Source organism: Streptomyces sp. NPDC006208 (assembly GCF_040613775.1).
Taxonomy (GTDB): Bacteria; Actinomycetota; Actinomycetes; order Streptomycetales; family Streptomycetaceae; genus Streptomyces.
In genome coordinates, this window is sequence record NZ_JBEXSW010000015.1 from 1 (window position 1) to 56057 (window position 56057).

Here is a 56057-nt window from a genome sequence, read left to right on the forward strand (position 1 = left end):
TTCCTATATCAGCATTGGGGGCTGCGGGGGGCGGTTTAATCCCCCGGCGACCCGGTCAGGGCCGCGCCTACGGCGCCGCCCTGACCGACGCTGACGCTTGGGGTCGTGGACTGCGGCGGCCGGCCGGAAGGGTTTGGCACGCGGACGAGGGTCCGGCCAACGGCTGGTCACCCGTTCACGCGCCGCCCCGTGCGCCTCATGCAGGCGTTTCGCAGACGGAGTACCAGGTTACGTCGATGGGGACAGGGAAATTGTTTGTCACGCTGGTGGTCCAGCCGTTGGCTACGGCATTGGGATATGACTGGCCGATGACCGTCGCTGTAGTGCCTGACTGCGCGCCGCCCGAGACGGGCTCCAGCCCCAACGGGCATGCCGGAGTACGAGTGAGGCCCCCACCCGTTGCAACGCCTTCGGTCAAGGTGACCACCTCGCGCGTACCCGCCGAACCGGCCGGGCCCGTGGGGCCGGTAGCACCTGTGGCTCCCGCAGGGCCTGTCGCGCCTGGTGTACCCAACTCTCCCTGCGGGCCTGTCGGTCCGGTCGGTCCGGTCGGACCCGTGGGCCCAGTGGCTCCTGCCGGTCCGGTCGGCCCCGCAGGACCGGTCGGGCCGACAGCGTCGTCCCTGTCCCTGCACTTGCCGTGCCGGGGCTTCTTGCAGTCGTCGGGTTCCGGGCCTGCCTGGCTCACCGAGTCCGCCGGCCGGTGCGCAGCGGTCGCCGGCGCAGGGCTGCTGAAGCCCAGCATCACGAGGAGCAGCGACGCCATCGCGCCGCCGGCAGTCCATTTCCCCCATCTGGGGAGCGGACCGAGCGTCGACCTGTGCCCGCGATCAGGGATCATGTTTGCTCCTTGAGGAACCGAAAGGTGTGCTTCCGGGACGATCTCCATTCCCCTTGCGGCATCGACCCGCAGAACATCGGACTTGAGAGCCGCGAGGCAAGATCAACCTGCTGGCGTATCAGAGGTCCGTAGCGTACGAACCCGCCCGCCCTGCCAGCCGGATGATGCGTGTACTGACGCCACGGTGACGGTCCCCAACTCGGAGCCGCATCCGCCGGACGGGCTGCCGTGAAGCAGCTCCGGGTTCCCGGACCGACACTGACAGCCCTCCACCATGTCGCGGCTGCGGCTGCGGAGGCGGCGCGCGGTGTGGCGGGGCTCGTCCTGCCCGCGCGCTCGGGGCCGCGGAAGCCCTCGAGGCATGCCACCGCAGCGACCGCCGCCGCCCGCAGTTCGGGCTCGACGGCCGGGTCGGTGCAGGAGAACGTGTCCTGCCTGTTCGATGAACGGATTCCGCGCATGAGGCAGCTTGGCGGTGACGCCGCACACGGAGGTCGCTCGGTCCACGGTCAGCGCCGCCACGCTGGACTCCGGCCCGGACGCGTACTTCTCAGGGGCCGGGCAACCCGCCGCACACACTCAGCGCGCTTGGCGGCCGATGACGTTCGGGCCGAGGGTGCGCCCGGGACTCGGGGCCGCCGGCTCGTCGCGCGACTGCGCCCACAGCGAGCGGACATGTCCCAGATGGCGTGCCATGCAGGCCTCAGCAGCGGCCTGGTCGCCCGACAACATCAGGTCCAGCAGCTCCAGGTGCTCCTCTGCGGACGAGATCAGCTGGCCGCGTTCGTCGAGCCGGGTGAGTCCGTAGAGCCGGGACCGCTTGCGCAACTCCCCCACCGTCTCGACCAGTCGGTCGTTGCCGGCCAGTGCGAGCAGGCCGAGATGGAAGCGGCGGTCGGCGTCCAGATAACCGATGAGGTTGTGCTCGCGGGCCTGGGCGACGATCTCCTCGGCGATCGGGCGCAGTTCCCCGAGTTGCTCGGCGGTGGCGGTCCGGGTGACCCTGCCGACCGTCGGGACCTCGATCAGGGCGCGGAGTTCGGTGTACTGGTCGAGATCGCGTTCGCTGACTTCGGTGACCCTGAACCCCTTGTTGCGTACGGGCTCGACCAGGCCTTCGCGGGCGAGATCCAGCATCGCTTCGCGTACCGGCGTGGCGGAGATACCGAAGTCGGCGGCCAGGCCGGGGGCGGAGTACACACTGCCGGGGCGCAGTTCGCCGGCGACGAGCGCGGCCCGCAGCGCGTGGGCGACCTGGTCGCGCAGCCGTTCCTGCGCCGTGATCAGGTTGTGCTGCTTCAGGTCGCCCATGGCATGTCCTCCGGGATGACGCGGAGGGCCAGCGTACAATGTCACGTTTCAATTGCCGGGACAGGCTGCCGCTCTCGGCCGCGGTGCGGTCGGCACGGTGCCCTTCGGGACGCAGCGATCACAGCAGGAAACCTCCCGGGAACGGGTCGGACGGGTCCAGGAAGTACTGGGCGGTGCCGGTGATCCACGCGCGACCGGTGACGGTCGGGACGACCGCGGGCAGGTGGCCGACCGTGGTCTCACCGACGAGCCGGCCGGTGAAGTGGGTGCCGATGAACGACTCGTTGACGAAGGCGCGACCGAGCGGGAGTTCACCGCGTGCGTGCAGCTGCGCCATCCGGGCGCTCGTGCCCGTACCGCAGGGAGAACGGTCGAACCAGCCCGGATGGATCGCCATGGCGTGCCGCGAACGCACGGCGTCCGAGCCGGGGGCAGCGAGATAGACGTGCTTGACCCCGCCGATAGCGGGGTTCTCGGGGTGCACCGGGCGGTCCGTCGCGTTGATCGCGTCCATGATCGCGAGGCCGGCGGCCAGCAGGTCGTCCTTGCGGGCGCGGTCGAAGGGCAGGCCGAGGGCGTCGAGCGAGACGAAGGCGTAGAAGTTGCCGCCGTAGGCCAGGTCGTAGGTGACCGTGCCGTGTCCGGGCACATCGGCCTTGCGATCCAGTGCGACGCAGAACGAGGGCACGTTGGTGAGCGTCACGGACTGCGCCTCCCCGTCCTCGACCCGCACTTCCACGCTCACCAGTCCGGCGGGGGTGTCGAGCCGGACGGTGGTGACCGGTTCGGTGACGGGCACCATGCCGGTCTCGACCAGGACGGTGGCCACCCCGATGGTGCCGTGGCCGCACATCGGGAGCAGGCCGGACACTTCGATGAACAGGACTCCGTAGTCGGCGTCGGGACGGGTGGGCGGCTGGAGGACGGCGCCGCTCATGGCGGAGTGGCCGCGCGGTTCGTACATCAGCAAGGTGCGGATGTGGTCGAGGTGTTCGATGAAGTGCAGACGGCGTTCAGCCATGGTGGCGCCCGGGATCACACCGACACCGCCGGTGATGACCCGGGTGGGCATGCCTTCGGTGTGCGAGTCGACGGCGTGGTAGACGTGGCGGGTGCGCATGGGGGTGTTCTTCTCCCTTCTGCTGACGTGTGACTGTGGGACCCGGCGTGCGCTGCTACATGTGGCCCGAGGCGAGCGCCTTTTCCGTGGCGGCGCGTACGGCAGCTTCCTGTTCGGCTTCCAGCGGCAGACGCGGGGGGCGGCAGGGGCCGCCGCGGCGGCCGGCCAGGTCCATGGAGAGCTTGATCGCCTGGACGAACTCGGTCCGGGTGTCCCATCGCAGCAGAGAGTGGAGGGACGAGTACAGCGGCAGTGCGGTCTGCAGGTCCCTGGTGACGGCGGCGTGGTAAAGGGTGGCACAGGTGGCGGGCAGAGCGTTGGGGTAGCCCGCGATCCAGCCGACCGCACCGGCCGCTGCCAGCTCCAGCAGGACGTCGTCGGCGCCGGCCAGCAGGTCGAGGGAGGGGGCGAGTTCGGCAAGCTCGTAGGCGCGGCGGACATCGCCGCTGAACTCCTTGACGGCCACGATGCTGCCTTCGTGGTGGAGGCGGGCGAGCAGCGCGGGGGTGAGGTCGACCCTGGTGTCGTGGGGGTTGTTGTACGCGACGACGGGCAGACCGCACCGGGCGACCTCGGCGTAGTGGGCGAGGACCGCCCGTTCGTCCGCGCGGTAGGCGTTGGGCGGCAGCAGCAGTACGGAACCGGCGCCGGCCTCGGCGGCCTGGTCGGCGAAGCGGCGGGCCTGAGCACTCCCGTAGGCCGACACGCCGGGCATCACCCGGGCCCCGTCGCCGGCGGCCTCGACTGCGGTGCGCACGACCTCGGCCCGTTCCTCGTCCGTGAGGGTCTGGTACTCACCGAGGGAGCCGTTGGGGACGACGCCGTCGCAGCCGTTGGCGATGAGCCAGGCGACATGCTCGGCGTAGGCGTCGTGATCGACGGAGAGGTCGTCACGCAGGGGCAGCGCGGTGGCGACCATGATGCCGTGCCAGGGACGGGTTCGAGGTGCGAGTGCCATGGGACTCCTACCGTGAGGTGTGACATTTTACTGAGCGGCGCGATGCGGCGGCAAGGGTCGTATGCCCGCGCAGGCCGGTCTCCTGAGGGAACGTCAGTGACCGTGGCTTCGGTTCGGCGGTTCGGCGGGATCTGCGAGGTCGTCGGGATCAGCAAGGTCGGCGAGACGGCTCAGCGGCACCGGGCAGGACAGGGGTCGCCTGTCCTCGGTCGCTTCCTCGCCGGTGAGAGCGGCCACGGCGGGTCCGCACATTCTGCCCTGGCACCAGCCCATTCCGGCACGGGTCAGCAGCTTGACGGCACGCGTGTCGAGCGCCCCCAGCTCCTCGACGGCCTCTCTGATCCGCCCGGCCGCCACCTCCTCGCAGCGGCAGATGTCCGTGGTGTCGTCGAGCCACTGGGTCCAGCCCGGACCCGGGCGATGAGCGGCGCCCATCACGGCGGCGAACGCACGCAGCCGGTCACGGCGGCCCACGAGAGCGGCGGACGTGCTGGGAGGTGGGAGGCCGTTCAGAGCGGACGCGATCGAGTGTGCGGCCAACTCTCCCTCGACCAGGGCCAGTTCGGCGCCACCGATCCCGCTGGTCTCCCCCGCCGACCAGACACCGGCTACGGACGTTCGCTGCTCGTCATCGAGGTGCAGGGCGATGGTTCCGTCCGTACCGGAACGGGTGGCACAGCCGAGTCCGGTGGCGAGCTCCAGCTGGGGAACCAGCCCGTGGCCGACGGCAAGCGCGTCGCAGGGGATCGTACGGCCGGTTCCGTGCAGCGGCCGCCAGGCTCTGTCGAGCCGCGCGACGGTCACCGCCTCGACGTGTGCGGTGCCGTGGACGGCAGTGACCGCGTGCCGGGTGAGCAGTCGTACGCCGTGTCGCAGCAGCACGCCGCTGTGCATCGCGCCCTCGGCGAGCTTCCCGGCGTTGCGCAGGAGTACCCCCGGCCGACGCGCGTACGCCGGGTAGGCGGCGGCCTCCACGACGGCGGGAACCTTCGCCCCGGCAAACGAGAGCGAGGCGGCGACGGCGAGCAGCAGGGGGCCGCTGCCCGCGACCACGACCCGCCTGCCGGGCAGGACGAGAGAGGACTTGAGCATCGCCTGCGCGCCCCCGGCACCCACGACTCCGGGCAGCGTCCAGCCGGGGAAAGGAAGTTGACGCTCGTACGCCCCCGTCGCCAGCAGCAGCGCGCGGGCCCGGACGGTGGTCGCGAGCTCGTCCGGCCCGGCGACTGCGTGCAGCTGCCAGGAGTGCCCGCCGTCACCCGGTCCGGTCTGTGGAAGTACGGTCCAGACGTGGTGCGCCGGCAGGTAGCGGACGCGACCTGCCGCCTCGTGCGCATGCAGCCTGCGCTCACGGCCGGCGAACGCCCGCCAGGCGTGGTGCAGGGCTTCGGGCCGCCGGGCGCGCAACCTGGGAGCCGGATGCCGGTAGAACTGGCCGCCCGGCCGCTCCCCCGCATCGAGCAGCGTCACCCGCAGCCCGAGGTCCGCCGCCACGACGGTGGCTGCCAGCCCGGCCGGGCCGGCCCCGACGACGGCCACGTCGGCCGGTTCAGACGGCGAGGTCGTCATGGCCGGTCCCCTCCTGTGTGGTGACCGCGTCACCCGGGCGGGCCGGAAGGAGGCAAGCGCGCTGGTTGGGGCGGCTGTTGACGGTGGCCAGGCAGTCGAAGCACACGCCGATCCCGCAGAACGCGCCGCGCGGTGCGCCGCCGTCGCGGGTGGTGCGCCAGGCGAGAATGCCCGCGGACCACAGGGCACCGGCGATGGTCTGGCCGGGCAGTGCGGTAACGGGCCTGCCGTCGAAGGTGATCTCGTACGGTGGCCCGGGCTCGGACCGCACCAGGAAAGCCGGTGTTCTTCTGCTCACTGTGCCGCTCCTGCGGTATCGAAACGCTCGGGTCTGAACGGCCCAGGGTCCAGGGCCGGTTGCTCGCCGCGCAGCGCGGCGGCGATCAGGAGGCCGGTCGCCGGGGCGAGTCCGATGCCGGCACCCTCGTGGCCGCAGGCGTGGAACAGGCCGGGTACGCGGGGGTCGGGGCCGATGGCCGGCAGGTGGTCGGGGAGGTAGGGCCGGAAGCCGTGGTAGGCACGTATCACCCGCACGTCCGCCAGGGCGGGGAACAGTGCGCGGGCCTGGGCGGCGAGCCGGTGCAGCGCGGTGGACGACAGACTCCGGTCGAAGCCGACGCGCTCACGCGTGGCACCGATCAGAACGGGTCCGGCGGGGGTGCCTTCGACGACCGCCGAGGACTGAAGGGCGGCGGAACCGCTGACGACATCTGCGATGTAGTCGGCGGCGTACACCTTGTGGCGGACGACGCGGGGCAGCGGTTCGGTGACCAGGACGAAGCCGCGGCGCGGGAGGACGGGCAGGCGGGTTCCCGCGAGGCGGGCGAGGTCGCCGCCCCAGGTGCCCGTGGCATTGACGACGGCGGGTGTCATCAGCTCGCGGCCCGGGGTACGAACCCCCCGGATCCGGCCACCGGGTGCGGTGAGGAAACCGGTGACTTCCTCGCCGAGCACGACGGCCGCACCGGATTCCCTTGCCGCGCAGAGCAGGTGGGCGGCCGCGCGCGCAGGCTGGACCTGGGCGTCCTGCGGGTAGTGGAATCCGCCGGCAAGGCCGGGCGCGAGATGGGGTTCGAGGTCGTGCAGGCGGTCCGCGGTGATCTCGTGCGCCTCGACCCCTGCGGTGCGCTGCGCCGCGGCGAAGTCGCCCAGAGCGGTGCGGGCGGTCTCGTCGTACGCGACGACGAGACCGCCCTTGGGCTCGTACTCGGTCTCCGGTGGGAGCGTCTCGGCGAGTTCGCGCCACAATCGGGTGGACAGCAGCGCGAGTTCGAGCTCCGGGCCCGCCTCCTTGTCGGAGACGAGGAGATTGCCTTCCCCGGCGCCGGTGGTGCCGCCCGCGACTGAGCCACGGTCGATCACTGCGACATTCAGTCCGGCGCGGCTGGCGTAGTACGCACACGCCGCTCCGACGACGCCGGCGCCGATGATGACGGCGTCCAGGGTGTGTCTGGTGGGCACGTCAGTAATATGTCACATTCCATTGGCCGGGGGAAGGCGGCACGCTTGATGACGCTTCAGGTGCGCAGCGGCCCCTCGCAGCGGTAAGTCGCGCTGCCGGCTTGTCCGTTGCTCCAGATCTCGACGGGGCCGAAGGAGCAGTTCATGTCGGCGAGGTTGTTGGACGCCGCACCGGCGCGGTCGAGGAGGAAGTAGTCGACCGTCTCGGACATGTCCTTGAAGATCTGGTCGGCGCTGCCTGGGTCGGAGAGGTTCGCCGTGATCCGTCCGGTGCAGGTGAAGCGCCTCCTGCCGGGGTCGCCGCTGTCCGTGCAGACGGGATCGGCGTAGGTGGCGGCGGCGAAGGCCGTGCGCACGGATTCCGAAGTGGCGTCCCTGAGTTTCTCGTTGGGCGTGAACGTCGTGTGGGGCACGTACAGCTCGTCGACCTTGGCGATCTGGGCGTCGAGGAAGCCGTCGTATGCGCGCTGCAGCGCCGGGTCGCCCCCGAGGCGGCTGCGCCAGGCGTCGAAGCCCGCGGGGTCGTCCGCCCTCAGATACCCGTACATCTCGCGCAGCAGCGCAGGACGCTCGGTCCACAGGTACTCGAAGAAGGTGCCGGCATAGCTGTAGAAGCGGAAGCCGTCCCCGTCATAGGTGGCGTGCAGCAACTGGTTCACGCTCATCCGGGGCTTGCCGCCGGCTGTGTCGCCGATGATGCTGCGGACCAGGGACTTGCGCACCGCGATGCCGTCGTCACGGGTGGCGCCGTCGAAGAACTCGGCCGTCCCCTCGTCCATCGCGGTCGTCCGGTCACCGCTGTACCAGGGCCCTTCGCCGAAGTAACCGGGCACGGCCCAGCGGCCGTTGAGGTAGTGGACGTACTCGTGGCGGAAGAGTTCCTCGAGCGTGAGCGAGGAGTCCTGCGGGACCCTGCGCTGATAGGTGTAGAAGGTGGCGCCGCGCTCGATGTAGATGCCGCCGTTCTCGGTGTCCATCCCGGTCAGAATCGGGTGGTAGACCTCGTAGTCGGCGCGTGATCCGTACAGCACGATGTTCAGCGAGGAGTTGGTGTCACCGGCCAGTGGCTCCTCGGCGCCCAGAACCCGGTGGAACTGCGCCCTGACCTGCTTGCTCGCGTAGTAGAGCTGGTCGACGGTCGCGCGGTCGAGCCCGGTGCGGACCTTCATCGCCCCGTTGTCGTAGGTGTACGTGTACGGGAAGATCTCGCGCTCGATGTCCTCCTTGCACACCGCGTAGGGCTTGCATGCCTCGTAGTAGCCCAGCCATGACACGAGGGCGGCCCAGGGGCGGCTGCCGTTACCGAAGTTGGTGCGCGCGACGGGCAGCAGGGCCCCGAGGTCGGGCACGATCCGGTCCTTGAGCGCCTCGACCTGGCCGAAGCGGCCGTACTCGCCGAGCGCATCGCGCACGACCCACTCGTTGGGAGTGCCCTTCAGGTGGGTGTAGCCGGCGAAGGCCCTGAAGGAGGCTCGGTACGAGGCGTTCTGGGCGACCACGTTGTGGAAGGCCGTGTCCCGGTTCCCCGGGTAGATGCCGAGGTAGTTCACGGAGAGCGCGGCGAGCGCCGCACCGCCCCAGGAGGCGTCGTCGTACTGGCCCGCGTGATAGCGGTCCATCGTGGCCAGGACTTTTCTGATCAGCCCCAGCTGGCTGTGCCGCAGGCCGGGGGCGCTACCTGTGTAGAGGGCCTCGCGCAGGGTCTCGGCGTTGGTCCGCGTGACCTGGAAGGTGCGGGAGGCGGTGCCGAAGTCGTTGACGGCCCGCCGCAGCACTTCGGTGGTCGGGGCGTCGGTGATGTCGATCTCGGGGCGCGAGAAGTCGTGGTACGCGACGGCGTGGAGATAGGTGAACATCTCCAGCAGGTGGGTGCCGTTGCGGCCGTCGTGGTGGGCGGCGAGTGAGGATATCCGGCGGCCGACGGCCTGGACATGGGCATCGGACATGACGGGCGCGAGCCGCGCGTCCCAGGACCATATGAGGCCGCTGAGGCAGCCGTCGGCGGTGACGGCCGGGTCGGCGAGGAAATCGGCGAGCTGGGCAGGCGCGAGGCGGGTGATGCCGTCGAGGCTGCACGGGACTCCGGCGGCAGCGGACGGCGTGCCGGGGGACGTACTCCCCTTCACGAGTCCTTGACGGCCCGGGATACGGCCCTGGGCCAACTCCCCTGGTGCGGGGGCCGGCTGGGCGCTGGGCTTCGGGGCACGGGCGAGGCGCTCGACCTTGTCGAACGGGTTGTCGTCGCCGGGGGCGGCGAAGGTGACGGGGGCGGCGGGATCCGTCCCTTGCGGGCCGGACGCTCGAGCGGTCTGCCCGAGCGCGAGGAGAGCGACGGCGACGGCCCCGGCGAGCAGGGACGTGCGCACGGATCTGGGCTGGGACACCGAGGGCTCCTGAGAAGGGAGGTGGGAGGTGGGTGCAACAGCGGTGCGGTCATCGCAAGCGGTCGGGCCGGGCGCACGAAGGTTGCCGCGCCCGCCCCGGTCGGTGTGATGTGACCCGTAACATAGTAATGTGACATTGCACTGACAACCCCTCAGCATCACTGTCTCGCAGCGGAGTTGTCAGGACGGGCAGACGCGTAAACGGGGGCGTCGCACACGCCGAAGCCGTGCTACTGGCCCACGGTCATGGCCCAGCGCACGGAATTCGCAGACGGCCAACACACCGAGGACCCTCGTGTGCACTCCCCCTTGGAGAGGAATCTCCGTGCCTGCACGGGCCTTCGCCGCCTCGGCAACTGCTCTACCGTCCAGGAGGCTTGGGGCCGATGTCACCGACCGGCGCAGACGGGCTCGCTGATCGGGCAGACCGGTCCCGGCTGCCGTGAGGGAGGTGACGGTTCCCGGCCGTCATCGTTCGCTGCATGAGGAAGGCAATGAGGTTCTGAGGAAGATTGAGCAGGCCCTCAGGAACGGGCCACGGAGAAACCGCTGCAGTTGAGGCCGAGCACAGCACCGTCCAGGTGGCCGGGGGTGGCGGAGTCGTACCGCGCGGCCAGGTTGACCATCATCCAGTCCGGAGGCTGTTCGATCCAGTACGCGCCGTTGAGCAGGAGCTCGCCGTCGGAGTAGGTCCCGCTCATCGCGAACGAGCCGCGCGGCACGAGCGGATTGCGAGGGTCAGGGAAGAAGCTGAACACCGCCGACACATCCCCGTCGCCCTCGTCCTCGATGGTCAGCGACAGGCCCGTGATGCCCTGGTTGCAGACATAGCTGCCGATCCAGCTCCCGGTGATCTCCTCGACACCGCTGACGGGCGTGGGAGACGGTTCAGGCGTGAAACTGCTGGTCTCCACCACGGGTGACGCGGACGGTTCGGTGCTCGGCACAAATGAAGACGTCACGGTCCCGGTCGGGGAGGGCTCGTACGAGGAGGTCTCGGAAGGGCCGGCAGAGGAGGAGTAGGGGGACGCTCCGCCGCCGCTCCCCGAGGAGTTCCCCGACCCGAAGATGGCCTCCGCCTGCCACGCGAAGACGCCGATGAGCACCACGGCGGCGGCGGACGCGAGGGCCAGCCGCCGCCGCGCGGGGTGGGGGGAGGGAGTCGGCGCACCGTCGGGTCGCGTGGCCGCCGAATCGGGCGCCGACCGCGGTGCGGGCGCCGGTGCCGGTGTCGGCACTGGTGCAGGCGTCGGCGTCGGTACTGGTACGGGCGTCGGCGGCACTGCAGGGGGCGGGGTGGGCGGCGACGACGGCGGTACGGGTGGGGGCGACGGTGTCCGGCCGCCCGGCGCCGTGCGCGTCACCGCGTCGGACTGCTGCGAGCGGGTGTCGCCCCGGCCACCGGCACCGGCACCGGCACCGGCACCCGCTGCGTCCGCGACGGTCTGGGCGTACTCCCGTACCGTCCCGGCGATGGTGTCCGGCAGCCACGAGGCGCTGGTGAACAGCAGCGTGGTCTTCGCGGCGCCCGCCCCGTCCGTCATCTCCGACAGCACGTCGCCGATCGCGGGGCGGTCGGCCGGGTCCTTGGCGAGGCACCGCGCCACCAGCGGCCGCAGCCCCGGCGGAACAGCGGCCAGGTCGGGTTCGGAGTACACGATCCGGAACATCAGCCCCTGGGCCGAGCCCGTACCGAAGGGCCCCGTCCCCGACGCCGTGAACGCCAGCACCGCACCCAGCGCGAACACATCACTCGCCGGGCCTACTCGGCCACCCGTCAGCTGTTCGGGCGACATGAAGCCCGGGGTGCCGATCACGGCCCCGGTGCGCGTGATGGCACTGACCTCGCTCGCGACGGAGATCCCGAAGTCGATCACCCGCGGACCGTCCGAGGCCAGCAGTACGTTGGAGGGCTTCAGGTCACGGTGGACCAGGCCGGCTGCGTGGATCGCCTCCAGCGCCTCCGCCAGTCCCGCGGCCAGCGACGTCACCGGCCCTTCGGGCCAGGCGCCGGACCGTGCCACCGCCACATCGAGCGACATGCCCGGCACATAGGCCGTGGCCAGCCACGGGGGGTCGGCGTCCGGGTCGGCGTCGACGACCCCGGCGGTGAACACTCCGTTCACCCTCCGGGCTGCCGTCACCTCGCGCGCGAAACGCTGCCGGAACTCGTGGTCCTCGGCGAGTTCGGGCCGCACCACCTTCACGGCGACCGCTCGTCCGCCCCGCGAACGGCCGAGATACACCCGCCCCATTCCGCCCGCCCCCAGCCGTGCCACCAGCCGGTACGGTCCTACTTCGCGCGGATCGCCCGCGCCCAGCGGCTTCAGCGGTTCCATCGCCGCATTCCCCCCAAGTCCGCGTATGCGCATCGCGGATGGCTCACATGGTGCAGCAGGTAAGCGCTCACATGGGCAGTTATCCCGAAATGAAGCCGCTCAACGGCATGGTCACCGCCAATCGGACACGCTTCCCCATGAGGTACGGAGCTACGGGCAGGAGTGCCGGGCCCGGCGGTGCGTGCGAGGCAGCCGGCGACAGCCCGGCCGCCGCCGGCTGCCGGTGCGACACGCGGAGGCGGCGATCGCCATCACCGTCGTTCGGAGGGGAGCGCCCGTCCCGCATGCGGGGTATGGGCCACGCCTCGGTCCTCGGGTGAGGAGCCGGCGACAGCGAGTCATTCGCCGGCCGCAGAAGGGCGGCGGCGTGTGATCCCACGCATAGGAGCCACATCACTTCCTAACGGCGGTAGTAGCGGAACGACCCTCACTTCCCCGTAGAAACGCACCGCACGAGATCATTTCGGACATTCCTCTGTAGTCGGGTAGTACATCGGGCCTTTGCGCGGTCCCGAGGGCGCCGCTAACCATGGCTGTCGTTCCGGGGAGCCACTCGCCGGACAGGGCGGACCTCCGCTCGCACGTTCCGGCCCGCCGGACGAAGCCCCGCTTCGCTCCCACGGCCGGGCTCCCCCCGACACCCCTTCTTGGAGAGTTGCATCCCGATGACCGCTCGCACGCAGACCAGCACCAGCCGTATCGCCCGACTCCGCACCTTCTCGTTCGCCGGTATCGCCACCGTCTGCGCTTCGGCCGCAGCTCTCACGCTGGCCCCCTCCGCCCACGCGGCACCGAAGGCACCGGCGAGCACCGCGGCGGACGCTGGGGCGGTCACGGCCAAGAAGGCGAAGAAGGCCTACCCGAACAACCTCGACGGCTGGATCCGGGAGGCGCTGGACATCATGAAGAAGCACGACATCCCCGGCAGCTACGAGGGCCTGCACCGCAACATCATGCGCGAGTCCAGCGGTAACCCGCTGGCCCAGAACAACTGGGACGTCAATGCGCAGAACGGCACGCCCTCCAAGGGTCTGCTCCAGGTCATCCAGCCGACCTTCGACGCCTACCACGTCCCGGGCACCCCGCATGAGCTGACCGACCCGGTCGCCAACATCACCGCGGCCGCCAACTACGCCGCCGACCGGTACGGCTCGATCGACAACGTCGACTCCGCCTACTGAGCCACCCGCGAAGTACGCGGTGCCGGCCGCCAGGCCGGCGGCGGCCGCGTGTGAGGCCGGCCGGCGGAGCTCATCGGGGCAGTCCGCCGCGCCATGGCAGCGAGTGATCCGTGATCGCCTGACCCGGTGATGTCGCCGTGCGGCGGATGAGTAGCGGTACTCAGGCGGACCCCCATGGTCATGGCCATGCTAGGGGCGGATCACCGACGAAGGAGCGTCCGCCATGGCCCCAGGCCCTCAGTCCGCCTTGCCGATGCGAGCCGGGGTGTCCGCCGCACTCGCCGCACTCGTGTGCGCAGGCCTTCTCCTCTCCGGGCTGCGGCCGTACGACCGAACGACGTGGCTGCTCGAGACCTGCTGGGTCATCGCGGGGCTGCCGCTCGTCGTACTCGTATGGCGACGTTTTCCGCTGACGGCCCTGCTGACCTCCCTCTTGGCGCTGCATGCGCTGGTCCTCTGCCTGGGCGGCCACTACACCTACGCCAAGGTGCCGCTCGGCGAGTGGCTTCAGGACAGCCTCGGGCTGTCCCGCAACCCGTACGACCGCATCGGTCACTTGATGCAGGGCTTCGTCCCGGCAATCCTCGTACGGGAGTTGCTCGTCCGCACATCGCCGCTGCGCGGCAGCCGCTGGCTCGCGCCGCTCACCGTGTCCGCCTGCCTGGCCTTCAGCGCCGTCTTCGAAATGATCGAATGGCCGGCCGCCGTCATCGGCGGCGAGCAGGCCGACGCGTTCCTGGCCACGCAGGGAGACGTCTGGGACACCCAGTGGGACATGTTCTGCGCGCTGCTCGGTGCCGTGACGGCTCTCGTCCTGCTGAGCAGGATCCACGACCGCCAGTTGTCGGCCCCGTCACTCGACGGCACCGCCCGGGACAGCGCTGAGCCGCTCAGGGAAGCGGCGCGCCGCGAGCCGTGAGCCACAGGGCGTACCACTCCTCGTGGGTGAGGTCCACCTCCCGCAGCGCGGCGTCGCGGCAGGCCCGGATCCGCTCGGGGCGCGCGCTGCCGATCACCGGCGCGATCCGCGCCGGATGCCGCTGCAGCCACCACAGCAGGATCGTCTCGGGCGTCGTGCCCTTCTTGTCCGCCAGTGACGTGATGAGCTGTGCCGTCGCGTGCTCGTCCGGCGTCTCCTGCCGGCCGGTGAAGCGGCCCTGGGCGAGGGACCCCCATGCCTGGAGGACGATCCCGTTCTCCCGGCAGAACTCGAGCGTTCCGAACGGGAAACCTACGGTCGCGGCTTCCGGGGTGTTCACAAGGACACCCGCTTCGAGCCAGTCCCGTCGCCGCAGACTCATCTCCAACTGGTTGGCGACGAGCGGGACGTCGAGCCGTGCCTGCAGGGGTGCCACTTGTGCGGCACCCATGTTGGACACACCGAACTGCCGCACCAGGCCCTGCCGGTGCAGCGAGGTCAGCGCCTCCGCGATGTCGTCCGGGTCCGCCAACGGGTCGGGCCGGTGCAGCAGCAGCACATCGATGACGTCCGTCCGCAGGCGGGCCAGGCTCTCCTCGACCCGCCGGACGATGCTCGCTGCGCGCAGGTCGTAGATGCCGGGCCGCTCGGCGTCCGCGAGGCGGATACCGCACTTGGTCTGCACGACGATGCGCTCACGCAGTCCTGCCGTGCGGTCGAGCACCTCACCGAAGACCGCTTCGGCCTTCCCGTGCCGGTAGATGTCGGCATGGTCGAACGTGGTGACCCCACTGTCCAGCGCCGCCTCCACCGCGGCTTCGGCGGCTGCGATGTCCGATGCGCCGTAGGGTTCGGTGTCCCAGCTCCCGCCCAGCCCCATGCATCCGTACAGCAGCCGCCCGCCGCAGGTCCCCGCCGGTGCCGTCATACCGTCCTCCCCGTCCACTGCTCAGGCTGCCGCTCGGCGGCCCAGCACGGCACCGCCGATGATCCTTGCCGGCGGGCACAGGGTCTGGCCGTACGTGGCGAAGAGGTCGTCCCGCGAGGAGAAACGGCCGAGGTCCTCGCGTACCTGAGCTGACAGGTCTAGGGACGAACAGCTGTCCGCGCCGCACGTGGAGCCGTCCCAGTCCACCGCGGTGGAGGACAGCGCCTCGAAGAGCGTCTGCGAGCCGGTGTTGGTGAAACCGCTCGGATTGGCCTCACTGAGCGCGTCGAGCGGCGCGTACAACTCGGAGACGTTCAGCCACGTGCCCTTGATACGGAACTCCGGCCAGGCGAGGACGACGGCGTCGGGGACCAAAGGGCGCAGCCGCGGGAAGCGGGGGTACCAGAACGAGCCGTCCACCAGCAGGCCGCGCACCCGGGTGGGTGTCCCGGCCGCGCGGGCGACCGCTTCGAGCACGGCGAGACGCTGGCTGCACGAGCCGACGCCACGTGCCAGCGTCCGCGACACGGACTGTGCGTCGTTCAGGGCATAGACCGGCCGGACCTGCTCGCTGATGAGCCGGTGCGCGGCCCGCAGCAGCGCAAGCTCTCCGGGCTCGGACGAGGTGGCGCGTGCGGCTGCGAGGAGGTGCTGCACCCGCTCGTGACGCCAGTCCAGGATCGGGGTGTCGCTCACGGACCCGGTGCGGTCGACGGGACCCGTCGGCGCGGGTCGCCGGTGTCGCCACCACGGAGTGAACACAGCGCTTGTCATGCGGGAATGCTACGAGGCTTCGGCACCGGCTCCGCCACCGGCCTCCATCAGCTGGTTGAGCGGCCCGTCGGCCAGGGTGGCGCGCTGGTCGACGACCACCGGAAGCGCTGCCAGTACGCCGGGTCCGACGAGTCCGGTCTGGCCAAGGACCGAAGCCTGATCCCAGTAGATGTGTTCGCTCGAGATCAGGGCGCCGTCGAAGGAGACGACCGCGACGACTGCGACGCTGACGGGCCGCCCGGTCGGGGCGATGCCGGGAAGGATCCAGGGGACCTCGATGTCGTGGGTGAACGAGACCAGCATTTCGTCCACGATGCGGTCGGGGCCCGTCGTGCGGGTCAGCGTCGTGATCGCGAAGTCCTGCGGGTTGTGTCCGATGAACCAGCGCCGGTAGAAGTCACGTACGGGTTCCCGGCCACGGGCGCCCATGGCGGTGGGCACATGGAGCACCACGGGCGTGTCCGTCATCGTGGCCATGGTCGTGTCGACGTCGAGCGAGGCGAACTCACTGCTGGTGTGGAGCTCCCAGACGCGTTCGAGTTCCGAGGGGTCAGGGGCCGTGGTCATCAGGGGTTTCCTCCGGTTTCCGTCCCCAGGCGGTCAGCATGCCCGGTGAGAGGGCGGCACATTCGGGCCGGTCCAGGTAGCGGATCGCCGCGTCGATCGTCGGCCCGTCGGCGAGGCCCGTGGCCGTGATCGCGTCCCGGGCGCGCTCCCATGTATCGGCCCAGAAGCGGCTGATGGGGCTGCCCGGCAGCAGGGGCGGCACATGGATCTCGGCCGCTACGGAGGCCAGGCCCGCTGCCCGCAGCAGTTCGGGGTAGCGCGGCACCCAGGAGATGTCGGTGCCGATGGTGTCCCGCAACCCTCGCCACATCGCCCGCATCACCTGGGTGTAGGGGGTGACGGGTGCCGCGGCGGTGGTCAGGTCGATCGCGTCGCTGAGGACCAGTACACCGCCCGGCGCGACGAGTTCGGCCAGTGCGCCGATCATGCGCTGCCGGTCGGGCAGGTGCATGAGGACGAACCGCGCGTGGACGAGCCGGTACCGGCCGGGGTCGAAGTCCGGCGCGGTGATGTCGGCCTCCAGCACGCTGAGCCCGGGTGCGGGCCGGCCGGTGAGGAAGCGTACGTCGCGGTCGACCGCGAGGACGCTCGCCACCCCGGCTTCGTCCAGCAGTCGGCGGGACACCGTGCCCGTGCCTGCACCTACGTCGAGGCAGTGCCACCCCGGGCCCGCGCCCAGGGCCCGCAGCCGCGCCATGGTGATGTCGTCGTACGCCAGGGCGCCGAAGTCGATGCGGTCGCCCTCGCCCGCCTGTTCCGGGCGGAAGACCGCCTCGCCGTAGCTGCCGTCGCGCGGTGCGTCGCCGCCGGGAGCGGTGTTCACGTTGCCGCGGGGGTGACGCCGAGAGTGTCGTCGAGCCAGTCGAAGACCCTCTGATCGAACATCGAGCGGTTCCACGCCTGCGTGTGGCCGAGCTTCCCGTACTCGGCCTTCCGGAAGTACGCGAGGTCCTTCGGGCAGGTCAGTTTCTCGAAGAGGAGTTGGGCCTGGGCCGCGAGGGGGTCGTCGTCGTTCCCGCAGATGAGGGTGGGGCACGTGATCTGTTCGGCGACACGGGACAGGCGGTAGCGGTCCGTCTCGATGACGTACTCCCCCAGGGTGTCCAGACCGTGCACCCACAGGGCGCGCTGGACCAGGGCCCAGTGGGCGATGGGATTCTCCACCACCGGTGCCAGGAGTTCGCCCATTTCCCTGGGGTCGACGTTTGGGACGCGGTCCCGCACCTCCTTCGGCAGTTTCAAGCCTTCGACGAGGTCCATCAGGCCCGGATCGGCGACCAGTGCGGCGATCCGGTGCTCCCCGGACGCCCCCCGCGGCGCGAGGAAGCCGCCGAAGCTCCACCCCATGGCGGCGACGCGCGAGGCGTCGATCTCCGGCCGGCCCTCCGCGTAGTCCATGACGGGGCGCAGCACGTTCTCCCAGTCCGGGCGGATCGGCATGCCCTGCTCGATCAGGGTGCGGCCCTGGCCCGGTCCGTCGACCAGCAGACACGCGTATCCGCGCCGCACCGCCGGGAGGGCGTGGGACCAGTACATCTCGTGGATGTCGGAGTCGTAGCCGTTGACGGCGAGCAGGGTGGGCCGGGCAACGGTTCTGTCGCCGTCCGGCAGGCAGAGGCAGCCCGGCAGCGTCGTGTCCTCGAAGGGGATCTCGACCAGTTCCACGGGACGGTCCGCCAGGGCTGCCATACGGCGGAAGCACTCGCTCTCCCGTCTGAACGACTCGACGAGCCGCGGATCGACAGGTGAGCCGAACAACGGCAGGTAGGAGACACGGTAGTACGTCGTGGCCCGCCAGAATCCGTCGACGGCGCTCACCGGGTGACCGTGGGCGGCGCTCGCCTCGGCCGCGGCGGCCACGCGCGCCGCGGTGGCCGTCCAGGCGCGGTGCCATGCGTCGCGGTCGCCGGCCGGGATCTGCTCGGCGACCTGCACGCATTCGCCGTACTCGGCGCCACCGCGGTTGATCAGCTCCAGCGCCCGGTCGGCCAGGAACTGGAACAGCGGGTCGTCGAACAGCTTCATGACCGGACCTCTTCACACGGCGGGGCGGTACCAGGCGGGCGGTTTCCTGGCCGCCGCGCCACCGATCCTCCACCGGCAAGCGCCCACAGGGCCGAGGCGCGCCGTGCGGGCGGCCGACCGGCCTACAGCATGACGTGCTTGACCTGCGTGTAGTCCAACAGACCCGCCATGGAGAGATCGCTGCCGTAGCCGGAGTGCTTGACGCCGCCGTGCGGCATCTCGGACACGGTGGTGCCGTGGGTGTTCACCCAGACGATGCCGGTGTGCAGTGCCCTCGTCGCCCGCATCGCGCGCTCGTGGTCGGTGGTCCACACGCCGGCCGCGAGGCCGAAGCGCACGCCGTTGGCGAGGCGAAGGGCCTCGGGCTCGTCCTTGAAAGACTGGACGGTGACGACGGGCCCGAAGATCTCCTCCTGCACGATCTCGTCGTCCTGGCGGACACCCGCGACGACGGTGGCCTCGTGGAAGTAGCCCGGCCGGGGAGCCCGGGTGCCTCCGGTGACGATCTCGGCGTGCTGCGGAAGTCGGCTCAACAGGCCTTCCACCCAAGCGAGTTGTGTGGCGTTGTTGAGCGGGCCGAAGTCGGTGGCCGGGCGCTGCTTCTCGGTGTGCGCGGCGAGCGCGGCGACGAACGCGTCGTGGATGCGGTGGTGCACCAGGAGTCTGGTCGGTGCGGTGCAGTCCTGGCCGGCGTTGTAGTAGGCGACGGCCGCGAGTTCGGAGGCGGTGGAGTCGATGTCGACGTCGTCGTGGACGATGACCGGGGCATTGCCACCGAGCTCGAGATGGACGCGTTTGAGGTCTGCCGCCGCAGCGGTGGCGATCTCCCGGCCGGCGCGGACGCTGCCGGTGACCGCGATCAGGCGGGGCACCGGATGGGTGACGAGTGCCTGGCCGGTGTCGCGGTCACCGCACACCACGTTGAGCACGCCGTCCGGAAGGTGTTCGGCCGCGATCCGGGCGAGCAGCACGGAGGAGCTGGGGGTGGTGTCGGCAGGCTTGAGAACAGTCGTGTTCCCTGCCGCGATGGCCGGGGCGATCTTCCAAGCCGCCATCATCAGGGGGTAGTTCCATGGCGTGATCTGGGCGCACACGCCGACCGGTTCGCGGCGCAGCAGTGAGGTGCGCCCCTGTGTGTACTCGCCCGCGGCGGCGCCCGGCAGATTCCGCGCGGCGCCCGCGAAGTAGCGCAAGGTGTCGGCGATCGCGGGCAGTTCGTCGCGGCGGAAGAGGGCTGCGGGTTTGCCGGTGTCCCCCGCCTCGGCGGCAACAAGCTCATCGGCGTGGGCCTCGACGGCATCGGCGATGCGCAGCAGCGCCCTCTGCCGTTCGGCCGGCGTGGTCGCCGACCAGCTCTCGTAGGCGGCTGCCGCGGCGGCGCAGGCGGCGTCGGTGTCCGCCCGGCCGGAGAGCGGAGCGCTGCGATGGACGCCGCCGGTGGCGGGATCGAGGAGTTCCGTCGTGGCGCCCGAGGCGGCGGCGACGTCCGCTCCCCCGATGTGGTTCAGGACCACGGCCGGTGTCTCAGCCACGGAGCAGCGCCTCCTTCGCCGCGGCACGGCCGGTGCGTACGGCGCCTTCCATGTAGCCGGCCACCCACTGGTCGGATCCGCAGACGTAGAAGGGCGGTTCGTGTGTGGCGTGCAGCGGGCCGACGGCCATGACATCGCCGGGGGTCCACTGGGTGACGTAACCCTGGGTCCAGGGATCGGTGCCCCACATGCGGATGTACGAGCTGACCGGGGTGTGCGCCTGGTCCCCGTAGAGGCGGGCGATGTCGCGGAGCAGTTCACCCTGTCGCAGGTGGCCGGGCATGCCGAGCAGGACGCCGAACCGCTCCGGCGGGACGAGTGCGGAGAGGATTCCCTCGTTCTGCGGCCAGGTGCTGCCGAGGACGCCCTCGCACTCGGACAGACCGTTCAGGTCCGACTCGCGCCAGAACGGCTTGTCGTATGCCGCGACGAACTTGGCGGTGACCGCATGCCGTTGGCGATGCAGGGAGGCAAGTCTCGCGTCGGAGACGCCCGTCACGGCGACCGAGCGCAGAGGACCGACGGGAAGTGCGCTGACGACCGCGCCCGCGGTGAGGGTCTCGCCCCCGGCGAGCCGCACGGTGCAGCCTCCGGGCCGCACCGCGATCGCCTCGACTGCCGCGCCCAGCCGTATCCGCTCCCCCAGCCCCTGCGCCATCAGCAGCGCGACGGTGGCGGAGCCCTCGGCGACCCGCAGGCCCTCCCAGTCCTCGTAGTCGTAGTGCTCGCTGTCGTCGCCGCCCGGGACTGCCGCATGCTTGCGCAGGGCGGAGAGCAGCGAGGTCCGTTCGTAGGAACCACTGGCCAGGGCGAGTTGGCCGATCTCCCACAGGCGGACGACAGCACCGCTCGCGCCTTCGGAGCGCAGCCAGTCGGCGACCGACAAGGTGTCGAGGGCCGTCGCCTCGGGATGGGACCAGGGGTCGTCCGGGTCGACGGTCCCGGCCAGGGCTGTGAACGCGGCGGTCAGCCGCCGGTGGCAGGCGTCGTCACCGGGGCCGAACCAGTGCGGCGGGTCGCCCGCGGAGACGCCTTCCGGTGTGGCGCGGGCCATGAACCCGGCTTCGGCGACATAGCTGGGGACCAGGGTGAGTCCGAGTTCCCCGGCGAGGCCGAGGTAGGTGGTGTGCGCCCGGCCGACGACCTCGCCGCCGAGCTGGACGAGACGGCCGTCGGGCAGGGAGGTCTGTTCGACGCGCCCTCCGACCCGGTCGCGGGCCTCGACGACGAGTACGTCGGCTCCGCCGGCCGCCAGGTCCCGTGCGGCGGCGAGTCCGGCGAGTCCGGCGCCGAGCACGATGACATCGTGATTCATGAACCGTTCCTTCGGTGGCTGCGGGGGCGGTCAGTCCAGGACCAGGCAGTGCTCGGGTTTCCAGCCGAACTCGACGCGCTCGCCGCCGCTCCAGCGGTCCTCCATGCGGGAGCGGGCGGTGTTCTGCTCCAGGACGGACAGGGTGATGCCGGGGGCGAGTTCGATGAGGTAGGTCGTGGTGGGCCCGGAGTAGACGGTCTCGCGGATGACGCCGCTGGCCAGGGCCATGCCGGGCTCGAAGTCGGAGAGCCAGATCTTCTCGGGGCGGATGGAGAGGCTGACGCGGCTGCCGTCGGGGACGGCGGGGCGGGTGCCGACGGGGAGGGTGGGGCCTTCGTCGACGACGACCCGGCCTGCGCGGTAGGTGCCGGGGACGAGATTGGAGGTGCCCATGAAGGAGGCGACGAAGCTGTTGGCGGGGTGTTCGTACACGTCCTCGGGGGTGCCGCACTGTTCGACGCGGCCCTCGTTCATCACGGCGATCCGGTCCGACATCGTCAGGGCCTCGTCCTGATCGTGGGTGACGAAGACGAAGGTGATGCCGATCTCTCGCTGGATCTGCTTGAGTTCGACCTGCATGCGGCGCCGGAGCTTGAGGTCGAGGGCGGCGAGCGGCTCGTCCAGGAGCAGGACCTGGGGTCCGTTGACGAGGGCGCGGGCGAGGGCGACGCGCTGGCGCTGTCCGCCGGAGAGGGTGCGGGGTCTGCGGTCGGCCAGTCCGGCGAGCTGGACACGTTCGAGCATGGTGCCCACGCGGTCGCGGACCTCGGCCCGGCCGACGCCTTTGCGCTTGAGGCCGAAGGCCACATTGTCGGCGACCGAGAGATGGTCGAACAGGGCGTAGCTCTGGAAGACGGTGTTGACGTTGCGTTTGTTGGGCGGCAGCTGGGTCACGTCCTCGCCGCCGAGCAGGACGCTGCCGTCGGTGGGGTCGGTGAAGCCGCCGATCATGCGCAGCGAGGTCGTCTTGCCGCAGCCCGAGGGGCCGAGCAGGGAGAAGAACTCTCCGGGGGCGATGTCGAGGTCGAGGTCGTGGACCGCGTAGGAGTCGCCGTAGGCCTTGCTGACGGAGTCGAGGCGGACGGCGGGCGTGATGGCCTCTGTTGTCATGGGTATCACGGGTTTCACTTCCCGGAGAGCAGGTCGAGGCCACCGCGGCGGCCGAACAGACGCGGGATGAACAGGGCGAGGGCGATGAGGCCGATGGATCCGGCGAGCATCAGGGTGCCGACGGCGTTGATGGTGGGTTCGACGCCGAAGCGGATGGCCGAGTAGATGCGTACGGACAGCGGCTGCGGGTCGACGCCGGTGGTGAAGTAGGCGAGGACGAAGTCGTCGAAGACCAGGGCGAAGACGAGGACCGAGGAGGCGAGGATGCTGGGCAGCAGCGCGGGGAGGGTGACCAGGCGCAGTGCCTGCCAGCGGGTGGCGCCGAGGTCCATCGCGGCTTCCTCGACCTCCGGGTTCAGGGCGGCGATCCGGGAGCGCAGGATGACCGTCACGTAGGAGATGGAGAAGGTGATCTCCGCGAGCATGACGGTGCCGGTGGAAAGGGTGATGCCCATGCCCTTGAACAGGAGCATCGCGGCGACGCCGGTGACGATCTCCGGGGTGATCAGCGGGACGAGCATGATGAGGCCGGCGAGCGAGCCGAGGCGGCTGCGGCAGCGGACGAGGCCGAGTGCCAGGGCGACTCCGAGGATCATGGAGCCGGCCATGGCGACCAGGGACACGCGCAGGCTCATGCCGAGTGAGGCGATGAGTGCGTCGTCGTGGAAGAACTCCGAGTACCAGCGCAGGCTGAAGTCCTTGAAGACGGTGAGCGACTTCTGCGAGTTGAAGGAGAAGAGGATGACGACCCCGATGGGGACGTAGAGGAGCGCGAAGAAGAGGACCGTGACGGCGATGGCGAGGCGGGGCCTGCGGTCGGTGCCGCGGCGGTGGCGCCGCATGGTCCTTGGCTTGGCCGTGGCGGGTCGCGGGGCCGTCCGCGGTGCGGGGCGGAAGGTGGCCGGGGTGGCGGGGCGCAGGGTCATCGGACCGCCTCCGCCTCGTCCTTGCGGGTCCGGCGCAGGTAGCCGATCATGCCGACGAACAGGACCGCCATCATGAGCATGGTGAGGGCGGAGCCGAGCGGCCAGTTCTGGCCCTGGAAGAACTTGTCCTGGATCAGGTTGCCGATCATGATCTGGTCGGGGCCTCCCATGAGCTGGGCGCTGACGAAGTCGCCCATGGCGGGCAGTAGGACGAGTACGCAGCCGGCCGCGGCGCCCTGTCTGGTCGCGGGCAGAGTGACGAAGAAGAAGGTCCGCAGCGGGCCGCCGTAGAGGTCGCGTCCGGCTTCGATGAGCGAGGTGTCCATGCGTTCCAGGGCCGCGTACAGCGGAATGATCATGAAGACGATGAAGCCGTAGACCAGCCCGGCAATGACTCCCCCGCTCGTCTGGAGGATCTTCGTGCTCGCGTCGGCGATTCCGGCGGACCGCAGTGCCTTGAGCAGGGGTCCGTCGTCGGAGAGGACGACGGACCAGCCGTACATCCGCACGAGGTAGTTGGCGAAGAAGGGGACGACGATGGCGGCGATCAGCAGGTTCTTGAAGCGTCCGCCGTGCAGGGCGATGGCGTAGGCGACCGGATAGGCCACGACGAGGCAGATGGCGCAGGTCAGCAGGGCGTAGCCGAGCGAGCGCAGGAGCACCACGCGGTAGGCGGGGTCGGTCATCGCGGCGAAGTTGTCGAGGTTGAACCCGAACTGCGGATTGCCGAGCGGGTCGGTGGTGCCGAAGGCGAGGGCGGCGACGAGGACGAGGGAGGCGATGAGGAACGTCGTCATCCAGAGGGTGCCGGGGATCATCAGCCAGGTCCACAGGCGGGCGCCGGCGGCGGCGGTACCGCCTCGGCGGCGCGGTGCTCCGGATCGGGTGGGCGGGGAGTCCGCAGGTGGCGTGTGTGGTGACATGTCAGCCGGCCTTCACATGGGTCCAGGCGGTGTCGCGGGCCTGTTCGCCCCTCGAGGTGCCGTTGCGGAAGAAGAGGTCGTCCTTGAGGTCGGAGGCGGCGACGAGACACTCGGGGAAGGGCTCGACGATCGCGGCATAGGTGTCCTCGCTGCCGCCGACCGGCATGGGATAGCCGATGTACTCGATGTTCTTCTTCACGTTCTCCGGCCGGAGCATGTAGTCGATGAAGAGCATCGCGGTGCCGGGGTGGCGGGCATTGGCGGGGATGGCGTAGCAGTCGGAGTTGACAGGGGCGCCTTCCTTGGCGACCTCGAAGCCGAAGACGGAGGGGTCCTTGGCCTGGCCGAGCATGGCGGCCATGTCTCCGCTCCAGGCCTGGGTCATGGCTGCGTTGCCGTTGAGCAGGTTGTTGTAGCTGTCGCTGGAGAAGCCGCGAAGGCGGGGCCGGAGCGACTGGAGCGTGCGGGTGATGCGCTCGAGGTCGTCCGCGTCGGTGGTGGCGATGTCGAGGCCCAGTTTGAGTGCGGCCATGCCGAGGACCTCGTCGCGGTCATCGAGGACGAAGACCCTGCCCTTGGCTCGGTTGTTCCACAGGTCGTCCCAGGAACCGGTCAGATCGTCGCCGATCTTGTCCTTGCGCCAGCCGATCCCGGTCTTGTACATGGTGAACGGGACGGTGTGCGCGGAGTCCTTGTCGTACCAGGGGTCCGAGAAGTAGTCGTAGCGGCCGAACACCGAGTCGGCGTGCCGCAGCCGGCTGTGGTCGATTCTTCTCAGCCGGTTCCCTTCGGCGAGGCGCTGGGCCCATTTCGCCGTGGGAAAGATGATGTCGTAGCGGTTTCCGGCATTGAGCTTGGCGACCATGCCTTCCATCGAGTCGAAGTTCGACTGGATGACCTTGACGCCGTACTCCTTCTCGAATCCGGCGAAGACGGCGGGATCGACGAAGTCGGCCCAGTTGAAGTAGACCAGGTCACCGTCGGGCCTGACCTTGATCGGCTCGTCGGAATCCGCGGGGGCGGGGGCTGCGGGCAGGAATCCGCAGCCGGCTGCCGCGACACCGAGGGATGCGGCGGCGCCGGTGCGGAGGAAGGCGCGGCGGGACAGCGGGAGCGAGGGTGCCTCGGGGGACATGGTGGTCCTCTCCGTGAGGTCCGTTGGGGATCGGTGAGGTCCGTCGGGATCCGGGGATCGTGGGGGAATCCATGGGTTCCGGCCGACGGATCACTGCTGGGGGCGGTCATGGGTGCACGGGAGCCCTGACTCCGTGCGGACCGGACAGCCGCGGGCGGTGGGGAGGCACCGCGCTGCGGCTCGGGCAGGCGGCTCGGCGGGCGCGGCTCAGCGAGGAGCGCCGTCGAGATCTGCCCGGACACGGCCGGCGAACCAGCCGACCGCGGACTCGCGCCGGGACAGGGGCCCCGGTTCGAATCCCGGGGTGGTCAGTCCTTTCTGCACGCGGGCCACCAGTTCGGCATCCTCGTCGTTGGTGATCCAGCCGATGTGGATGTTCAGCCGCCGGGCGAGCCGGGTGCGCAGTCCGGTGCCACGGCGGGTGTAGAACGCTCCGGGCACGGCCACGCGGTCCACCGCTGTCGGGATTGCGGTCCAGGCAAGCACATGGTCGGGGTAGAAGTCGATGAGTGTGTTGGGATAGATCACGGCGTACCGCCAGACACGGCAGTCTGCCTCGCGGAGGCCGGGCATGGGGGCGGCCATGCGCTGGTAGAGGCGTTCGGCCCAGTTGGAGGAGGGCTTGTCGCGCAGGGGTGAGGCGAACAGGGCGTACGCCTTGTCGATCTCGCAGGTGTAGGCCTGGTAGTCGAGCAGCCGCATCAGACCGGGGTGGGCGACGGGTACGTGGTAGCCCTCGAGATAGTTGTCGACGGCAACCTTCCAGTTGGCGTGCTGGACCTCGGCGGCGTCCAGGTCGTGGATGCGGCTGCGGCCGATGGGCACCAGATCGGCCCCCGCGTAGTGGCCGACCGCCTCGGCGAGTGGGGCACACTGCTCACCCAGCGGTACGGCGTCCTGGTCGAGGTTGACGAACACGAAGCCGAGGAACGACTCCACGCGGACGGAGAAGAGCCCCAGCCTCGGCTTGTCCAGGCACGGGATCTGCCGTGCCTCGGGGGCTCCGACCAGGCGTCCGTCGAGTTTGTACGTCCAGCCGTGGTACGGGCAGCGGATGGCCTTGCCGGAGGGTTCCGGCTCGGTGACCAGGCGGGTGCCGCGATGGCGGCAGACATTCAGGTGGGCGGCGAGGGCGCCGTCCTCGGTGCGTACGACCAGCACCTCACGGTCGGCGACCGTGGCGGCGAGCCGGGCACCTGGCCCGGGGAGGTCGGATTCGTGGCAGACGAGCTGCCAGGACCTGGCGAAGATGTGCCGGGTCTCCGCGGCTGCGGTATCCGGGTCGGTGTAGTAGCGGGCGGACAGTGCCCGGCCCGGGCCGTCGGGGCTCGTGATGTCCTGGCCGGGGCTGTGCCGGCCGGCGCCTGCCGGACGGTTCAGGCCTGCGGGGAGTTCCTGCTCCAGCGGTGCTGACGGCGCTGTCGGGGCTTCGGCTTCGGGCTGCATCGGCTGACTCCTCCATGCCGCGGACGCGGCGATCGGTGTTGAGGCGGCCCAGGGGCGGTCGGCGAGGCCTGGCGATGCAACTGGTGCACCGGAACCGCGCTGACTAATTGGTCAGTCAGATTGCTGGCGGGTTTCCGCAGTGTCAAGACTTGCAGACTGACTAATTGATTAGTTAGCGTAGTCCTCATCGCTGCTCCCGGCGAAGAGGACCTTGTGCCCGAACCGGACGCCGGCAGCTTCCCGGACGACCCGCTGTCCGGTCCGCTACCGCCGAATCCCGTCGCACGGCATACCGCCCCCAGGCACCGGGCCGCGGACACCGCACCTCGGCCCCCATCGCCCGTCGCGCCGTGACGGCTCCCCATCCCCCTCCCGGAGGCACGCATGAGCGGTCGTCGGAGTCTCGTCTGGCTCGGGCTCACGCCCGAACCGGAACAGGAGCTGCCCGCCACCGTCGCTGCCCTGCGCACCCGTGCGCCGGTCACGGCCGCGGCGCCGCCCGAGCTGGCCGCCGCCGAACGGCGGCGGGTCGAGCGGCTGATCCTCCACGGCAGCGAGCGCAGCTGGCTGCGCTACCTGGCCGAGGTCACCGACCTGGTGACCTCCGTCGCCGACGGCTCCGCCCCAGGAGACCGCAACGCCGCGCTGGTCGCGGGCGAGGTCGTCCTGGACCACCACCGAATGCTCATCGGGATGCCGGGCTCCGGCTACCGCCGCACGCAGGACGACCGCCGGGCCCTGGAAGGCGCGGTACGGCAGCTGCGGACCGCAACGGACGACGGCACGACGCCACGAACGCAAGGAGACCGGGCATGACGGCAACCGCAAGGCAGGGCCGGACCGCGGACCGGCGGCCGGGAGCGGCCACCGTCCCGTGTCCGGCGACGGGCGGAACCGGGCGGGCGATCGGGGGCGCGGCAACGACCGCGGCCGTCACCCGCATCGCGTCTCTCCTGCCCGGCGGGCCCGGCAGCGTGCTCGGACCGGCGCCCGGGGCGGTGGAGAGCGCGGAGGCGTACCTCGACACCGGCGGGTACCGGCACACGGACGACCCCGAAAGGCTGCTGGAACACATCGCCGACGCCGGGCTGCGCGGCCGCGGCGGTGCGGGGTTCCCGGCCGCCGTCAAGTTGCGGGCCGTACGGGACGGCGGAGGTCTGCCCGTCGTCGTGGCGAACGGCGAAGAGGGCGAGCCCGGGTCGGTGAAGGACCGCTGGCTGCTGCGGGCACGGCCGCATCTGGTGCTGGACGGACTGGCCCGCGCGGCCGCTGTCACCGGAGCCGTACAGGGCTATGTGTACGTCTCCGATCCCTACGCCGCCGCCCGTGTGCGCGCCGCCCTCGACGAGCGTACGACGGCCCTGCCGGTCGCGGTGATCGAGACCGGTCACACCTATGTGGCCGGCGAGGAGAGCGCGGTGGTACGCAGGATCAACGGCGGGCCCGCCCTCCCGGCCGCCAAACCGCCCCGCCCGTTCGAACGGGGAGTGTCCGACCAGCCGACCCTCGTCTCCAACGTCGAAACGCTCGCCCGGATCGCCCTCATCGCCGCTCACCCCGACCTGCGCCACGACATCGCCGGCAGCACGCTGCTGAGCCTGTCCGCGTTCAGGGGCACGCCACTGCTCGCGGAGGCCCCGTACGGCACCGCCCTGCGCACCCTCGCCACCGCGCAGGGCACCACGGACGCGACCGGAGCCCTGATGGGCGGACTCTTCGGCGGGCTGATCGGGCCCGGCTCACTGGATCTTCCGCTCGACCACTCCGCGCTGGCCGACGCGGGCACGGCACTGGGCTGCGGGGCGATCCGCTTCCTCCAACCGGGTGTGTGCCCCGTCGCGACCGCCGCCGACGCCGTGGATCATCTCGCGACCGAGAGCGCCCGCCAGTGCGGCGTTTGTGTCTCGGGCACGGCCGCGATCCGCGACACGCTCCGGCAGCTGACCTGCGGTACGGCGGCCGCCGACACCGCCGAACGGCTGGAGCGCTGGGCGTCCCGGCTGCCCGGCCGTGGCGCGTGCGGACTGCTCGACGCCGCCGCAGGCACGGCGGGCAGCCTCCTGACCGCGTTCCCCGACCTCGTACGCGGCCACCTCGATGCAGCGTGCGCGGCCTGCGCCGCCTGTCCTCCGACGGGCGGTCACCGGCTCGTGGTGCCCGTGCCGCACGTCGCCGACGCCCCGTGTGAATCCCCCACCCGCCCGGCTCCTCCCGCGCGCCCCCGCTGAAAGGACCCACCGTGAAACTCTTCCTGGACTCCACACGCTGCCAGGGCTACGGGCTCTGCCAGGAGCACGCCCCCGACCTGGTCGAACTCGACGAGTGGGGCTATGCGGCGGTGCTCGCCGCCGACGTCCCGCCCGGCGAGGAGGAGACGGCCCGCGCCTGCGCCGCCAGCTGCCCCAACTCCGCACTGCGGCTGGAGAAGTGACATGGGACGTGATCTGACGGCGCTGTTCGACCCCAAGTCCGTGGCTGTCGTCGGTGCCAGCGACGACCCCGCGAAATACGGCCACGCGGTGGCCTCGCAGGCGCTGCGCGCACCCGGACGCCGGCCCGTGCACCTGGTGAACCGCCGGGGCGGCACGGTCCTCGGCCGCCCCGCGGCCACGAGCCTCGCCGAGATCGGGGAGCCCGTCGAACTGGTGGTGATCTCCGTGCCCGGCCCCGGGTTCGAGGCCGCCGTCGACGACGCCCTGTCCTGCGGCGCCCACGCCATCGTTGCCATCACCGCCGGCTTCGCCGAGACCGGCACCGCCGGGCTGGCCCGGCAGCGGGCGGTCGCGGCCCGGGTGCGGGAGGCGGGCGCGGTGCTGGTCGGTCCCAACTGCCTCGGCATCGCGGACAACACCACCGAGCTGTACCTCGCCTCGGACACCTTCGCGCCCGGCGGCGTCGCCCTGCTGAGCCAGAGCGGCAATCTGGCCCTCGAACTCCAGCTGCGCATGGATCCGCACGGCCTCGGCTTCTCCCGGTTCGTCTCGCTCGGCAACCAGGCCGACGTCACCCTCGTCGATCTGGTCCAGGACTGCGCCCGGCACGAGGGCACCTCGGCGATCGCCGTGTACGCGGAGGACTTCGGCGACGGACGCGCCTTCGCCCGGGCCGCCGCCGAGGCGGGCAAGCCGGTGGTCCTGCTCACCGCGGGCCGCGGCACCGCATCGGCGCGCAGCGCACAGTCGCACACCGGCGCACTCACCACGTCCTGTGATGTCGTGGCCGCCGCGTGCCGGGACGCAGGCGTCGAACTCGTGGCCTCCCCGCGCGAGATGACCGTCGTCCTGACGGCGCTGAACGCCCGGTCCCGGGCTGCCGGACGACGTACGGCGGTGTTCACGGACGGCGGCGGGCACGGAGTGATCGCCGCCGACGCGGCCGAGGCGGCGGGTCTTGACGTACCCGAGCTCGGTGCCGAGGCACAGGAGGGCCTGCGGGCCCTGCTGTGGGAGCAGTCGGCGGTGGGCAACCCCGTCGACCTCGCCGGAATGGGCGAGCAGGACCCGCGGTCGTACGCCACGACGGTCGGCGGGCTGCTGGCCGCAAACGAGGTCGACGCCATCTTGATGACCGGGTACTTCGGCGGCTACGCGGCCTCCGGCGGCGGACTCGGCGGCGGTGGCGCGACGCTTGCCGAAGGCGAGCAGCAGGCCGCCCGGGACATCGTCACGCACTGGCGGGCGACGCCCAAGCCGCTGGTCGTGCAGTCCATGTATCCGCAGTCGCCGAGCTGCCGCACGCTGGTCGGGGCGGGCATCCCTGTCTTCTCCGCGACCGAGGACGCCGCCCGCGCACTGGCGGCGATGACCGGGGTGCAGCCGGCCGGCCCGCCCGGTGTGGCCGCTCTGCCGGCGGCCGCAGCGCCCCTGCTCGACACCGGGTACCACGGCGTGCGCCGCCTTCTGGGTGCCGCCGGAGTGCCGTTCCCCGAGGCCCGTGAGATCTCAGGGGAGGACGAACTGCTCGCCGCGGCCGCAGAGTTCGGCGGTCCGTACGTCCTCAAGGCCCTGCACCTCCTGCACAAGTCCGACGCGGGCGGGGTCGCTCTGCGGCTGGCGGACCGCGATGCGCTGCTGGCCGCGTACCGGGAGATGCACGCCCGGCTGGGGGCTCCCGCGTACTCAGTGGAGGCGATGGCCGACCTCACGGACGGGGTCGAGCTGATCGTGGGGGTCGATCACGACCCCCGGTTCGGTCCGGTCGCCATGGTCGGCCTCGGCGGTGTCCTCACCGAGACGCTGCGCGATGTCGCCTTCTCACCGGCCCCGGTTCCCGCTGCGCGGGCCGAGCAGTTGCTGCGGGGTCTGCGGACCGCCGGACTGCTCGCGGGTGTCCGGGGGCGGCCGGCGGTGGACGTCGCTGCGGCGGCGGACGTCATCGAGCGCATCACCACGATCGCCGCGGCCCATCCCGAGATCGCCGAACTCGAGGTCAACCCGCTGCTGGTCCGCCCGGACGGCGTGCTGGCCCTGGACTCGCGCGCCGTACTGGCCTGACTTCCCCACTGATTCGCACGCAACTCCTAAGGACACCAATGGACTTCCGTTACACCCCCGAACAGGCCGACCTCAAGCGCCGGGCGGCCGCGTACTCCCGTCTGCTGATGGGGTACGAGGAGCAGTCCGAGGAGGCGGGCGGCCCGCTGCCCGTCGAGACCGTCCGCGAACTGACCCGCGCCGCGATCGACGCCGGCGTGTACGCCATCAACATGCCCGCCGAGTGGGGCGGTGCCGGGCTGTCCCTGCTGGACCAGGTCATCGTCGAGGAGGAGTTCGGGAAGGTCACCAACTGCCTGTGGGACATCCCCTGGCGGCCCGCCAACGTCCTGGCGCACGGGACCGAGGCACAGCGCGAGAAGTATCTGCTGCCGGTGATCCGCGGCGAACGGTTCGACGCCTTCGCGGTGACCGAACCGGGTGCGGGCTCGGACCCCTCGTCGGGCACCAGCACGGCCACCCGTACGGACGGCGGTTGGCTGCTGAACGGCGAGAAATGGTTCGTGACCTGCGGTGACATCGCCGACTTCCTGCTGGTGCAGGCCGATGCCGGCCCGCAGCGGGCGCCGACGCTCTTCTTCGTCGACAAGCAGGCGCCGGGTGTGGAGATGACGCGTGTGCCGCTGTTCATGCACTCCGCGGTCAACGGGCATCCCGAGTTCACCTTCACGGATGTGTTCGTCTCCGACGAGGACGTGCTCGGAGGTGTCGGGGTCGGCTACGAGCTCACCAAGGAGTGGTTCACCGACGAGCGGCTGATGATCGCGGCGCGGACGACGGGCGCCGCCGAACGCGCACTGGAGCTGGCCCGCGACTGGGCCGTCGAGCGACGCCAGTTCGGCTCCCCCATCGCCGACTTCCAACTCGTCCAGGGCATGCTCGCCGACTGCGCCGTCGACATCGCCGTCAACCGCGCCTACACGCACCAGGTCGCCTGGGAGGCCGATCAGCCGGGCACGGACCGCAAGGCGCTGCACGCCAAGGCCTCGACGGCGAAGCTCGCGGCGAGCGAGGCCGCGGGGCGGGTCATCGACCGGTGCGTGCAGATCTTCGGCGGACGCGGCTACGACCGCTCGTACCCCGTCGAGCGCATGTACCGCGAACTGCGCGTCGACCGCATCTGGGAAGGCACCTCCGAGATCCAGCGCCTGATCATCGCCAACGAGCTCATCAAGCGCGGCACCCGGGCGCTCGCGCTGCCCACCTCCTGACACGCCGTCCGAACCACCACCACGACCCCGAGGACTGACATGGACTTCCGTCTCACCGCCCGTCAGGAGGAGCTCAAGGGCTCCGCGCGCGGGCTCACCGAGTTCATCATGAAGTACGAGCTCGACTGCGAGGAGAACAACGGTCTGCCGCCGCAGGCCCACGCGGAGATCCGCGACGCCGTACTCGACAGCGGACTGCAGGCCGTCAACATGCCGGCCGAGTGGGGCGGTGCCGGGCTCACGATCCTGGAGCAGGCCGTGGTCCAGGAGGAGCTGGGCCGGCTCACGGGCGCACTGTGGGACATGGTGTGGCGCCCGGCGAACGCGCTGCGGTTCTGCACGCCCGAGCAGCGCGAGCGCTACCTCGTTCCCGTCATCCGGGGCCGGCGGCGCGACTGTTACGCGGTGACCGAGCCCGAGGCCGGGTCGGACCCGCAGAACATCAGCACAACGGCGACGCGCACCGCTGACGGCTGGGTGCTGAACGGCGAGAAGTGGTTCGTGACGGTCGGCGACCACGCCGACTTCATGATCGTGCTGGCCGCTGCGGGCGAGGAGCGCGCCCCGACGCTGTTCCTCGTCGACAAGGAGACACCGGGCATCGAGATGACGCGGGTGCCACGCTTCATGCACACCTTCGTCTACGAGCACCCCGAGTTCACCTTCACCGACGTCCATGTCGGCGACGACGCAGTCCTGGGCGGTATCGGGAACGGGTACGACATTACCCGGTCGTGGTTCACCGAGGAGCGGCTGATGATCGCGGCGCGGACGACGGGCGCCGCCGAACGCGCTCTGGAGCTGGCCCGCGACTGGGCCGTCGAGCGACGCCAGTTCGGCTCCCCCATCGCCGACTTCCAACTCGTCCAGGGCATGCTCGCCGACTGCGCCGTCGACATCGCCGTCAACCGCGCCTACACGCACCAGGTCGCCTGGGAGGTGGACGCGGGGCTGTCCGACCGCAAGACCCTGCACGCCAAGGCGGCCATCGCCAAACTGTCGGCGAGCGAGGCCGCGGGGCGCGTCATCGACCGGTGCGTGCAGATCTTCGGCGGACGCGGCTACGACCGCTCGTACCCCGTCGAGCGTCTATACCGCGAACTGCGCGTCGACCGCATCTGGGAAGGCACCTCCGAGATCCAGCGCCTGATCATCGCGGGCGAACTGGTCAAGCGGGGCACGGGAGTTCTGCAGATCCCGTCCGCCGGCTGAGGTACGGGGAGGACCCCGCGTCCCGGCGGTGCGCCGGGACGCGGGCGCCGCCGGTCGCGTGACGCGCCGAGAGAGCAGGAGTGACGATGACTGATGTCGAGCGGGTCGGGGTCGTGGGCTGCGGCCTGATGGGGTCCGGGATCGCCGAGGTGTGCGCGCGGGCCGGCCGGGACGTGGTGGTGGTCGAAACCGATGCGGGGGCCGCCCAGGCCGGCCGCGGACGGATCACCACGTCCCTGGACCGTGCCACGACCGCCGGGAAGCTGACCGGCGAGGAGCGGGATGCCGCGCTGGCGCGGATCGTGACGACGACGGACATGGACCGGCTGGCCGACCGGGACCTGGTGGTGGAGGCCGTGGCCGAGCACGAGCGGGCGAAGCTGGAGGTTTTCGCGCGGCTCGACAGGACGGTGGTGCGTGCGGACGCGATCCTCGCGACCAACACCTCGTCCATCCCGGTCATCCGGCTCGCGGCTGCCACCGGCCGCCCGGAACAGGTGGTGGGGCTGCACTTCTTCAATCCCGTCCCGGTGCTGCCGCTGGTGGAGCTGGTGCCGTCGCTGCTGACCGGCGAGAGCACGGCGCGTCGGGCGGAGGCGTTCGCGTGCGAGGTGCTCGGCAAGGAGGTCGTGCGCGCCACGGACCGGGCCGGGTTCATCGTGAACGCCCTGCTCGTGCCGTATCTGTTGGCCGCGGTCCGGATGGTCGAGTCGGGCGCGGCGTCGGTCGAGGACATCGACCGCGGCATGATCCTGGGCTGCGCCCATCCGCTCGGTCCGCTGGCGCTCACCGATCTCATCGGGCTGGACACCACTCAGGCCATCGCGGAGTCGATCTACGAGGAGTTCCGTGAGCCGCTGTACGCGCCTCCGCCGCTGCTGGCCCGGATGGTCGACGCGGGTCTGCTCGGACGAAAGTCGGGCCGCGGCTTTCATACGTACCGATGAGCCGCAGGACCGTGGCGCCGTTCCGGAACGCCCGGGGGACCGGGGTCCTGGACGGGCGGGATACGGGAAGATGGAGATCGGCGCGACGGGACGAGAGACCGCCCCGCCGACCGGAGCACGACGACACCGAGACCGACACTGGGGAGCAATGACGTGGCCAAGGCCGAACGCACTCGCGAGACTCGTGAGCGGATTCTCGCCGCGGCATGCCAGGTGATCGCCGAGGTCGGCTTCGAGAAGATCCGCATGCGGATGGTGGCGGAGCACGCGGGGGTGTCGACAGCGCTGCTGCACTACCATTTCGAGACCCGCGAGAAGCTTTTCACCGAAGCGATGACGCACTCCTTCGCGCAGACCGGCACCGAACTCGACCGGGACGCCGATTCGGTGCCTGCCGCGGTCATCCTGGCGCGCATCCTGAACACCCTGTTGCCCACCGACCCGGAGCTGAGGCAGGACTGGAAGCTGTGGCAGGAGCTGTGGGTGCGTGCTCTGCGGGACGAGACGGCACAGCACCTCGCGATCGATCTGTACGAGCAGCTGCACGACTGGGTGGGCCAGGCGCTGAAGCGGGGTATCGATTCCGGAGAGTTCAAGCCGTGCGACGTCGACGCGACGAGCACTGTGCTGCTCGCCCTGTGCGACGGGTTCGGTATCCGTCTGATGCTGGCCGACCCCCGGGTGGACCTTCGGTCGGCGCGGTCCGCGATCTGGGGGGCGGTCGCGGGGACCCTCGGCGTACCCGCGGAGCCTCCGGCACTGTGACGTTCCGGAACGTGGTGCGGTGCCGTCGTGCTACGGGGTCTGTCCCCCTCGCAGGGAGTACACGTACAGCTGGTCGACCTCGGTGAAACCGGCTGACCGGTAGAGCGACTTGGCCGCCGTGCGGTCCCGCTCGCCACCCGGGGGCGCGTCGTCGTCCACGTAGAGGATCACCTGTGCGGCACCCAGACCGGTCAGGACGGAAAGCGCCGAGCCCAGCATCGAGCGGCCGAGCCCGCGTCCCCGGGCGTCCGGCAGCACGCCGATCCACCACAGGACACCGATGCCGTGCGCGGGCATGCCGATCACGGCCTCGGCCACCACGCGCCTGCCCTCCCTCCCCTCCAGCCGGCACGCACCCTGCCCGGCGGGGTCGGGCTTCACTTTGACGCGGTCGAGGCAGGGCAGGCGGGGCGAGGGCAGATCGGCCCGCAAGTACCGCCACTGCCGCTGCCCCCGGAAGCCGGCGCGTTCCAGTGCCGCCGCCGTGCGGCCGCGGTGGCGCACCGGCAGTGCTTCCAGACCGAGAGTGAGGGCGGAGGCGAAGTGGAAGGCGTGCATCGGCCGGGGCGCGAGCATCGTGAGGGTGTGGCTGATCAGGGCGTCGGCGGTGCGGGGGTCCTCCTGGCAGTGCAGCCAGAGCAGTTGTCCGGTGTTGTCGTCCGGGCGGAGCGCGTGGGAGACGACACCGGTGACCGTGCCGGTCGCATCCATGGCCACCTGGACAGCCGGCTGTGCCAGTTCTTCCCACCGGCCGCCGTCCACCGGGGAGCGGCCCTTCAGAGCCTCGCTGAGCATGGCGGGGGTGGTGCGCGGCTGCCCCGGCAGCCGGTCGCACTCCATGAGGGCGAGTACGGCGGCCTGGTCGGCCGGGGTGTACGGGCGCAGGATCAGGCCGGATGCGGGGCTCACCACACGACCATGACCGGACAGACCGTCACTGTCCAGCACCGCAGGCGAGCGGTCTGTCATCGCTCCGGATACCCGCGACGGGGGTGCGGAGGCCGCCCGGACGTCCACGAGGCACCGCGGCCGGGCACTCGTCCGGTCCATTGCGGGATCGACATGCATCAGATGCGTGAAGTGTTCATGGACGTCCACGACCGGGTTGCTGCACGATGACGCAGAGACAGCGATCAGCACGTCCTGCGCTGACGCGACGGCGCAGGCCGGATCCGGCGGCGCGTCCCGGTACGGCGGGAACCGCCCTGGGAAGGGAACAGCCTTGTGACCTCGCCGCCCCGAAGCCCCCGTCGTGTGAGCCCGTCGACCGGCAGGGAGGACACGTGATCAGCCAGTGGCGGCTGCGCGCCGCTTTCGCCACGCGGCTCTCGGACATGTACGGGCGGGAGGTCCCCGCCTACACCACGCTCGTCGACGTGTCGCGCGCGGTGAACGAGGACGTCCTGCGCGCACAGGGCGCGGACGCCGAACGTCTCGGGTCGATCAGCCGGGTGACCGCTGAGCGGCACGGAGCCGTCCGGGTCGGTACGCCCGCGGAACTGCGGCAGGTCGCCCGTGTCTTCGGCGCGTTCGGTATGCAGCCGGTCGGCTTCTACGACCTGCGTGAGGCGGCCGCGAGCGCGGTTCCCGTCATCTCGACCGCGTTCCGTCCCGTCGACGGCACGGAGCTGGCACGCAACCCCTTCCGGGTGTTCACCTCACTGCTCACCTCTGCGGACCCCAGATTCTTCGACGCCGAGCTGCGTTCCCGGCTGGAGAGGTTCCTGGAGAGCCGTCAGCTCTTCCCTCCCGAACTGCTCGCCCTGGCCGACCGGGCCGAAGCCGAGAGGGAGCTCCCGGACGCCGATGCCGAGCGGTTTCTCCACCTCGCCGTCCAGGCCTTCGAGCTGTCCCCGGAGCCCATCGACAAGGCCTGGTACGGAACGCTCGAACGGATCTCCGCCGTCGCCGCGGACATCGGCGGCGTACGCAGCACGCACATCAACCACCTGACCCCGCGTGTGCTGGACATCGACGAGTTCTACGGCCGCATGACCGAACGCGGCATCGAGATGATCGACACCATTCAGGGTCCGCCCCGCTGGAAGGGTCCCGACGTGCTGCTGCGGCAGACCTCCTTCCGCGCCCTCGCCGAGCCACGGTCGATGCGCACCGCGGACGGCCGGGTGGTCCCCGGGACCCTGAAGGTGCGCTTCGGCGAGGTCGAGGCACGCGGTATCGCCCTCACCCGCCGCGGCCGGGCCCTGTACGACGATCTCCTCACCCGCGTCGACGAGCAGACGGCCCGCCGTCCCGGCGCCGACCGCGGCGACATCGCGCGCACCGTGTGGGGCGAGCACATGCCGGACGACGAGCAGGGGCTGGCCGCCCGGGGCCTTGCCCACTTCACGTACCACGCCGTGCGCGACCGGCCGCGGGACGGAGACAGCCCGCCCGCCGACATCGGCGGTCTGGTGGAGGGGGGCTGGATCCGCGCCGAACCCATCGTCTACGAGGACTTCCTGCCCCGCTCCGCGGCCGGGATCTTCCAGTCCAACCTCAGCGGCGAGGGCTCGAGGAACAACGACCGCACCGGCGTCGCCTACGACAGCGACTGGCTCTCCGCCGTCATGGGCCGCACCGTCCACGACCCCTTCACCCTCTACGAGCAGCAGCACGACCACTCCCTGCGGACCGTCGCCGAAGAACTCGGCCTCGACCGCACGCCCGGCTGACGCCCCACGTCCCCAACGCCCCACGGGAGCAGCATCATGACCAGCAGCGCACTGCCCGCCACCGACGACCTGCGCGCCCGTGCCCGCGCCGCCCTCGAACGCATCGGCGCCGGTGTCCCGCAAGGCAGCGACCTCCACGCCCGCACGCCCATCACAGGGGAGGATCTGTTCGTACTGACGGCGGCTGATGCCGCCGCCACCGAGGCTGCCGTCACCGCCGCCCGTGAGGCCTTCCTGGCCTGGCGCACCATCCCTGCCCCCCGCCGCGGCGAACTCGTCCGCCGGCTGGGCGAGTTGCTGCGCGACCACAAGAGCGACCTCGCCGATCTCGTCACCGTCGAGGCGGGGAAGATCCGTTCCGAGGCGCTCGGCGAGATCCAGGAAATGATCGACATCTGTGACTTCGCCGTGGGCCTGTCCCGTCAGCTCTACGGCCGTGCCATCGCCTCCGAGCGGCCCGGCCACCGTCTCGCCGAGACGTGGCATCCCCTCGGAGTGGTCGGCGTCATCTCCGCGTTCAACTTCCCCGCCGCCGTGTGGTCGTGGAACACCGCCATCGCCCTGGTCTGCGGTGACACCGTGGTGTGGAAGCCGTCGGAGCTCACCCCGCTGATCTCCCTGGCCTGCGACCGGCTGCTGGCCCAGGCGGCCGAGGAGGTCGGCGCGCCCCGCGACGTGCACCGGCTGCTGCTCGGCGACGGCGCGATCGGCGAGAAGCTCGTGGACGACCCGCGCGTCGCTCTCATCAGCGCCACGGGCTCGACCCGTATGGGCCGGCAGGTGGGCCCCCGCGTCGCCGCCCGTTTCGGACGCAGCCTCCTCGAGCTCGGCGGCAACAACGCGGCAGTCGTCGCCCCCTCCGCAGACCTCGACCTCGCGGTGCAGTCCATCGTCTTCGCCGCCGCCGGTACCGCGGGCCAGCGCTGCACGAGCCTGCGCCGTCTCATCGTCCACCACGACATCGCCGACGACCTCGTCGCGCGGCTGACCACTGCGTACCAGAAGCTCCCCATCGGCAGCCCCTTCGACGAGACCACCCTGGTGGGTCCGCTCATCACCACCGCGGCACTCGACGCAATGCAGAACACCCTCACCCGAGTGCAGGCAGTGGGCGGAAAGGTCCTCGTCGGCGGCAAGCGGCGCCTCGCGGATGCCGCCCCTCAGGCGGCCTATGTCGAGCCGGCCATCGTCCGCGTCGACGAGCAGAGCGACATCGTCCGGCAGGAGACGTTCGCCCCGATCCTGTACGTCCTGACCTACGGCGGCCTCGACGAAGCCATCGCCCTGCACAACGATGTGCCGCAGGGGCTCTCGTCGAGCATCTTCACCCGCGACCAGCAGGAAGCCGAACACTTCCTGTCCTCGGAAGGCTCCGACTGCGGCATCGCGAACGTCAACATCGGCACCTCCGGCGCGGAGATCGGCGGTGCGTTCGGCGGCGAGAAGGAGACGGGCGGTGGCCGCGAGTCCGGCTCCGACGCCTGGCGCGCGTACATGCGGTCGGCCACCAACACCGTCAACTACTCGGGCCGGCTGGCCCTGGCCCAGAACGTCAGCTTCCTCTGAGCACACGCTCCCCTCCCCCACAACGGACCGGTCACCAATCCGACAAACGTGCTGATCGACCAGACGGGTGACGTTGGTCGTACTGAGTGCCCGGGCGCCCATAACGTGATCGTTGTGGCGGGATGGGAGCAGTTGAGCGCAGTGGGGGTCGCAGCGATCCTCGGCTCACAGGCGGTCGGCGGAGTGTCGGCCGGGGCGGGCGGGGCAGACGGCAGGCCTCCGGTGGATCAGGCGTCGATGACGGCCTCGGTGTCCTTGGCGGGGCCCGGGCCGGCGTCGGTCGATGTGGCTGCGTCCTCCGGGGATTCCGCATCGGCGCCGGGGCAGGTGGACGCGGCCCTGTCCGTGTCGCTGCCGCTGCTGTCGCTGACCGTCAGGGTTTCGATCCGGACAGAGGACTGCCTGCCTCCGGAGCCCGCACCCACTCCGAGCGAGCCCGTGCCGACCACCCCGGTCCCGACGCCGACGCCGACGCCCACGCCCACCCCACCGCCGCCCACGACTCCTCCGCCGGTGCCGCAGTCACCGCAGCCGCAGCCGTCGCAGGAGCCCGAGGAGCCGGCAGAGATCACTCCGGAGCCGGTGGCCAGGACGTCCCCCGCTCCCGCGGCCGCGCCGCCGCCCGCAGCCCGGCCTCCGGTCCAGGTCGCGCGTCCGGCCACCGTGCGCAACTACCGTCCGCCGACCGGGAGACCGAAGGACACGGGGACACCGCTCGTCGTCCTGATGCTCGTCACCACGACGCCCGCCGTGCTCGCCGCAGCCATGCTGCGCCCGCGCTCGCAGTCCGCCGCGTCCCGGCGCGGCCGCGCCTGAACACCCGCGCACCCCCACCACACCGACTTCGGGAGTCCTTCATGTCGGATTGGCTCGTCCTTGCCCTCGTGATGGCCGCCGCCTGCGCCGTCGTCCTTGTCGTCATGCTGCTCAGCCAGCGCCGGGCGGGCGAGGAGGGCGAAGCCGGCGAGCAGCTCGATGAGACCCCCGACGTCCTCGAGTACATGACGATGATGGTCGGCGTCGTCTACGCCATCGTGCTCGGTCTGGCCATCGCGGGCGTCTGGGAGGCACGTGGCGCCGCGCAGGACGACGTACGCCGCGAGGCCCAGGCGCTGCACGAGATCACCCGGCGGGCGCAGGTCTACCCGGCCGCCGTCCAGGACGAGTTGCGCGCCGACATCGACCGCTATGTGGCCCATGTGGTCCACGAGGAGTGGCCGCGGATGATCGACAACAACGAACTGCCCGACAAGGGAGCCCAGTTGCTCAACACCGTGCGCACGCACATCGCGCAGCGGGAACCGTCGGGCGAGCTCCAGGCCCAGGCGTACCAGCCGATGCTCGATCAGGTCGCCGTCGCCGACGACGCGCGCCATGCGCGGGCGGCCAACGCCGGGGAGACCCTGCCCGGCGTGGTGTGGTTCGGTCTGATCAGCGGCGCGCTGGTCACCATCGGTCTCATCTTCACCATGCAGATCGGCCGTTCGCCGCGGGAGCTTCTGCTCGCCGGGCTCTTCAGCGCGCTGATCGCGTTCCTGCTCTTCCTCGTCTGGGACTTCGACGCGCCGTTCGGCCGGTCGGGCACGGACTCCGCCGACGCCTTCCGTCTGCTGTTCCCCGGTGCCGTGGACGAGTGACGGGTCGTCTCAACCATCCCCGAGGTCACGGGCGGAGGGCGCACGAAGGCCGATCACCCGAGGTGATGCCGAGCGGCGCACGGCTGTCGCACCCGAAAGACAGCAGCAGGTGATCGCCGTCACGGTCCGCGCGGACAGCGCCTTCGCCACCAGTGGCGGCGAAGGCGCCTGTGGTCCCGTCAGTGCGCGGGACCCGGGCTTGCGAACTTCTCTCCCGGGGTGGGGAGTACGAGCACGGACGGGTGGTGGAGCGTGACTTCGGACGGTATGAGCCGGGTGGTGGTCGCCAGAGGCTCACCGGTACCGGTGTTGCGGGCGAAGCGCGGGTGGGCGCCACCGCTGACCTGGAGTCGAATCCGGTGTCCGGCGGGGAAACAGTAGGCAGTGGAACTCATCGGCACTGTGACAGCGGCAGGGGCGGCCACGGTGGCTTCGGCGGGTCGCAGTCGTCGCAGCCCGTCGCAGACGTTCGAGGAGCGGTTCCGGTCGTCGACGTCGCAGAGCCTGGCGAAGACATCGGCGTGGCCCGTGTCCGTGCTGACCCGCAGTTCCACGCTGACAGGTCCGAGGATGTGGATCGGCTCGGTGAGCGGTGCGGTGGTGAAGGTCAGCACGTCGTCCCTGGCTTCCAGAGCGGTGTTGTCCTGAGCGCCGGCCTTGTTGGACAGGAGGGGACCGCCGATCGAGGGGGTCGGATCGGCCGGGTCGTAGCGGAAGGACAGCGGCGGCGTGTCCTTTGGCGCCTGGGTGCTCAGTGTGCCGCCGCTGCCGAGGTACCAGCGATGGCCTGTCGCGGCCGGGGGCCAGTCGGGAAGGTCGTGCCAGGTCCGCCGGCCGCCCAGGTGGACACGCACCCTTGTCTTCCGAAGGCCGGACGGGTCGTCGCACAGGTGGGCCCGCAGCCAGGCGAGGCTCTCGGCGAAGACCTCGGGCCAGCCTTGCTGCAGCGCGGAGTTGTGCGTCCAGGGACCGATGAGCAGGGCCGTGTCGCAGCCGGCGCGCCGCAGCCTGTCGTACTGCTGCAGGGTCTGGTCGAGGCTCACGTCGTTCCAGCCGGAGATCAGGCCGGTCGGCACGGTCAGGCGTTCGGCCACGGCCCCCACGTCCGCCCCTTGCCAGTGCTCGTCCTGGGGGTCGGGGTGGGCCATCGCCTCCTCCAGGAACGGCACCCGTCCACCCAGACCGGGCGCGTACGCCTCGCCGAGGGGCAGGGTTCGCGTGATCTTCCGGAGGTGGCGTTGCAGCCGCAGAACGGCCCGCAGGAAACTCGGGAGGCCTCGGTGCTGACTCGTCCTGGCCACCGTGGTGACAAGCGTGTTCTCCAAGGCGAACGTGCCTGCGGGGTAGAAGTAGCCGTGCAGGTTGTGCAGGCCGACCTGGACCACCATCGCCCGCAGCTCCGGCGGCGGGTCCAGGGCAAGCGCCCACTGCACGTAGCCGAGGAAGCTGGGGCCGATGGTCCCCAGCACGCCGGAGAACCAGGACTGTCGGCGCAACCAGGCGACGGTGGCCTGGCCGTCGGCGGCCTCGTTCTGCCACAGGGCCGACTCGCCGCCCGATCCTCCGGTGCCACGGCAGCTCTGCAGGACGACGTGGAAGCCCTGTTCGGCGAGGAGCATGCCGTACATCGACGCCCAGGGGAATCCCCGGCCGTACGGCGACCGGACCAGAAGCGAGGGAAAGTCACCGTCGTCCAGGGGGAAGTAGTGGTCGGTCAGCAGTGCGCTGCCGTCTGCGGCGGGTACCACGAGGCCTGACTCGTAGGCGATGTCGTGAAGCTTGGGAGGCAGACCCCGCAGGGAGCGCCTCATGGCCCGGGCGTGCAAGGGCGGCTTCTTCGCGGACGAGTGGTACGTCGCCGTGGTCATGGTGCCTCGTTTCCCGGAGCAGGATCCGTCATCATTCTCGTACGTAGTACGAGAATAGCGGGTGATTGGATGGCGGCAGGAGTGAGGAGAGGTTGCCGTGACTCGTACAGGCCCATCCGGCCGCAGCGCCGGTGTGGATCCCGAGCTGCTCTGGTCGCCGGCCGAACGGCCGCGACGCGGGCGGCCACCGGCCTACAGCCGCGCCGCAATTACCGCCGAAGCCGTCGCCATCGCCGACACCGAGGGGCTCACCGCAGTCACCATGCGCGCGGTCGCGGCCAGGATCGGGGCCGGAACGATGTCCCTGTACAGCTACGTCCCCAACAAAGAGACTCTGCTGGAGCTCATGATCGACCAGGTGAGCGGCGACCACCGCCTTCCACCCGGGCCCTCCGGTGACTGGCGCGCCGATCTTCGGAAGCTCGCCCACGAGCAACGTGCGATCATGCGGCGCCACCCATGGCTGCCTGCGGCGCTGCCCGCACGGCAGACCCTCGGCCCGAACACCCTTGCCACCTTGGAGTACGCACTCGCCGTACTCGAACCCGTCCGCCTGGATGCCAGGGCAGCGCTGGAGACCTTCAGCCTGCTCACCGGTTTCGTGGCCGGCCACGTTTCCTACGAACTCGCCCAGGAGCAGGCGGCAGAGGCCGCCGGCCGAACGTCCGGCGAGATCCTCGAAGCGCAGGCCCGCTACCTTCGGTCCACATCTGTCGGAGGCACGTATCCCAGAGTTGCCCGTGCCCTGACGGTGCCGAGCAACGACCCGGCACCCCGAGCCGTGTTCGACCGCCTTCTCGACCGCATGATCAACGGGCTTACGGCAGCAGTGTGATCATCACGAGCAAGGTCGGCTGCGCGCAAAAACGTGGTGCACCGGCGCCGATACGACGGCCAGACAGCCGGAGTAGATCGCGACCGCGTCGCAAGTGCCGGATGTCGACGGCAACGTTCGACAGCGGCGCGCAGGTCCTGAGGTCGATCACCGTGGTGGATGTCCGCCAAGCCCGCCCGGAGGGCGGCAGAGGTGATCACAGTGCTTCGGTGACCAACAGACAGGTGCGGCGCACACCCCGGGCGACGCGCCCGTTGTGTGCGCCTTCTCCTCACTCAGGCCCGGCACCCCGACGGGATCCAGACATCGATGACGACACGCTCCGGCGAGTGCAGTTTCGTCATCTTGTAGGCCGGCTTGGCGTTGAAGGCCGCCCCGAAAGTGACCACACCCTCGTAGTCGCCCGTCAGAGCGAGCCCCTTGAGCGTCGGGAGCCAGACCTTGGTCAGCCGGGGCCCCTTGTAGACGGACGCACCCGCGTCGTTGTGCGCGGCCGCAGGCGAGAGTTTGATCTCCAGGAAGTGCTTTCCGGCGAGCGGGACCTTCTGGCCCGAGCCGTCGTAGCGCAACTCCTTCACCGGCTTGACGGTGACCGGAGGCACCTTGCCGCGGACATCGACGACGATCCGGTCGAACGATCCGTGGCCGCCCCAGCGGGCATTGGTGACCAGGGCGATCGCCGGAGCGGACTGCGGTGCGGAAGCCGCGGCGGAGGCGGGGATCGTGGCGCCGACCCCGGCAGTGAGCAGTATGCCTGCGGCGACAGCCGCGAGGCGTGGACGGTTGAACATGGCGGGCCCCCAGATTCTCCTGATACGGGGACAGTGGTGTCATCAACGTAGACAGTTGCCGAAACCGTACGGTTGCAGTGGAATCCGTACTTTTATCAAGATCTCCGGAATGCCACGACACCGGATGATCACATCGGCGTTCCATGTCATCCGCTGATGGCGCGTCATGCACCGTTGACGGGGTGATCATGGCGTGTCAGCTTCGAGCGGGCCCGGTGACCGCCGGGCCGGTGTGCGCAAGCCAAGGAGAGGAGCACCGATGAAGGCAGGAAAATCCCGCTGGGTGACCGCGGTGGCACTCGTGGCCGTCGCCGCGACGCTGAGCATCGGCACGACGAGTACGGCGCAGGCTCAGGAGACCAGCACGGCCGGGGTCCGGGCGGCCGCGCCCGTGGCGCAGAGCGACCCGACCCCGGAGGAGCAGGAGCGTCTGCGTGAGGTGGCCGGCACCATCTGGACTCCGGAGCTGGCCGCCGGATGGAACATGAACAGCGACGTCGAGGCGGTGCTGTCGCAGGCCACCGGCGAGATCCTCGAGTGCTCGAAGGCGTTCGCCCTGGTCCCGCGCCCGCCGGCGTTCTTCCCCGGGCCCGGCTATCTGCGCAGTTACTGGAAGCAGGTCCGGGACTACTTCCGCGTCGTCAAGGAGAACCGCAGCTACCGCGCCTGTGTGGTCGTCGCGGCGGCCAACTACCGCTCCGCCGTCGAGATGGCCTCGATGGGCATCTGACGGCGGCGCGCGCTCGCACGGACCCGCTCAGGCGGCCGGTTCCCGGCTCCCGGTCACGGCCGGGACCGGCTCGTCCTCGCCTTCGGTGTGCACATGCGGCAGCAGCCGGTCCAGCCAGCGCGGGGCCCACCAGGCGGACTTGCCGAGCAGGGTCATCGCCGCGGGCACGAGCAGCAGCCGGACGATGGTGGCGTCGATCAAGACGCTCGCCGCGAGTCCCAGCCCCAGCATCTTCACCACGATGTTGTCGCTGACGATGAAGGCCGCGAAGACGCTGACCATGATGAGCGCCGCGCAGGTGATGACCCGTGCGGTGATCTCCAGGGCGTGCGCAACGCTCGCCTTGGGGTCCCCCGTGCGCAGCCAGGCCTCGTGAACGCGGGAGAGCAGGAAGATCTCGTAGTCCATGCTGAGCCCGAAGACGATGGCGAACATCATCATCGGCACATAGCTCTCGATCGGCACATCTCCCGAGACGCCGAGCGCGGGCCCGCCCCAGCCCCACTGGAAGACGGCCACCACGACTCCGTAGGAGGCCGCGATCGACAGCACGTTCAGTACGGCCGCCTTGAGCGCGACCAGCACGCCACGGAAGACAACCAGGATGACCAGGAATGCCAGGCCGACGACCACCGCGATGATGAGGGGCAGCCGGCTGGAGACGATGTCCAGGAAGTCGACCTGGGCAGCCGTCGTGCCGGTCACATAGGTTCCGGCGCCGGTGCCCGAGACAGCCCCGGGCAGGACGTCGCCCGTCAGATCGTTGACGAGTTCCGTGGTCTTCTCGTCCTGCGGTGCGGCGACGGAGTAGGCGGTGCCGATGAGCACATCGCCGTCCGACGTGGGCTTCAGCGGCGTGATCACTGCCGCGTTCGGGACGTCGGTGAGGGCCTTCTGCAGCTGTGCGGCGAGTTGCTGACGGTCCGACTGCGGCACGGCGCTCTGATCGACGACGAGGGTCAGCGGACCGTTCGAGCCGGGCCCGAACGCTGAGGACATCAGGTCGTAGGCGCGCCGGTCGGTGAAGGACTTCGGGTCGGCGCCGTCGCCGATGTGTCCGAGCTGGATGGAGAACAGCGGGATCGACAGCACCGCCAGCACCACGCCGCCGGAGGCCAGGAACCACCAGGGCCGGCGCTCCACGCGCTGCGCGTAGCGGTGCCAGGTGCCGTGCGCCTCCTCGCCCGGCTCGGCGTCGGCCTCCGCGACGGGCTTGCGTACATGCCACTTGTCGATCCGCCGGCCGATGAGTCCGAGCAGCGCGGGTACGAGGGTGAGTGCGCCGAGAACGGCGGTGACCACGGTGACCGCCGCAGCCAGGCCGAGTTTGCCGATGAAGCTGATCCCGGACACCCACAGGCCGGACAGGGCGATGATGACCGTACAGCCGGAGACGAGTACGGCCCGTCCGCTCGTGGTGTTGGCCATCCCGGCGGCGTGCACGGGATCCTGCCCGTTCATCAGGTTCTGGCGGTGCCTCGTGATCAGGAAGAGCGCATAGTCGATCCCGACCCCGAGACCGATCATCGTGGCCAGCGTCGGCGAGACCGTGGCGAAGGTGAACGCGGCGGCCAGCAGGCCGAGAAGGCCCAGTCCGCAGACCGCCGCGATCAGGGCGGTGACAAGAGGCAGGACCGCCGCGATCACACTGCCGAAGCCGATGAGCAGGACCAGGATCGCCACGGAGAAGCCGATCGCCTCGCTGAGCAGGTCGTTCGGCTCTGGTCTGGCCAGCTCTCCCAGTGTGCCGCCGTACTCCACGTCCACTGCCACCGCGCGCAGCGGCACGACGGCCTCGTTCACTCCGTCCAGGTAGGACGGGCCGAGAACGGACGGCTGGGTGTCGAACCGGACGGTGATGTACGCCGTCTTCCCGTCCGCGGAGAGCGGGCCGACGTCAGGCGTTCCCGCAGGCTGCTTCGGCGGCGTGGAACCGGGCGGCGGCAGAGGGTTCTGTGCGCTGAGGACATGCGGCAGCTTCTGGAGACGGGCCACCACGCTCGCAACCTGGCTGCTCACCTCGGTGAGCGGTTTCGAGGTGTCGTTCAGCACGACCTGGGCGCTGTAGCCGCCCGCGGCGGGCTCGTGCGCCCTGAGTACGTCGAGGCCCTCCTGCGACTGGGTGCCGGGCAGGGCGAAGTTGTCCGAGTATTCGCCGCCGAAGGCCCGGTCGAGCACCTGGACGCCGACGAGGGCGGCCAGCCACAGGACGATGACGAGCACACAGTGGCGGGCACACCATTCGCCGGTGCGCCGCAGCAGTCCCTTCGGACGCGGCGCTGCGCCGTGTTCGGGCGCGGGCTGCGGCATCGACATGCGTACTCCCGACATGCTCCGGCGCTCGGCGCGCGCCGGGCCGCCGAGGTCCCCGTGCTCCTCGCGGCGCCGAGCCGGAGCGAACACATGGACACTCCGCATTGAATGCCGGTGGGGCGGGTGCGGCACCCCGGAGCGGGGGAAACGGGTGATCCTGCGCCTGCCGGGCCGCCAGGGCGCATGCGCAAGGATGTGCGCCGTGAGCGGATGAGGACGCTGCGGGCCGCGGCACGGCTCAGGCCCGGCGAGCTGCGCGAGTGGGCCCCGGGCCCCGCCGAGGAGGTGGGACCCGCTCCCCCGGCATGACGGCTGCCGGGGGAGGTGAGAGGCGTCCGTACGCCCGCCGCGCCCTTGGTACCTCGTTGCCCGTTCGGGGCGCCGGGGTGCGTCACGGACCCCAGCGCCGCCGGGTCACACCGCCGCGCCCAGCCATGAGGCGACGGACGCCGATATCGGCAGTCCCGTATCCAGTTCCACGAAGCCGAACTGGCCGCCCTGGTTGCATTCGAGGAACCACCAGGTTCCTTCGGAGTCCTCCGCGAAGTCGAAAGCACCGTAGGAGAGTTCGGCGAGCTTCTTGTACGTCTCCACGGCCCGCGCGATCCTCGGGGGCACCTCGACGGGCTCCCAGCTGTGTCCGGTCTCTCCGTAACGCCCGTCCACCTGCCCGGGCTCCGCCACCTTCCGCGCTGCGAAGTGCTCGTCGCCCACGCTGGTCAGCCTGATGTCGGCGCACTTGGCGATGTACCGCTGCAGCAGGGTGGGGCCTGCTGCGACGCCGGCGAAGTCGGCGTCCGGCGGGACGAGCGTCGTGGGCAGCGCCATCGGCGGATCGCCGGGAGCCTTGCCCGACACGGACTTCACCACCACATGCCGGTACTGGTCGGCGAACTGACGGGCCATCTTGGGATGGGTGGTGACGACCGTGGCCGGGACCGGGAAGCCGCTGTGGTGCGCGACCCGGATCTGCCACGGCTTGTGGCGGGCCTTGGCCGCGGCGCTGGGATGGTTCATCCAGCGTGCCGCGGTGCAGTCGAGCATCCCGTACAGCGCCTGCCCGGTCTCGAGGGAGAGCCATGCCGACGGCTCGGGGGCATGGGCGGCCGGCTCGCTGGGCCTGCGCATCCAGACCGAACGAACACTGTCCATGCTCACCACACGGCCCCCCGTCGACAAGTAGCCGCGGAATTCACCCCGTACGTACTCGGCCGTCAGCGCCGCGTCGCCCGGCAGGTCACCGGGGTCGAAGCGGACGAGCGGGACACTCTGTGCGTGCAGTTCCGCGACCACCATGTCCGCGGTCACATCCTCCCGGCACGTCAGGATCAGCACCGTCATCGCGCACAACCGGTCAGTCGTCGAAGTGGGTTGCGGAGCCGGCCTTTGACGTCGTGGTCCCGGCCGCTGCGAGCAGTGCCCTGTCCATGATGGCGGGTCGGCCGTCGGGCAGGACGTTCAGCTGCAGGTTGGGATCGTACGAGTAGGCGGCGGTGATCGGTGACAACTCGGCTGGGCGTGCGTAGTTCCACGCGAACGGCTTCATGCTCTTCCTCCTTGCCCGCGCGGGGCTGCTTGGGGCGCTCGGTAACAGTACGTATCAAAGGTCGTCACGGTTTCAATACGAAGAGTCACCATGCGGGCGCTGCTGGCCGGCTGGAAGGCGGATACGGCCGGTAGCCCCGTTACGGGTACCGACCAGCTGCCGAAATCCGACTTCTCGTAGCCACTCAGGCAGACGTCCCACGCGCCCCACGGGTTTCATTGTTCGACCCTGGCGTGACGCACGCTACACCCGAGAGGGCCCAAACAGCCTCAAATCGCCCTGTGCGAGCGTCTGTTCGGGAGAACGCACGACAGCGCCCCCGCCGGCGACCATCGCAGTGGAGGTCTACGGGCAGGGGCGCGGCGAAAGGCGGTCGGCGCGGCTCGCGGATCTCAGCAGGCCCACTCCTTGTCGAAGTCGAGCCCGCCCTCGCGCTCCTGGGTGAAGGAGAACCAGTTGCCCGAGTCATCACGGAAGATCGCCTCGGTGCCGTAGGGGCGCTCCTGCGGCTCCTGCAGGAACTCCACGCCGCGCTCCTTGAGCTTTGCGTAGTCGCCGTGGATGTCGTCAGTGGCCAGCACGCCCGCGCCGAGAACGCCCTTGGAGATCAGCGTCCTCATGGCGTCCGCGGACTCCGGGTCCATGGCGGGCGGCGCGGGCACCATCAGTGTCAGCACCACGTCGGGCTGGTCCTTGGCCCCCACGGTCAGCCAGCGCATGCCGCCCTCGCCCATCGTCATGTCGGTCCGCACCTCGAGACCCAGCTTCTCGGTGTAGAACTCCTTGGCCCGGTCCTGGTCCAGTACCCAGACCGTGGAAATCGCGAGGCCCTTGATCATCTCGTGCTCCTCAGGGGACGGGGTTTGCGTTGCCCTGCCACCGTAGGCAGCCGCACCCTCAGCTCGCTTCTTCAGAATTGCGGTGCTCCGGACGGGCCGGGGAGAAGCCGCCGGCCCACAGCATCGCGTAGCACCCGGGGATCAGTGCGGCGCCGCGGCCCACATGCCGTGCGCGGTAGTCGCTCGGGGACAGACCGGTGTGCCTCTTGAAGCGTGCGGAGAACGTGCCGAGGCTGCTGAATCCGACGAGGGAGCAGATTTCGGTCACCGACAGGTTCGCGCTGCGGAGCATCTCCTCGGCGCGCTCGATACGGCGCCGGGACAGATATTGGCCGGGGGTCAGGCCGTACACGGACTTGAACGCGCGGACGAAGTGGTACCGGGAGTATCCGGCGTGGGCGGCGATGGTGTCGAGGTCGAGCGGCTCGGCCCAGTCGCGGTCCATCGCGTCCTTCGCGAGCCGCAACTGCTTCAGGTGGGCCAGGTGCGGCATGCTCCCCATGCTGGCATGCGGCACTGACAGAAGAACGGAGTGGACTCCATGCGACGCCGTGACGAAAAACCGTCGAAGGAGCAAGTCGGCAGGCGCAGGCGGGCGGGCGCCCGGGCCGCCGTACCGGCCGCGGGCGTGGCCGCGGCCGTCATCACCGGGATGCTCCTGTGGAGCAGCGCGCGGGACGGTACGCCGAGGCCTTCGGCCCTTCCGTCGTTGCGCACCCTGGACGGCGGCACCGTAGTCCCGACACAGGCGGCCCGGCCGACCCTGCGTGCCGGTGGCGAAGTCACGACGGCCCCCACCCCGGCTCCTGTGCCGGCGCCGGTACCTGAGGACGAGGTCGACGAAGTCGTGGACCTGGTGAACGCTCGGCGTGCGGAGGTGGGGTGTCCACCGGTACGCAGGAACGGCCGGCTGGAAAGGTCCGCCACGGCGCACGCCGACGATATGGCCACCCGCCATTACTACGGGCATCACAGCCCGGAGGGCCGTGATGCCGGGGACCGGATCTCCGCCGCGGGCTACGGCTGGCAGAAGTGGGGCGAGAACATCTACCGCGGACCGAAGAGTCCTGCCGAGGCGATGGAGGGCTGGATGAACAGCACCGGACACCGCCAGATCATTCTGGACTGTTCGTTCACGGAGATCGGAGTGGGCGTGAGCCCCGGCAAGCGCCCGGCGTGGGTACAGAACTTCGGCAAAAGGAACTGAGGGACGGCCCGTCCCTGGGTCATGGCGCCGGCCGGAGCCACGATACGTGCGGACAGCGCCGCCTTGAGTGACGGACGCATGCCCGGGGAACATCCGGCCGGTTCGCGTTGTTCTGCGCGTTGAACCGGCGGGTGCCGAATGCGGCCCGCACGTCCAGCTACCCCAGCGAAGTGCCGATGGCCCATTTCCGAGCCGTTCCCGCCGCGCTCACCGGCGCACTCGTCGCCGTGCTCGTGGGCTGCTCCTCCGGTGGTACAGGCGCATCCGTCACTCCGCCGCCTCCGGCCACCACGGGCGGGACGCCGGAGGCGGTGACGACGGAACCTGTCGCGGCCGCACCGAGCACCACGTCGCCCGAGCCGAGTCCGAGCGCTACCAGCACACGGACCCGGCCCGCATCACTGTCCATCCCGTCGATCGGTGTCGAGGACCTGAGCGTCGTGCCCTACAAGGGGACGACCGACGACTGGCCGGGTACACGGATCCAGAACCGGGGCGTCGCCGCGAGCCCCTATGGCAACCGGGGCGGAGTCGGCCCCGGAGAGACAGGGAACTACCTGGTCACCGCCCACCGGCTGTCCGCCGGCGGCCCACTGCGCAACCTCCCCTCGGTCCGCAACGGCGACTCGGTCCTGGTCACGTCCGGCGGAGTGACCTACAAGTACGTGATCACCGGCAGCCGGCAGACGTCCTTCCGTTCCGAGCGGTCGCTCGCCGAGCAGCGTGCGGCGGTTCCCGGCCACCCCGGCAAGAAGCCCACGCAAGCGATGATCACAATCTCCACCTGCGCGACGCCGGAGGACGACGCGGCCGGGAACTTCTGGCGCGACGACCGGGGCAACCCCGAGCACCGCATCGACAAGATCGGCGTGCTGCGCGAGGTGAAGCCCCAGTCGTCGTCCTCACCTTGAGCGCCCCGGTGCAGGGCGTACTCGATGATCGTCATGACACCTCCCGGGGCGTCGCACGCTGCAGGGTGATTGATACGTAAAACAGCCTGTTTAGACCTGTTCGGCGCGGTTACCCGCACTGGTGGAGGGGCGCTGGAGAGGAGGAGGGAACGTGATCACGCTGGAGCAGATCCCGAGCGTGCTGAACCATCCCGTCTACGACGCCGAGGGCAGCAAGATCGGCAATGCCAGGACGGTCTTCCTCGACGACGTCACCGGCGAGCCCGACTGGGTCAGTGTGGAGACGGGACTGTTCGGCACAAGCGAGTCGTTCGTCCCGATCCGGGATGCCGATCTGGTCGACGACCACCTCCAGGTGCCGTACCCCAAGGACATGGTCAAGGATGCGCCGCGGGTCGAGGTGGACGCCGGGGGTCATCTCTCCGAGCGGGAGGAGCGGCGCCTGTACGCGTACTACATGTGAAGCCTCCGTGTGAGCCGGGGTCTCCCAGAAGGCAGGCAGTCATGCGGTTCTCCGATCGCAGGGCGGCCGGGCGTGAACTCGCCGCCCGGCTGGTCGAGAAGCACCGCGGCGGGCAGCTCCCGGATCCGTTCGTACTGGCGCTGCCCCGTGGTGGCGTGCCCGTGGGCGACGAGGTCGCCAAGGCGCTGGGCGCGCCTTTGGACGTGCTCGTGGTGCGCAAGATCGGAGCTCCGTTCAATCCCGAACTGGGCATCGGGGCGCTGGTCGACGACGACCCGCCGCTGTACGACGAGCAGGCGCTGGCCATGCTCGATCTGACGCCCGATCGTCTGGGAGCGCAGGTCGCCCGGGAGCGGGTGGAGCTCAACCGCCGCGAGGACCTCTACCGCGGCCGGCGCCCGGCACCGGATCTGCGGGGCAGGACCGTGATCGTCGTCGACGAGGGTCTGGCAACAGGTGTGAGCGTGCGGGCCGCGCTGACCGCCGTCCGTGCCGACGAACCGGGGCGCGTGGTGGTGGCCGTGCCGGTGTGCTCCACCGAGGCGTACCTGGCGATAGGCGCGGACATCGACGAACTGGTCCACCTGCACCGGCCCCTGGCCTTCCGGTCGGTGGGTGAGTGGTACGACGACTTCGGGCAGGTCGGCGACGACGAGGTGGTCCGGATTCTGCGGGCGGCGTTCGCCACCCACTGACACGCCGTTACCGGACCGGCTCCTCGAGCAGTCCGATGAACCGCCGGCCGAAGAGGTACGCGTCTCCGGGCCGGCGCGCCGACAGGTAGTCGCGGTCCTGGACGACGAAGGCATTTGGAGGAGTCACGTACTTGGGCAGGCAGGGGTGCGGAGATGGTTGGTGGTTGGTGGTCATCGTCCGCCCCGAGGACGACATACCGTCCGTCGCGTGGTTCAAGGACCCGGCGGACAACGTCCTTTCCGTGCTCCAGCAGGCGTGATCCCGCGGATCACCGGAGGGGGCCGGTCAGTCTGTATGTGAGGTGCGTCGCGCGGGCGGTCCCTTCGACCCGCACCGGCTCCAGCTCCCGCTGCTGCAGGCCCAGGTGGTCGAAGAGCCGCAGCCCGGCGCCGAGCAGCACCGGGATGACATGCAGCTGCAACTCATCGATGAGTCCCGCCCGCAGGTACTGCTGCACGGTGTCGGCGCCGCCCGCGATGTCGACGTTCCGTCCTGCGGCAGCCTTCCTGGCCTGGTCGAGTGCACCGTGGATACCGTCGGTGACAAAGGTGAAGGTCGTGCCGCCCTCCTTCACCAGGCGCGGCCTCGGGCGATGGGTCAGGACGAACACCGGGGCGCGGAACGGCGGGTTGTCGCCCCAGGGCTTCTCGCCGGTGTCGTACATCGTCCGGCCCATCACGACCGCGCCGGTGGCATCGAACCACTCGCGCAGGATCTCCGAGTCGCGGTTCTCCTCGCCACCGGCCAGGCCCTGCCGCTCCCGCCAGCTCGCCAGGGGATGGATCCAGTCGTGCAGCCGCTCGGCTCCGGTGCCGACCGGGTTGTCGGCGCTCACATCCGTCCCCGCGATACAGCCGTCCAGGGACATGGTCATGTCTGCCGTGACGATCGTCATGAGGTGCTCCTTCGTCCTCGGGGTGCATGGTGCTCTCACTCATGCGTCGATCGGGAGCTCGTCCTTTCGACATCATCCCCGCACCGGGAGGCGCAGCGGGCGGCGACACCGGGTCGGTGCGGGGCCCGCTGCGCGTGGACGCGAGCCGGTCACTTCACGGAGCCGGCCATCACTCCCTGCACGAAGTGCCGCTGGAAGGCGAAGAAGACGACCACCGGCACCACCAGGGACAGGAACGCGCCGGGTGCCAGCACCCCGATATTGCTGCCGAACTGCCGCATCTCCGACTGCAGGGCCACGGTCAGCGGCTGGGAGTCGCTGTCCGCGAAGAGCAGGGCGACCAGCATGTCGTTCCACACCCACAGGAACTGGAAGATGGCCAGGCTAGCCAGCGCGGGACGCCCGAGCGGCAGGATGAGCCGGGAGAAGATGCGCCATTCGCTGCCGCCGTCCATCCGGGCCGCCTCCAGCATCTCGCGCGGGATCTCCGCGAAGAAGTTGCGCAGCAGGAAGACCGCGAACGGCAGTCCGTAGGCGACATGGAAGAGCACGACACCCGGGATCGTCCCGAACAGGCCCACCGATCCGAAGAGTTTGGCGACGGGCAGCAATCCGATCTGGATGGGCACCACCAACAGTCCGACCACGACGAGGAAGACGGCGTCGCGGCCCGGGAACTCCAGCCAGGCGAAGGCGTAGCCGGCGAGCGCGGCCAGCACGACGACGAGAGCCGTGGTGGGCACGGAGATCAGGACGGTGTTCCAGAACGCCCCTGTGATGTCGGAGTCCTTCAGCAGGGCCGTGTAGTTGTCCAGGGACAGCTGACCGGGATCGGTGAGCGCGGTCCACCAGCCGTCCGTGGCGTTGTCGCTCTCGGACCGCATCGAGGAGAGGAACAGCCCGGCCAGGGGGGTGATCCACACCAGGGCGACGACGATCAGTACCGCTTGGACCAGGCCGCTGCCGAGCAGCCGGGCCAGTCTGCCCGGAGTGCTCCGGCGCCCGCGGGCCGTCCTTGCCCGCCCCGGCGCGTCGGTCTTGGCCGGCTGCGGGGACGGGGTGCGCTCGATGGTGCTGTGATGGCTCATTTCCTGCTCCCGCGGAAGCGCCGGACGTTGAAGATCATGGCGGGGACGACCAGCACGAGCAGCAGGACGCTCAAGGCGCTGCCGAGTCCCTGGTTGTTGCCACCGCCGAAGGACACCAGCCACATCTGGGTGGCCAGTACGTTCGCCTCCTCCTGCACGGGACCCGGAGCGATGATGTAGACGAGGTCGAAGACCTTCATCACGTTGATGACCAGCGTCACGAAGACCACGGTCAGGACAGGGGCGAGCAGCGGCACCGTGATCTTCCGGAAGATCTGCCACTCGTTGGCACCGTCCATCCGGGCCGCCTCCAGCGCCTCGCGGGGCAGGGCCGCGAGCCCGGCGCCGATCAGCACCATCGCGAAGCCGGTCCAGATCCACAGATAGGCACCGATGATGGCCGGGGTGACCAGGGCGGGACCGAGCCAGGAGACGCCTTCGTAGGGTGCGGCGAAGTTGTCCGCCGGGAGGCGGACCGTGTACGAACCGTCGGCAAGGCCCGTGAGGGTGAAGGACCCGTCCGGTCCGGTGGTGGCGGTGGCGGCCACCTTGCCGTCCCGTAGCGCTTCCACGGTCATGCCCGGCAGTCCGTTCTCCTTCGGATC

The 56057-nt window shown here is 70.4% G+C and carries 52 protein-coding genes and 1 pseudogene (1 of these 53 running past the window's edge); 20 read left to right on the forward strand and 33 right to left on the reverse strand.

From position 1 onward, the window contains the following. Positions 1-1420 precede the first annotated feature (1420 nt). The 8 genes from ABZ208_RS14355 to ABZ208_RS14390 form a co-directional block, all read right to left on the reverse strand. Positions 1421-2152: a GntR family transcriptional regulator gene (locus ABZ208_RS14355; protein ID WP_356909794.1), complete on the reverse strand. Its 732-nt coding sequence runs from the start codon at positions 2150-2152 to the stop codon at positions 1421-1423. Between the two features lie 118 nt (positions 2153-2270). Then, positions 2271-3272 (reverse strand): proline racemase family protein, encoded by a 1002-nt coding sequence (locus ABZ208_RS14360; RefSeq protein WP_356909795.1) that lies wholly within the window; start codon positions 3270-3272, stop codon positions 2271-2273. A 55-nt stretch (positions 3273-3327) separates the two neighbouring features. After that, positions 3328-4230 carry a dihydrodipicolinate synthase family protein gene (locus ABZ208_RS14365; protein WP_356909796.1) on the reverse strand — a complete coding sequence of 301 codons (903 nt, stop codon included), beginning with the start codon at positions 4228-4230 and terminating at the stop codon, positions 3328-3330. Positions 4231-4323: 93 nt separating this feature from the next. Continuing rightward, positions 4324-5799, reverse strand: a complete 1476-nt coding sequence (locus tag ABZ208_RS14370; RefSeq protein WP_356909797.1) for an FAD-dependent oxidoreductase — start codon at positions 5797-5799, stop codon at positions 4324-4326. Beyond that, positions 5780-6097, reverse strand: coding sequence for a (2Fe-2S)-binding protein (locus ABZ208_RS14375; RefSeq protein ID WP_356909798.1), 318 nt, complete (start codon positions 6095-6097; stop codon positions 5780-5782). Before ABZ208_RS14375 ends, ABZ208_RS14370 begins: the two co-directional genes overlap by 20 nt. Continuing rightward, positions 6094-7260 (reverse strand): FAD-dependent oxidoreductase, encoded by a 1167-nt coding sequence (locus ABZ208_RS14380; RefSeq protein WP_356909799.1) that lies wholly within the window; start codon positions 7258-7260, stop codon positions 6094-6096. Before ABZ208_RS14380 ends, ABZ208_RS14375 begins: the two co-directional genes overlap by 4 nt. A gap of 56 nt (positions 7261-7316) precedes the next feature. Next, positions 7317-9644, reverse strand: a complete 2328-nt coding sequence (locus ABZ208_RS14385; RefSeq protein ID WP_356909800.1) for a collagenase — start codon at positions 9642-9644, stop codon at positions 7317-7319. 524 nt (positions 9645-10168) lie between these two features. After that, on the reverse strand, positions 10169-11983 hold the full coding sequence (locus ABZ208_RS14390) for a serine/threonine-protein kinase (RefSeq protein ID WP_356909801.1): 1815 nt from the start codon (positions 11981-11983) through the stop codon (positions 10169-10171). 665 nt (positions 11984-12648) lie between these two features. Between ABZ208_RS14390 and ABZ208_RS14395 the strand changes: the two genes are divergently transcribed. Both ABZ208_RS14395 and ABZ208_RS14400 read left to right on the forward strand, forming a co-directional pair. Beyond that, complete coding sequence (locus ABZ208_RS14395) at positions 12649-13164, forward strand: transglycosylase SLT domain-containing protein (RefSeq protein WP_356909802.1); 516 nt, start codon at positions 12649-12651, stop codon at positions 13162-13164. Between the two features lie 223 nt (positions 13165-13387). After that, complete coding sequence (locus ABZ208_RS14400; RefSeq protein ID WP_356909803.1) at positions 13388-14083, forward strand: DUF2238 domain-containing protein; 696 nt, start codon at positions 13388-13390, stop codon at positions 14081-14083. Here the strand turns inward: ABZ208_RS14400 and ABZ208_RS14405 are convergent. The 12 genes from ABZ208_RS14405 to ABZ208_RS14460 all read right to left on the reverse strand — a co-directional run bounded on the left by ABZ208_RS14405 (position 14055) and on the right by ABZ208_RS14460 (position 26764). Continuing rightward, positions 14055-15011: an aldo/keto reductase gene (locus ABZ208_RS14405; protein WP_356909804.1), complete on the reverse strand. Its 957-nt coding sequence runs from the start codon at positions 15009-15011 to the stop codon at positions 14055-14057. The genes ABZ208_RS14400 and ABZ208_RS14405 overlap by 29 nt on opposite strands. 21 nt (positions 15012-15032) lie before the next feature. After that, the gene (locus ABZ208_RS14410; RefSeq protein ID WP_356909805.1) at positions 15033-15785 is read right to left on the reverse strand and encodes a transglutaminase domain-containing protein; all 753 of its coding nucleotides are present in this window, start codon (positions 15783-15785) and stop codon (positions 15033-15035) included. Positions 15786-15794: 9 nt separating this feature from the next. Continuing rightward, positions 15795-16352, reverse strand: coding sequence for a nuclear transport factor 2 family protein (locus tag ABZ208_RS14415; protein WP_356909806.1), 558 nt, complete (start codon positions 16350-16352; stop codon positions 15795-15797). After that, positions 16336-17175: a class I SAM-dependent methyltransferase gene (locus ABZ208_RS14420; protein ID WP_356909807.1), complete on the reverse strand. Its 840-nt coding sequence runs from the start codon at positions 17173-17175 to the stop codon at positions 16336-16338. The genes ABZ208_RS14415 and ABZ208_RS14420 overlap by 17 nt, the downstream gene beginning before the upstream one ends. Continuing rightward, positions 17172-18377, reverse strand: a complete 1206-nt coding sequence (locus ABZ208_RS14425) for an alpha/beta fold hydrolase (protein ID WP_356909808.1) — start codon at positions 18375-18377, stop codon at positions 17172-17174. Before ABZ208_RS14425 ends, ABZ208_RS14420 begins: the two co-directional genes overlap by 4 nt. Positions 18378-18499: 122 nt before the next feature. Then, positions 18500-19909 (reverse strand): aminobutyraldehyde dehydrogenase, encoded by a 1410-nt coding sequence (locus tag ABZ208_RS14430; RefSeq protein ID WP_356909809.1) that lies wholly within the window; start codon positions 19907-19909, stop codon positions 18500-18502. Beyond that, on the reverse strand, positions 19902-21224 hold the full coding sequence (locus ABZ208_RS14435) for an NAD(P)/FAD-dependent oxidoreductase (protein WP_356909810.1): 1323 nt from the start codon (positions 21222-21224) through the stop codon (positions 19902-19904). The genes ABZ208_RS14430 and ABZ208_RS14435 overlap by 8 nt, the downstream gene beginning before the upstream one ends. Before the next feature lie 30 nt (positions 21225-21254). Continuing rightward, the gene (locus ABZ208_RS14440; RefSeq protein WP_356909811.1) at positions 21255-22334 is read right to left on the reverse strand and encodes an ABC transporter ATP-binding protein; all 1080 of its coding nucleotides are present in this window, start codon (positions 22332-22334) and stop codon (positions 21255-21257) included. Positions 22335-22348: 14 nt separating this feature from the next. Further along, positions 22349-23260 carry an ABC transporter permease gene (locus ABZ208_RS14445; protein WP_356909812.1) on the reverse strand — a complete coding sequence of 304 codons (912 nt, stop codon included), beginning with the start codon at positions 23258-23260 and terminating at the stop codon, positions 22349-22351. Beyond that, entirely contained in the window at positions 23257-24078 is an 822-nt protein-coding gene (locus tag ABZ208_RS14450) for an ABC transporter permease (protein WP_356909813.1), read from the reverse strand. The genes ABZ208_RS14445 and ABZ208_RS14450 overlap by 4 nt, the downstream gene beginning before the upstream one ends. A gap of 106 nt (positions 24079-24184) precedes the next feature. Further along, a complete protein-coding gene (locus ABZ208_RS14455) occupies positions 24185-25318 on the reverse strand; it encodes a spermidine/putrescine ABC transporter substrate-binding protein (protein ID WP_356909814.1) in 1134 nt (377 codons plus the stop codon). 207 nt (positions 25319-25525) lie between these two features. Then, positions 25526-26764 (reverse strand): aromatic ring-hydroxylating dioxygenase subunit alpha, encoded by a 1239-nt coding sequence (locus ABZ208_RS14460; RefSeq protein ID WP_356909815.1) that lies wholly within the window; start codon positions 26762-26764, stop codon positions 25526-25528. Positions 26765-27148: 384 nt separating this feature from the next. Between ABZ208_RS14460 and ABZ208_RS14465 the strand changes: the two genes are divergently transcribed. From ABZ208_RS14465 to ABZ208_RS14500, 8 genes are all read left to right on the forward strand, one after another. Next, positions 27149-27580 (forward strand): hypothetical protein, encoded by a 432-nt coding sequence (locus tag ABZ208_RS14465; RefSeq protein ID WP_356909816.1) that lies wholly within the window; start codon positions 27149-27151, stop codon positions 27578-27580. Beyond that, positions 27577-28992, forward strand: a complete 1416-nt coding sequence (locus ABZ208_RS14470) for an NADH-ubiquinone oxidoreductase-F iron-sulfur binding region domain-containing protein (protein WP_356909817.1) — start codon at positions 27577-27579, stop codon at positions 28990-28992. The genes ABZ208_RS14465 and ABZ208_RS14470 overlap by 4 nt, the downstream gene beginning before the upstream one ends. An 11-nt stretch (positions 28993-29003) precedes the next feature. Continuing rightward, positions 29004-29195, forward strand: a complete 192-nt coding sequence (locus ABZ208_RS14475; protein ID WP_356909818.1) for a ferredoxin — start codon at positions 29004-29006, stop codon at positions 29193-29195. Between the two features lies 1 nt (position 29196). After that, a complete protein-coding gene (locus ABZ208_RS14480; RefSeq protein WP_356909819.1) occupies positions 29197-31257 on the forward strand; it encodes an acetate--CoA ligase family protein in 2061 nt (686 codons plus the stop codon). Between the two features lie 38 nt (positions 31258-31295). Further along, positions 31296-32468 (forward strand): acyl-CoA dehydrogenase family protein, encoded by a 1173-nt coding sequence (locus ABZ208_RS14485; RefSeq protein WP_356909820.1) that lies wholly within the window; start codon positions 31296-31298, stop codon positions 32466-32468. A 39-nt stretch (positions 32469-32507) separates the two neighbouring features. Further along, positions 32508-33680: an acyl-CoA dehydrogenase gene (locus tag ABZ208_RS14490; RefSeq protein WP_356909821.1), complete on the forward strand. Its 1173-nt coding sequence runs from the start codon at positions 32508-32510 to the stop codon at positions 33678-33680. An 86-nt stretch (positions 33681-33766) separates the two neighbouring features. Next, on the forward strand, positions 33767-34627 hold the full coding sequence (locus ABZ208_RS14495) for a 3-hydroxybutyryl-CoA dehydrogenase (RefSeq protein WP_356909822.1): 861 nt from the start codon (positions 33767-33769) through the stop codon (positions 34625-34627). Positions 34628-34780: 153 nt separating this feature from the next. Then, on the forward strand, positions 34781-35392 hold the full coding sequence (locus tag ABZ208_RS14500; protein WP_356909823.1) for a TetR/AcrR family transcriptional regulator: 612 nt from the start codon (positions 34781-34783) through the stop codon (positions 35390-35392). A 30-nt stretch (positions 35393-35422) separates the two neighbouring features. On the opposite strand, the gene ABZ208_RS14505 is transcribed toward ABZ208_RS14500, so the two are convergent. Next, the gene (locus tag ABZ208_RS14505) at positions 35423-36301 is read right to left on the reverse strand and encodes a GNAT family N-acetyltransferase (RefSeq protein ID WP_356909824.1); all 879 of its coding nucleotides are present in this window, start codon (positions 36299-36301) and stop codon (positions 35423-35425) included. A 374-nt stretch (positions 36302-36675) separates the two neighbouring features. Between ABZ208_RS14505 and ABZ208_RS14510 the strand changes: the two genes are divergently transcribed. Next, positions 36676-38067 (forward strand): VOC family protein, encoded by a 1392-nt coding sequence (locus tag ABZ208_RS14510; protein WP_356909825.1) that lies wholly within the window; start codon positions 36676-36678, stop codon positions 38065-38067. Between the two features lie 36 nt (positions 38068-38103). Then, positions 38104-39633 carry an aldehyde dehydrogenase family protein gene (locus tag ABZ208_RS14515; protein ID WP_356909826.1) on the forward strand — a complete coding sequence of 510 codons (1530 nt, stop codon included), beginning with the start codon at positions 38104-38106 and terminating at the stop codon, positions 39631-39633. Positions 39634-39860: 227 nt separating this feature from the next. Here ABZ208_RS14515 and ABZ208_RS14520 read toward each other — a convergent pair whose 3' ends face one another. Then, on the reverse strand, positions 39861-40133 hold the full coding sequence (locus tag ABZ208_RS14520) for a hypothetical protein (protein ID WP_356909827.1): 273 nt from the start codon (positions 40131-40133) through the stop codon (positions 39861-39863). A gap of 13 nt (positions 40134-40146) precedes the next feature. On the opposite strand from ABZ208_RS14520, the gene ABZ208_RS14525 reads away from it, so the two are divergent. Together ABZ208_RS14525 and ABZ208_RS14530 are read left to right on the forward strand one after the other, a co-directional pair. Continuing rightward, complete coding sequence (locus tag ABZ208_RS14525; protein ID WP_356909828.1) at positions 40147-40449, forward strand: hypothetical protein; 303 nt, start codon at positions 40147-40149, stop codon at positions 40447-40449. 41 nt (positions 40450-40490) lie between these two features. Further along, on the forward strand, positions 40491-41270 hold the full coding sequence (locus tag ABZ208_RS14530) for a hypothetical protein (RefSeq protein ID WP_356909829.1): 780 nt from the start codon (positions 40491-40493) through the stop codon (positions 41268-41270). A gap of 179 nt (positions 41271-41449) precedes the next feature. Here the strand turns inward: ABZ208_RS14530 and ABZ208_RS14535 are convergent, their stop codons facing one another. Then, positions 41450-43138 (reverse strand): CocE/NonD family hydrolase, encoded by a 1689-nt coding sequence (locus ABZ208_RS14535; protein ID WP_356909830.1) that lies wholly within the window; start codon positions 43136-43138, stop codon positions 41450-41452. Positions 43139-43271: 133 nt separating this feature from the next. Between ABZ208_RS14535 and ABZ208_RS14540 the strand changes: the two genes are divergently transcribed. After that, positions 43272-43973, forward strand: coding sequence for a TetR/AcrR family transcriptional regulator (locus ABZ208_RS14540; protein ID WP_356909914.1), 702 nt, complete (start codon positions 43272-43274; stop codon positions 43971-43973). Positions 43974-44248: 275 nt separating this feature from the next. Here the strand turns inward: ABZ208_RS14540 and ABZ208_RS14545 are convergent, their stop codons facing one another. Beyond that, the gene (locus ABZ208_RS14545; protein WP_356909831.1) at positions 44249-44764 is read right to left on the reverse strand and encodes a hypothetical protein; all 516 of its coding nucleotides are present in this window, start codon (positions 44762-44764) and stop codon (positions 44249-44251) included. A gap of 259 nt (positions 44765-45023) precedes the next feature. On the opposite strand from ABZ208_RS14545, the gene ABZ208_RS14550 reads away from it, so the two are divergent. Then, positions 45024-45494, forward strand: a complete 471-nt coding sequence (locus ABZ208_RS14550; RefSeq protein WP_356909832.1) for a hypothetical protein — start codon at positions 45024-45026, stop codon at positions 45492-45494. Between the two features lie 27 nt (positions 45495-45521). Here the strand turns inward: ABZ208_RS14550 and ABZ208_RS14555 are convergent, their stop codons facing one another. The 5 genes from ABZ208_RS14555 to ABZ208_RS14575 all read right to left on the reverse strand — a co-directional run bounded on the left by ABZ208_RS14555 (position 45522) and on the right by ABZ208_RS14575 (position 50685). Then, positions 45522-47804, reverse strand: a complete 2283-nt coding sequence (locus tag ABZ208_RS14555; RefSeq protein WP_356909915.1) for an MMPL family transporter — start codon at positions 47802-47804, stop codon at positions 45522-45524. A 417-nt stretch (positions 47805-48221) separates the two neighbouring features. Further along, positions 48222-49148, reverse strand: a complete 927-nt coding sequence (gene tgmB, locus ABZ208_RS14560; protein ID WP_356909833.1) for an ATP-grasp ribosomal peptide maturase — start codon at positions 49146-49148, stop codon at positions 48222-48224. Between the two features lie 13 nt (positions 49149-49161). Further along, positions 49162-49353 (reverse strand): putative ATP-grasp-modified RiPP, encoded by a 192-nt coding sequence (gene tgmA / locus ABZ208_RS14565; protein WP_356909834.1) that lies wholly within the window; start codon positions 49351-49353, stop codon positions 49162-49164. Positions 49354-49745: 392 nt separating this feature from the next. Further along, on the reverse strand, positions 49746-50192 hold the full coding sequence (locus ABZ208_RS14570; protein WP_356909835.1) for a VOC family protein: 447 nt from the start codon (positions 50190-50192) through the stop codon (positions 49746-49748). 58 nt (positions 50193-50250) lie between these two features. After that, positions 50251-50685: a helix-turn-helix transcriptional regulator gene (locus ABZ208_RS14575; protein WP_356909836.1), complete on the reverse strand. Its 435-nt coding sequence runs from the start codon at positions 50683-50685 to the stop codon at positions 50251-50253. A 48-nt stretch (positions 50686-50733) separates the two neighbouring features. On the opposite strand from ABZ208_RS14575, the gene ABZ208_RS14580 reads away from it, so the two are divergent. The 4 genes and pseudogenes from ABZ208_RS14580 (at position 50734) to ABZ208_RS14595 (ending at position 53468) form a co-directional block, all read left to right on the forward strand. Then, the gene (locus ABZ208_RS14580) at positions 50734-51399 is read left to right on the forward strand and encodes a CAP domain-containing protein (protein ID WP_356909837.1); all 666 of its coding nucleotides are present in this window, start codon (positions 50734-50736) and stop codon (positions 51397-51399) included. Between the two features lie 176 nt (positions 51400-51575). Next, positions 51576-52310 (forward strand): sortase, encoded by a 735-nt coding sequence (locus ABZ208_RS14585; RefSeq protein WP_356909838.1) that lies wholly within the window; start codon positions 51576-51578, stop codon positions 52308-52310. 151 nt (positions 52311-52461) lie between these two features. Beyond that, positions 52462-52767: pseudogene (locus tag ABZ208_RS14590) on the forward strand (PRC-barrel domain-containing protein); the annotation flags it as partial. A gap of 47 nt (positions 52768-52814) precedes the next feature. After that, a complete protein-coding gene (locus ABZ208_RS14595) occupies positions 52815-53468 on the forward strand; it encodes a phosphoribosyltransferase (protein WP_356909839.1) in 654 nt (217 codons plus the stop codon). 7 nt (positions 53469-53475) lie between these two features. Here the strand turns inward: ABZ208_RS14595 and ABZ208_RS14600 are convergent, their stop codons facing one another. From ABZ208_RS14600 to ABZ208_RS14615, 4 genes are all read right to left on the reverse strand, one after another. Beyond that, positions 53476-53643 (reverse strand): hypothetical protein, encoded by a 168-nt coding sequence (locus ABZ208_RS14600; RefSeq protein ID WP_356909840.1) that lies wholly within the window; start codon positions 53641-53643, stop codon positions 53476-53478. 94 nt (positions 53644-53737) lie between these two features. Further along, positions 53738-54364, reverse strand: a complete 627-nt coding sequence (locus ABZ208_RS14605) for a dihydrofolate reductase family protein (RefSeq protein ID WP_356909841.1) — start codon at positions 54362-54364, stop codon at positions 53738-53740. Between the two features lie 149 nt (positions 54365-54513). Next, on the reverse strand, positions 54514-55452 hold the full coding sequence (locus tag ABZ208_RS14610; RefSeq protein WP_328392633.1) for a carbohydrate ABC transporter permease: 939 nt from the start codon (positions 55450-55452) through the stop codon (positions 54514-54516). Continuing rightward, on the reverse strand, positions 55449-56057 hold the final stretch of the coding sequence (locus ABZ208_RS14615; protein WP_356909842.1) for an ABC transporter permease subunit. The gene runs 729 nt beyond the window's last position; the window shows 609 of its 1338 coding nt (coding positions 730-1338); its start codon lies off the right edge, out of view — the gene reads right to left on this strand; its stop codon occupies positions 55449-55451. The genes ABZ208_RS14610 and ABZ208_RS14615 overlap by 4 nt, the downstream gene beginning before the upstream one ends.

What these genes read in the sequence shown, in the direction of transcription:
- ABZ208_RS14410 (WP_356909805.1), bottom strand. Translation starts at nt 15,785, where the DNA reads ATGACAAGCGCTGTGTTCACTCCGTGGTGGCGACACCGGCGACCCGCG.
- ABZ208_RS14400 (WP_356909803.1), top strand. Translation starts at nt 13,388, where the DNA reads ATGGCCCCAGGCCCTCAGTCCGCCTTGCCGATGCGAGCCGGGGTGTCC.
- ABZ208_RS14450 (WP_356909813.1), bottom strand. Translation starts at nt 24,078, where the DNA reads ATGATCCCCGGCACCCTCTGGATGACGACGTTCCTCATCGCCTCCCTC.
- ABZ208_RS14580 (WP_356909837.1), top strand. Translation starts at nt 50,734, where the DNA reads ATGCGACGCCGTGACGAAAAACCGTCGAAGGAGCAAGTCGGCAGGCGC.
- ABZ208_RS14355 (WP_356909794.1), bottom strand. Translation starts at nt 2,152, where the DNA reads ATGGGCGACCTGAAGCAGCACAACCTGATCACGGCGCAGGAACGGCTG.
- ABZ208_RS14440 (WP_356909811.1), bottom strand. Translation starts at nt 22,334, where the DNA reads ATGACAACAGAGGCCATCACGCCCGCCGTCCGCCTCGACTCCGTCAGC.
- ABZ208_RS14480 (WP_356909819.1), top strand. Translation starts at nt 29,197, where the DNA reads ATGGGACGTGATCTGACGGCGCTGTTCGACCCCAAGTCCGTGGCTGTC.
- ABZ208_RS14470 (WP_356909817.1), top strand. Translation starts at nt 27,577, where the DNA reads ATGACGGCAACCGCAAGGCAGGGCCGGACCGCGGACCGGCGGCCGGGA.
- ABZ208_RS14455 (WP_356909814.1), bottom strand. Translation starts at nt 25,318, where the DNA reads ATGTCCCCCGAGGCACCCTCGCTCCCGCTGTCCCGCCGCGCCTTCCTC.
- ABZ208_RS14570 (WP_356909835.1), bottom strand. Translation starts at nt 50,192, where the DNA reads ATGATCAAGGGCCTCGCGATTTCCACGGTCTGGGTACTGGACCAGGAC.
- ABZ208_RS14585 (WP_356909838.1), top strand. Translation starts at nt 51,576, where the DNA reads ATGGCCCATTTCCGAGCCGTTCCCGCCGCGCTCACCGGCGCACTCGTC.
- ABZ208_RS14555 (WP_356909915.1), bottom strand. Translation starts at nt 47,804, where the DNA reads ATGCCGCAGCCCGCGCCCGAACACGGCGCAGCGCCGCGTCCGAAGGGA.
- ABZ208_RS14515 (WP_356909826.1), top strand. Translation starts at nt 38,104, where the DNA reads ATGACCAGCAGCGCACTGCCCGCCACCGACGACCTGCGCGCCCGTGCC.
- ABZ208_RS14425 (WP_356909808.1), bottom strand. Translation starts at nt 18,377, where the DNA reads ATGAAGCTGTTCGACGACCCGCTGTTCCAGTTCCTGGCCGACCGGGCG.
- ABZ208_RS14465 (WP_356909816.1), top strand. Translation starts at nt 27,149, where the DNA reads ATGAGCGGTCGTCGGAGTCTCGTCTGGCTCGGGCTCACGCCCGAACCG.
- ABZ208_RS14575 (WP_356909836.1), bottom strand. Translation starts at nt 50,685, where the DNA reads ATGCCGCACCTGGCCCACCTGAAGCAGTTGCGGCTCGCGAAGGACGCG.
- ABZ208_RS14535 (WP_356909830.1), bottom strand. Translation starts at nt 43,138, where the DNA reads ATGACCACGGCGACGTACCACTCGTCCGCGAAGAAGCCGCCCTTGCAC.
- ABZ208_RS14495 (WP_356909822.1), top strand. Translation starts at nt 33,767, where the DNA reads ATGACTGATGTCGAGCGGGTCGGGGTCGTGGGCTGCGGCCTGATGGGG.
- ABZ208_RS14460 (WP_356909815.1), bottom strand. Translation starts at nt 26,764, where the DNA reads ATGCAGCCCGAAGCCGAAGCCCCGACAGCGCCGTCAGCACCGCTGGAG.
- tgmB (WP_356909833.1), bottom strand. Translation starts at nt 49,148, where the DNA reads ATGACGGTGCTGATCCTGACGTGCCGGGAGGATGTGACCGCGGACATG.
- ABZ208_RS14600 (WP_356909840.1), bottom strand. Translation starts at nt 53,643, where the DNA reads ATGACCACCAACCACCAACCATCTCCGCACCCCTGCCTGCCCAAGTAC.
- ABZ208_RS14415 (WP_356909806.1), bottom strand. Translation starts at nt 16,352, where the DNA reads ATGACCACGGCCCCTGACCCCTCGGAACTCGAACGCGTCTGGGAGCTC.
- ABZ208_RS14605 (WP_356909841.1), bottom strand. Translation starts at nt 54,364, where the DNA reads ATGACGATCGTCACGGCAGACATGACCATGTCCCTGGACGGCTGTATC.
- ABZ208_RS14445 (WP_356909812.1), bottom strand. Translation starts at nt 23,260, where the DNA reads ATGACCCTGCGCCCCGCCACCCCGGCCACCTTCCGCCCCGCACCGCGG.
- ABZ208_RS14405 (WP_356909804.1), bottom strand. Translation starts at nt 15,011, where the DNA reads ATGACGGCACCGGCGGGGACCTGCGGCGGGCGGCTGCTGTACGGATGC.
- ABZ208_RS14360 (WP_356909795.1), bottom strand. Translation starts at nt 3,272, where the DNA reads ATGCGCACCCGCCACGTCTACCACGCCGTCGACTCGCACACCGAAGGC.
- tgmA (WP_356909834.1), bottom strand. Translation starts at nt 49,353, where the DNA reads ATGAAGCCGTTCGCGTGGAACTACGCACGCCCAGCCGAGTTGTCACCG.
- ABZ208_RS14435 (WP_356909810.1), bottom strand. Translation starts at nt 21,224, where the DNA reads ATGAATCACGATGTCATCGTGCTCGGCGCCGGACTCGCCGGACTCGCC.
- ABZ208_RS14610 (WP_328392633.1), bottom strand. Translation starts at nt 55,452, where the DNA reads ATGAGCCATCACAGCACCATCGAGCGCACCCCGTCCCCGCAGCCGGCC.
- ABZ208_RS14550 (WP_356909832.1), top strand. Translation starts at nt 45,024, where the DNA reads ATGAAGGCAGGAAAATCCCGCTGGGTGACCGCGGTGGCACTCGTGGCC.
- ABZ208_RS14370 (WP_356909797.1), bottom strand. Translation starts at nt 5,799, where the DNA reads ATGACGACCTCGCCGTCTGAACCGGCCGACGTGGCCGTCGTCGGGGCC.
- ABZ208_RS14395 (WP_356909802.1), top strand. Translation starts at nt 12,649, where the DNA reads ATGACCGCTCGCACGCAGACCAGCACCAGCCGTATCGCCCGACTCCGC.
- ABZ208_RS14485 (WP_356909820.1), top strand. Translation starts at nt 31,296, where the DNA reads ATGGACTTCCGTTACACCCCCGAACAGGCCGACCTCAAGCGCCGGGCG.
- ABZ208_RS14545 (WP_356909831.1), bottom strand. Translation starts at nt 44,764, where the DNA reads ATGTTCAACCGTCCACGCCTCGCGGCTGTCGCCGCAGGCATACTGCTC.
- ABZ208_RS14530 (WP_356909829.1), top strand. Translation starts at nt 40,491, where the DNA reads ATGTCGGATTGGCTCGTCCTTGCCCTCGTGATGGCCGCCGCCTGCGCC.
- ABZ208_RS14365 (WP_356909796.1), bottom strand. Translation starts at nt 4,230, where the DNA reads ATGGCACTCGCACCTCGAACCCGTCCCTGGCACGGCATCATGGTCGCC.
- ABZ208_RS14595 (WP_356909839.1), top strand. Translation starts at nt 52,815, where the DNA reads ATGCGGTTCTCCGATCGCAGGGCGGCCGGGCGTGAACTCGCCGCCCGG.
- ABZ208_RS14490 (WP_356909821.1), top strand. Translation starts at nt 32,508, where the DNA reads ATGGACTTCCGTCTCACCGCCCGTCAGGAGGAGCTCAAGGGCTCCGCG.
- ABZ208_RS14390 (WP_356909801.1), bottom strand. Translation starts at nt 11,983, where the DNA reads ATGGAACCGCTGAAGCCGCTGGGCGCGGGCGATCCGCGCGAAGTAGGA.